This is a genomic window from Pseudoalteromonas ardens (genome assembly GCF_030125445.1).
Taxonomy (GTDB): domain Bacteria; phylum Pseudomonadota; class Gammaproteobacteria; order Enterobacterales; family Alteromonadaceae; genus Pseudoalteromonas; species Pseudoalteromonas ardens.
Window position 1 is genome coordinate 57,672 of the sequence record NZ_JASJUV010000009.1, and the last position, 57,671, is coordinate 115,342.

The 57,671-nt window shown below is 50.3% G+C and carries 34 protein-coding genes (1 of these 34 only partly in view); 19 read left to right on the plus strand and 15 right to left on the minus strand.

Features of this window, described 5'->3' with window-relative positions; genetic code table 11:
• From QNM19_RS21160 to QNM19_RS21175, 4 genes are all read right to left on the minus strand, one after another.
• Positions 1 to 2,195: the 5' portion of an ABC transporter permease gene (locus QNM19_RS21160; protein ID WP_049863899.1), read on the minus strand. Its footprint begins 199 nt before the window's first position; the window shows 2,195 of its 2,394 coding nt (coding positions 1–2,195); it begins with the start codon at positions 2,193 to 2,195; its stop codon lies beyond the left edge, outside the window.
• Positions 2,196 to 2,209: 14 nt separating this feature from the next.
• Complete coding sequence (locus QNM19_RS21165; protein ID WP_197094257.1) at positions 2,210 to 2,926, minus strand: ABC transporter ATP-binding protein; 717 nt, start codon at positions 2,924 to 2,926, stop codon at positions 2,210 to 2,212.
• 55 nt (positions 2,927 to 2,981) lie between these two features.
• Entirely contained in the window at positions 2,982 to 4,226 is a 1,245-nt protein-coding gene (locus tag QNM19_RS21170; protein ID WP_049863900.1) for an efflux RND transporter periplasmic adaptor subunit, read from the minus strand.
• Positions 4,227 to 4,527: 301 nt separating this feature from the next.
• On the minus strand, positions 4,528 to 6,657 hold the full coding sequence (locus QNM19_RS21175; protein ID WP_049863901.1) for a calcium-binding protein: 2,130 nt from the start codon (positions 6,655 to 6,657) through the stop codon (positions 4,528 to 4,530).
• Between the two features lie 579 nt (positions 6,658 to 7,236).
• Between QNM19_RS21175 and QNM19_RS21180 the strand changes: the two genes are divergently transcribed.
• The 4 genes from QNM19_RS21180 (at position 7,237) to QNM19_RS21195 (ending at position 12,875) form a co-directional block, all read left to right on the plus strand.
• The gene (locus QNM19_RS21180) at positions 7,237 to 7,569 is read left to right on the plus strand and encodes a helix-turn-helix transcriptional regulator (RefSeq protein WP_010384980.1); all 333 of its coding nucleotides are present in this window, start codon (positions 7,237 to 7,239) and stop codon (positions 7,567 to 7,569) included.
• 1,404 nt (positions 7,570 to 8,973) lie between these two features.
• Entirely contained in the window at positions 8,974 to 9,102 is a 129-nt protein-coding gene (locus QNM19_RS21185; RefSeq protein WP_284027177.1) for a hypothetical protein, read from the plus strand.
• 275 nt (positions 9,103 to 9,377) lie between these two features.
• Positions 9,378 to 10,541, plus strand: a complete 1,164-nt coding sequence (locus tag QNM19_RS21190) for a tetratricopeptide repeat protein (RefSeq protein WP_049863903.1) — start codon at positions 9,378 to 9,380, stop codon at positions 10,539 to 10,541.
• A 501-nt stretch (positions 10,542 to 11,042) separates the two neighbouring features.
• Positions 11,043 to 12,875: a PKD domain-containing protein gene (locus tag QNM19_RS21195; protein WP_284027178.1), complete on the plus strand. Its 1,833-nt coding sequence runs from the start codon at positions 11,043 to 11,045 to the stop codon at positions 12,873 to 12,875.
• Positions 12,876 to 12,937: 62 nt separating this feature from the next.
• Here the strand turns inward: QNM19_RS21195 and QNM19_RS21200 are convergent, their stop codons facing one another.
• The 6 genes from QNM19_RS21200 to QNM19_RS21225 form a co-directional block, all read right to left on the minus strand.
• Complete coding sequence (locus QNM19_RS21200) at positions 12,938 to 15,781, minus strand: TolB family protein (RefSeq protein WP_284027179.1); 2,844 nt, start codon at positions 15,779 to 15,781, stop codon at positions 12,938 to 12,940.
• A 119-nt stretch (positions 15,782 to 15,900) separates the two neighbouring features.
• Positions 15,901 to 16,140 carry a hypothetical protein gene (locus tag QNM19_RS21205; protein WP_010384974.1) on the minus strand — a complete coding sequence of 80 codons (240 nt, stop codon included), beginning with the start codon at positions 16,138 to 16,140 and terminating at the stop codon, positions 15,901 to 15,903.
• Between the two features lie 97 nt (positions 16,141 to 16,237).
• The gene (locus QNM19_RS21210) at positions 16,238 to 17,533 is read right to left on the minus strand and encodes a sensor histidine kinase (RefSeq protein WP_284027180.1); all 1,296 of its coding nucleotides are present in this window, start codon (positions 17,531 to 17,533) and stop codon (positions 16,238 to 16,240) included.
• Positions 17,523 to 18,887 (minus strand): sigma-54-dependent transcriptional regulator, encoded by a 1,365-nt coding sequence (locus QNM19_RS21215; RefSeq protein WP_049865077.1) that lies wholly within the window; start codon positions 18,885 to 18,887, stop codon positions 17,523 to 17,525. The genes QNM19_RS21210 and QNM19_RS21215 overlap by 11 nt, the downstream gene beginning before the upstream one ends.
• Positions 18,888 to 19,351: 464 nt before the next feature.
• On the minus strand, positions 19,352 to 20,206 hold the full coding sequence (locus tag QNM19_RS21220) for a D-hexose-6-phosphate mutarotase (RefSeq protein WP_049865078.1): 855 nt from the start codon (positions 20,204 to 20,206) through the stop codon (positions 19,352 to 19,354).
• A 106-nt stretch (positions 20,207 to 20,312) separates the two neighbouring features.
• Positions 20,313 to 22,271, minus strand: a complete 1,959-nt coding sequence (locus QNM19_RS21225) for a methyl-accepting chemotaxis protein (RefSeq protein WP_049865079.1) — start codon at positions 22,269 to 22,271, stop codon at positions 20,313 to 20,315.
• A 239-nt stretch (positions 22,272 to 22,510) separates the two neighbouring features.
• On the opposite strand from QNM19_RS21225, the gene QNM19_RS21230 reads away from it, so the two are divergent.
• Positions 22,511 to 23,782, plus strand: a complete 1,272-nt coding sequence (locus tag QNM19_RS21230; protein ID WP_049865080.1) for a porin family protein — start codon at positions 22,511 to 22,513, stop codon at positions 23,780 to 23,782.
• 196 nt (positions 23,783 to 23,978) lie between these two features.
• The gene (locus QNM19_RS21235) at positions 23,979 to 24,374 is read left to right on the plus strand and encodes a YbaN family protein (protein ID WP_049865081.1); all 396 of its coding nucleotides are present in this window, start codon (positions 23,979 to 23,981) and stop codon (positions 24,372 to 24,374) included.
• Between the two features lie 31 nt (positions 24,375 to 24,405).
• Here QNM19_RS21235 and lspA read toward each other — a convergent pair whose 3' ends face one another.
• Complete coding sequence (lspA, locus tag QNM19_RS21240) at positions 24,406 to 24,909, minus strand: signal peptidase II (RefSeq protein WP_049865082.1); 504 nt, start codon at positions 24,907 to 24,909, stop codon at positions 24,406 to 24,408.
• A 198-nt stretch (positions 24,910 to 25,107) separates the two neighbouring features.
• Between lspA and QNM19_RS21245 the strand changes: the two genes are divergently transcribed.
• The 7 genes from QNM19_RS21245 (at position 25,108) to QNM19_RS21275 (ending at position 39,845) form a co-directional block, all read left to right on the plus strand.
• On the plus strand, positions 25,108 to 25,866 hold the full coding sequence (locus tag QNM19_RS21245) for a substrate-binding periplasmic protein (protein WP_049865083.1): 759 nt from the start codon (positions 25,108 to 25,110) through the stop codon (positions 25,864 to 25,866).
• A 280-nt stretch (positions 25,867 to 26,146) separates the two neighbouring features.
• The gene (locus QNM19_RS21250; RefSeq protein ID WP_049865084.1) at positions 26,147 to 27,460 is read left to right on the plus strand and encodes a tetratricopeptide repeat protein; all 1,314 of its coding nucleotides are present in this window, start codon (positions 26,147 to 26,149) and stop codon (positions 27,458 to 27,460) included.
• Positions 27,450 to 28,715 (plus strand): FecR domain-containing protein, encoded by a 1,266-nt coding sequence (locus QNM19_RS21255; RefSeq protein ID WP_049865085.1) that lies wholly within the window; start codon positions 27,450 to 27,452, stop codon positions 28,713 to 28,715. The genes QNM19_RS21250 and QNM19_RS21255 overlap by 11 nt, the downstream gene beginning before the upstream one ends.
• 12 nt (positions 28,716 to 28,727) lie before the next feature.
• On the plus strand, positions 28,728 to 35,099 hold the full coding sequence (locus tag QNM19_RS21260; RefSeq protein ID WP_284027181.1) for an Ig-like domain-containing protein: 6,372 nt from the start codon (positions 28,728 to 28,730) through the stop codon (positions 35,097 to 35,099).
• A gap of 33 nt (positions 35,100 to 35,132) precedes the next feature.
• Positions 35,133 to 35,951, plus strand: coding sequence for an MBL fold metallo-hydrolase (locus tag QNM19_RS21265; protein ID WP_049866451.1), 819 nt, complete (start codon positions 35,133 to 35,135; stop codon positions 35,949 to 35,951).
• Entirely contained in the window at positions 35,948 to 38,176 is a 2,229-nt protein-coding gene (locus QNM19_RS21270) for a CHASE2 domain-containing protein (protein ID WP_049866452.1), read from the plus strand. Before QNM19_RS21265 ends, QNM19_RS21270 begins: the two co-directional genes overlap by 4 nt.
• A 10-nt stretch (positions 38,177 to 38,186) precedes the next feature.
• A complete protein-coding gene (locus tag QNM19_RS21275) occupies positions 38,187 to 39,845 on the plus strand; it encodes an HD domain-containing phosphohydrolase (RefSeq protein WP_284027182.1) in 1,659 nt (552 codons plus the stop codon).
• A gap of 976 nt (positions 39,846 to 40,821) precedes the next feature.
• Here QNM19_RS21275 and QNM19_RS21280 read toward each other — a convergent pair.
• The 4 genes from QNM19_RS21280 to QNM19_RS21295 form a co-directional block, all read right to left on the minus strand.
• Entirely contained in the window at positions 40,822 to 43,014 is a 2,193-nt protein-coding gene (locus QNM19_RS21280; RefSeq protein WP_284027183.1) for a winged helix-turn-helix domain-containing protein, read from the minus strand.
• Positions 43,015 to 43,396: 382 nt separating this feature from the next.
• Positions 43,397 to 44,593, minus strand: a complete 1,197-nt coding sequence (locus QNM19_RS21285) for a YncE family protein (RefSeq protein ID WP_049863883.1) — start codon at positions 44,591 to 44,593, stop codon at positions 43,397 to 43,399.
• Between the two features lie 84 nt (positions 44,594 to 44,677).
• The gene (rsgA, locus tag QNM19_RS21290; RefSeq protein ID WP_049863882.1) at positions 44,678 to 45,718 is read right to left on the minus strand and encodes a ribosome small subunit-dependent GTPase A; all 1,041 of its coding nucleotides are present in this window, start codon (positions 45,716 to 45,718) and stop codon (positions 44,678 to 44,680) included.
• 231 nt (positions 45,719 to 45,949) lie between these two features.
• Positions 45,950 to 46,849, minus strand: coding sequence for a response regulator (locus tag QNM19_RS21295; protein WP_010384945.1), 900 nt, complete (start codon positions 46,847 to 46,849; stop codon positions 45,950 to 45,952).
• A 219-nt stretch (positions 46,850 to 47,068) separates the two neighbouring features.
• On the opposite strand from QNM19_RS21295, the gene QNM19_RS21300 reads away from it, so the two are divergent.
• The 6 genes from QNM19_RS21300 (at position 47,069) to QNM19_RS21325 (ending at position 57,165) form a co-directional block, all read left to right on the plus strand.
• A complete protein-coding gene (locus QNM19_RS21300; protein ID WP_156202218.1) occupies positions 47,069 to 47,719 on the plus strand; it encodes a GumC domain-containing protein in 651 nt (216 codons plus the stop codon).
• A gap of 84 nt (positions 47,720 to 47,803) precedes the next feature.
• A complete protein-coding gene (locus tag QNM19_RS21305; RefSeq protein WP_197094255.1) occupies positions 47,804 to 51,715 on the plus strand; it encodes a two-component regulator propeller domain-containing protein in 3,912 nt (1,303 codons plus the stop codon).
• A gap of 221 nt (positions 51,716 to 51,936) precedes the next feature.
• Positions 51,937 to 52,638, plus strand: a complete 702-nt coding sequence (locus tag QNM19_RS21310; protein WP_049863879.1) for an AzlC family ABC transporter permease — start codon at positions 51,937 to 51,939, stop codon at positions 52,636 to 52,638.
• A gap of 10 nt (positions 52,639 to 52,648) precedes the next feature.
• Positions 52,649 to 52,960, plus strand: coding sequence for an AzlD domain-containing protein (locus QNM19_RS21315; RefSeq protein ID WP_284027184.1), 312 nt, complete (start codon positions 52,649 to 52,651; stop codon positions 52,958 to 52,960).
• 167 nt (positions 52,961 to 53,127) lie between these two features.
• Entirely contained in the window at positions 53,128 to 53,448 is a 321-nt protein-coding gene (locus QNM19_RS21320) for a hypothetical protein (protein WP_049863877.1), read from the plus strand.
• Positions 53,449 to 53,610: 162 nt separating this feature from the next.
• Positions 53,611 to 57,165, plus strand: a complete 3,555-nt coding sequence (locus tag QNM19_RS21325) for a fibronectin type III domain-containing protein (RefSeq protein ID WP_156202217.1) — start codon at positions 53,611 to 53,613, stop codon at positions 57,163 to 57,165.
• The last annotated feature ends 506 nt before the right edge of the window (positions 57,166 to 57,671 follow it).

Sequence of the window (57,671 nt, forward strand, 5' to 3'; positions counted from 1 at the left end):
TCTTTTAGCAACGTGCCCGCCTTGGCACCCACCTGCCACTTGATGAGCCACACCGGTGCAGACAACAGCGCCAGGTAGCCCAACATCCCATATAAGCCAGCGCCGACCAACAGCAGCATCAACAAACTCAGGGCGATCCCCGTATAGGCACTGAGCCGGGCCGATTTACTCAGCGCAGCGGCACGCGCCGTCATACTGGTTAACTGAAATACACTTTGCGTAGTATCTTGTACGCGCAGCAGGGCATTCAGATCAGATTTTGCGAGCGACTGTCCCGGCTTCAAGCGGATAATCAGATTACTGACAAAAAAGTTGTGTGGCAGATACACTATGTCCGGCGTCCCCAGGGTCGGCGAATAGATATCTTCTACAATGGCTTGCAATCTCACCGGGCGCTGATTACGAGAATATAAAGTAGTCCCGACATCTTGCAGCGTCAGGCCTAATTTACCAGCCAGGCTTTGGTTAATGATCACCACCTCTGCCGGGGCATCCAGCGTCAGTTGATCCGCACTGAACGCCTGACCTGCCAGCACGCGTTGGCCGATGGTTTCAAAGTAACCCACGCCACTCCATTGCCCAAAAGCGGTCAGTTGCCGGGCACTGTCAGGCACCGTACTGATAGGTTCAACCCACGACATTTCCAGTGGATCATTGGCAGCCAAACTGGCCGCGGCTATCTGAGGCTGAACCAGCAAGGTTGCAATATTGGCTTCACTGAGTTGACGTCGTGCCCGGGCCTTTTGTTCGCCGCGCTCAAAATCCAGCTGCTGCATCTGCACCTGGATTAAGCCCGTGTCATCAAAGCCCTGTGCTTTGCCAATCTGTGCACCGTAATGACTTAACAACCAGAGGCTAAAACACAGCACCACCATGCCTATCGTCAGCTGCGCATTGATCAGTAATTGACTTAACCAGCCTGGTAATTGCTTTGCCTGACCTTTACCAGAGCCACTGAGTTGCTGCCTGAGCCCACGCACGTCAACAAAGGTAAAGACACTACGAGCAAACCCCCAGGCCAGCAACAACGCCACGACCCACATTCCCAAATAAGCATGCCAGGACAACTGCAACCAGGTAATACTGCCCAGAATATCCTCTCCCCAGTATTGCACCAGCGCCATTAAGCCCGGTGCCAGTCCCGTTGCCACCAGGGCCGCCAGTGCAAACAGCGCAACCGCATGGCACAACACCTGACGAAACAGCCTGGATTGACGCGCCCCCAGTGCCAGATGTAATGCCAGTTGCGACTGGCGACTTTTAAAATCCAATAAATAAAGCGCAAACAAATTACACAAGGTCACCACTACCACGCCCAGTGCTGTGCCAATCAGCCATTGCCCCATGTCCTGTAGCGCCCCTTTGAGTTTAGTATCGAGCGGGCGCAGCGTCAGATGGAGGGTTGTTTCACCAAACCCATATTGCTCTGTCAATGCATTGATGCGGGCACTCAGCTGCATGGCTTCTGAATGTAGTACCTTATTAGCCTGTGGTAAGGTCCTGCCGACCAGCAGCACATTATTACGGATCGCCATATCAGCAAACGGGGTCATATCGGTCGCGGTATGACTAAAAAAAGGTAAAAAGACATCGCTATATTGTGCAGCCCGCAACAGCTCCGGCTCCCGGCTGTCCTCGGCGAGAATGCCCACCACCTGAAAACGCCGGTCATCGAGCTGGATCACCTGCCCGGTCGCCTCCTGGCCCGACAAATAACGGCGGGCAAAACGCGCACTGACAACCGCCTGCGCAGCACTTTGCGCTTGCTGCCCCTGTAAAGACGACGCAGCAAAATAGTCGCCACTTTGCAGTGACAGATTAAACAAGGAAAAATAACCCGGCTCGACCAGTGCCGCCGCAATTTTTGGCTGCTCAGGATGATCCACATACAGCATATCTGTATAGTAAAGTGGCGTGGCCAGCTCGAATAACCCGGGAGTCTGATGCAACTGCCAGGCAGCAGGTACAGACAACGATTCGCTGAGCGTCACTTCGCCTTGCTCATTGCGCAACTCGCCATCCACCCAGGCAAGCCGCTCTGGTGCGTCATAAGGCAATGGACCATGTGCCTGCCAGGCAATTACGCCGGCAACCAACAAGGCCGCCATGGCACTGGACAACAACACAACAAAAAACACCGTCATACGCCAACGGGTATGCAACGCCTTCAGTGCGTCCTGAATATCTAACCCCATGTCACAGCATTCCTTCAGACAATCGCACTGCGTGCAGTGCGATGAGTGTGACTGCCGCCGACGATTTCACCATCGAGAAGACGGATCTGCCTCGGTGCCATATCAGCATACCTGGGATCATGCGTCACCATACAAATGGTCGTCCCTTGCTGATGCAGCTGCGCGATCAGTTGCATCACCGCGTCACCACTTTTGGAGTCGAGGTTACCTGTGGGTTCATCCACCAGTAAAATGCTGGGGTGCGCAACCAGTGCCCGGGCAATAGCAACTCGCTGCTGCTGACCGCCAGAGAGCTGATCTGGCTTGTGCCCGGCACGATGCGATAACCCCACCTTGTCGAGACAGCTTTGCACACGACTGTGCACCTCCTCACGCGACAGTCGGGTCTCGCTGTAACGCAGCGGCAATGCCACATTATTAAACACCGACAACTCATCGATCAGATTAAAAGACTGAAAAATAAACCCGATGTGACGGTTTCTTAATTCTGCTCGCTGATCGGCGGTCAAAGTGCCAACCTCAACCCCCTGAATAAGGTATTGCCCACTGCTGGCTTCATCCAGCAAGCCCATAATAGACAGCAAAGTGGATTTGCCACACCCGGACGGGCCTGAAATGGAAACAAACTCGCCTTGCTCTATGGTCAGGCTCACCTGACGCAAAGCATGTGTTTGCAGTGCTTCGGTTTCGAACACTTTGCTGATGTGCTGCATTGCTATTATCTGTGTCATACTATCCCCGCTGACAAACCGACACCCCATTGTGCCATAGTTGTCCTTTAAACCTTTAATTCAGTGCAACCTGCACGCCCTGTTGCGCCAGGTTACTCAAATCAGAAATAATCCAGCGCTGGTTCTTTTCGGCGCCCTGCTCTATCACCACATAACGACCCGCCAGCGCACCAAATTGCACCGTTTTCAGCTCAGTCGCACCGTCTTCACGCACACGATACAACTGCGCTGCCTGCTGCTCACGTACATTGGCCGGACGACGAATATATAAAGCCTGGTCCAGCTCAGCCACAGTGATGCTGGCATCAATACTGAGCATAGGTCGGGCCGCTTTAGGGAGCGTCTGAGGGAGGGCGACTTCCACTTTCACGCTGTTTTCTGCCACCACAGGGTCAATCCGCCCCACGGTACCTGTGACCTGTTGATCACGGATCCTTACGGTCACTGTCTGCCCCGGCAGCACTTTTTGCACCTGAGACTGTGGCACGCGCAGCTCGGCCAGCAGCTGCGTCTGACTGCCGATCAATGCGGTTTCATCGCCCACTGTCAGGCGCTGACCCACCGCCAGGGGCATACGCTCCAAAATACCCGCAACGGGTGCCGTGATAGTCAATGCAGCTAACCTAGCACGGCTGCGCGCCAACTCCTGGCGCCGGATAGCAATGCGCTGTGATGCCAGCTGCTGCGCACTGGCATGAAGCTTTTTTAGCTGGTCCAGACGCTGTTGTGCGCTCTGCATTTGACGGACCAGATTGGCGACTCTGGACTGAGTCTGCGCAAATACCAGGTGCGAAATGATCCCTTTCTCAGCCAGCCCCTGCTCGGCCTGCAGCCGCAACCGTGCAGTTGCCAGATCGCCGGTTAATTTATCCAGTGCCGTTTGTTCACTGAGAAACTCTCGCTGCTGATTCAGTATAAGCTGCTGCAATGCCATATCACTGCTCTGCAAAGCCTGTTGTGCCTGCGCAACCGCCAGTGACAGATCCGGATTATCGAGCGTCGCAATCACCTCCCCCACAGCAACAGATGCCCCCGCTTTGAGGTAGATCTGTTTCACCACCGCATCGCTGTCGGCAGTGATTAAATGCTGCTCCGCACTGCGCAGCACGCCAAAGCTGTCCACACCAATAGACAGTGGCCCATATTCCACGGTTGCAATCAGGACGTCATGCCGCCCCAGCCGGGTGATCTGATCGCTGGGACCTATCAGCCAGACACTCACCCCAAAAACACAGACGACCAGCCCCCACATCCAGCGACGCCAGCGCTTGGTGGGTTCAGGCGGTTTAATTACATCCATTTTCAGCTCCGTAAAGATTGTCTCTGTCACGCTAGGAGCCAGTTTCGTGCCAAACTTTTATAGCTTTAAAATCATGACGTTAAATAAATCACATCCCGAATTTCGGCGAAAGCGGACACATTGTCCGGAATTGGAACGGGGAAAAAGAGGGCCATGACAGACAGTAAAATCGGTTGTTTATTTTCGCAGTCACAGTCGGACAAGAAAAAGGGGGAAGCCACCAGACTTCCCCCTTACTCGGGACGGATCCTATTACGGACCTCAAGTAATTAGAATGTGCTTTGTAAAAGCGCTGTCAGTGTTATTGCAAGTCGTACACGCTCTTACTGCGGTTGTTCAGCCAGGCTTCAAAGGTGTCTTCGTCAACCAGATCCGCAATACGACCTTTAAACTCACTGTAGCCTTTCTCATTGTAGAATTGCTTCAGTCTCAGTACTTCTTCGTGACGTGATGACATACCACTACCCGCTTTACGGACTGCGCGGTCAAAGTAGCCTGATCTATGCTTGGCACTGCTCACGTAGCCACTGATGTCACGATCATTCCACTCGTTATAGATTAAGTCGTTACCACTGCCACCGGTACCTGACGGGATCTCATCACCACGTACGAAGAGAATATCGCCACCACCGCCGCCATACAGACCAATATCTGAGTATGTCGAGATTGCCGCTAAGAAGTCTTTGCTGCCGCCGCCGCTGAGTTCACAATGGCCACGTTCACAGACCAGAATATCCTGACCACTGCCGCCCCAGGATTTGGCACGGTTGCCCCATGAGCCACCACCGGAATCGACAATGATGTCGGCACCTGAGTTTCCGGACAAACGGTCTTTATTCCCGTCATTACCAAAGATGATGTCTTCCCCGTCACCACCTGAGATGTTATCGCCATCCCGGTTGCCAAACAGCACATCGTTGCCTTTTTCACCTTTAATATCGTCTGCGCCGTCATTGTTATAGCCACTGATGCGCACGCGATGTACCACACCGTCGTGATCAGTCTCTATCTCAGAGCCACCGGCGACCCAATCGTTACCATCACCGGCACGGATCTTGTCTTTACCGTCACCGCCAAAGATCAGGTCATTACCCCGACCCGTCTGGATGGTGTCATTACCATTGAGGCCATACACTGTCATATCACGACCCACACCGGTTGCCGACAGGACATCGTTGCCATTTGATAACTGCACCTCAACTTCTTCTACAGCGTTGCTGAAGGCACAGTGCTGATAGCCCGCTGAGTAAGCAAACACATACTCATCGTGCTCTTCAACGAACAAGGTCAGATTGTTGTCGAGTGCACGCAGTTTCCACACCCCATTATTCAGCTCACTGTCAAAGCTGCCGGTCTGAATATGACAACGCTCGTATGCGGTCGTCAGGCTGGCCGGTACATCACCCACTGGCGTACAGGAGTATTGCTCAATGCCGCTGATATTGCTCTGGATACTGCCAGTTGACCCTTCGGTCAGACAGTCCATGCCCGTGCCACCATCTACTTTCTCGAAGTCGCCATAAGTGTAAATGATGTCATCGCCTTTACCGGCATACACGTAATCCACTTTATTACCGGTTAAGATGGTGTCATTACCATCACCGCCATACACCAGCTGGTGCCAGTTCAGCGCCGTACCGTCATATTCTTCACCGCTATCGGCCAGGTTTACCTGGAAGCCGTTGTGGTTGCTCACATCAAAGGTTTCACAGCTGCCAGCGTAATACACAGTGACCAGCGCATCGTCCCCTTCGGCCGTCAACTTTTCACCGCTCACATTCGGTGACACCGACAGGTAATTCATATACGGGTTCAAAGAGTTATCATCGGCAACGGCAATCTTTGTACGGTCCAGGCCTTCACAACTGGCCGGTGCATAGTTAGCACAACTGGTTGATTCCACATTTTCGAATCGGCTCTGGATCGTACCTTCATCCCCTTCTTCAACACAGTCCGCACCGGCACCACCGTCGACGCGTTCATAGTCTCTAAAAGTGTGGATCTGGTCATTACCGCCATTTCCATACACGTAATCGACTTTATTGCCGGTGAGAATGGTGTCGTTCCCCTCACCGCCATAAACCTGCTGATGAAAGTCCAGGTTCGCACCATTGTAATATTCACCACTGTCCGGCAGGTTCACGTGCAACCCGTTATAGCTACTGCCGTTAAGCACTTCACAGCGGCCACCGTAAGAAACCACAATCGAATTCTGAGTCCCCCTCACGGTCAGCGCGGTGTCAGCCAGCTTAGGGCTCAATGCCAGATAAACCATATATTGATTTTCAACATGCTCACCGATGTCTATCTGGGTCCGATCCAGGCCATTACAGTAGGCGCCTGGTGCAGCCAGCCGCGTGGCAAGCGCGTTATTGGGCAGCAAAGTCAGCGAAAGTGCCGCTGCCAGGAGTGCCTTTTGATAAACCACCATGTTAGTCTCCATGAGTTAAGTAAAGATTTGCGCAAAGAAATCTTGATCATGGAATTTATAAGCCACAATTGTGCAATCACTATGGACTCAGACTGGGTAAAAAGGATGAGTTTTTCAATCCGCAAAACTGGTCAGAGCACTGAAGTACCGGGCTTTTTACCTCAACAAGGCTGTATTGCTCTCCTCCAGGGTAAATATAGCGCAAACCAGCGTGCAAAAAATGCGTCATTTACTACCCATTTCATTTGCAAAATACGCTGTTGAAAAAACGTCATAAAATAAATCATAGCGTCCTGGGTAACACTTGTTTACATATTCACGATTACTGACGATGAATCCATTCATAAAGTGCATCAGACAAGGCGCGTACCAACCTCAATTAGAAATCCCTTACAACTCATGATTTTTACCTAAATCAATGTAAGTAAAACAAACTTTTAGAGCGTAACTTAATCAGTATTCGGGTACAAAATAACAGATTGATACTTTACATTTTTTAAACAGCTGTTAAATTACCCCGTATAATAATAAGAAACAAAATGTAACTTCACTGTTTTAATATTCATATACGGATGTACAATGAATTCACGTCAACGATTGAACTGGCTAAACAGCGCCCGAAGGGACATTCAGGCGTCATTGCGTAGTTTGCGAATACAACAAAAAATGTCGCAAGCCGAGCTGGCCAAGAAAATGTCCGTCCCGGTTGATCAGTCCACCATCTCCAATTGGGAAAGTGGTAAGACCATTATGGATCTTGAGCAATTGCTTGATATCCTGATGATCTTTGGTAAAGACTGGAAAAGCTTTTTTGGCTTTTTGGCCGATAACGCAGAAAAAAGAACAATTAAAAAGCCCCAACAGAAAGAACCACCTATGGAACCAAAAGCAGATGACAAGGGAGAAGACTGATGCATTTTATTGAAATGATGCTATCTTCTGTGGTTTTTATCGGCCTCATCCTCACTTGGAAAGACCATAACGCTAGGTGGTTGTTTTCTTTAATGATTACCTTACAACTGGTCGACACAGTAGCTAACCCAATCGCAATAACTTGGACCAGACACTATTACCTATGGTGTTTAATATTAAATATTTGTTTTCTAGTACTATTTCTCACCAGAGGTGTTCAAGCAGAAGCAGCATATAGGCTCACTAAGATAAAATTTTTCAAAAAAGCCAGAGAAGATTACGCACTCACAATCCCTGAATGCTGTATTTGCTTATTGCTATTTATTTCGGCGCTACTATGTTTCGCAGCCTGGGTTGAGATCCAACTTTATTTTTATGACATTCTAAGTTACCCCTTTATTTATCACCATATATGGTCACCGACTCAGTATACCCTTCACATTCTGGAGTCTCTTACACTCATTACATTTATAGTGCATGTTAGGCGCTCCAAAGGAGAATTAATTTATGAGAACAATTAAATATAGGTTGTTAGGCAAGATCTTAGGCGGCAGCACAGCTGGAAATCCAAAGCTACCAGAGTTGCCGCGATCTGCACCCATGGACCCCATACTCGATAAAAAGCAAAAAAAGTCATAGCTTATCTTTCAGTTAGACTTATTAATATATTCATAGTACTTAGAAATATCAGATAAGGAATCTAGCAATGAAGATTATTGAAGAAGCTTTACTTACTAAAATTGTAGGTGGAGGAATTAGTGGAGATCCCGATAGAGCAATCCTACCTAGGCGCGTCCAGATAACTCCCCGTAGTGAGAAAGACAAGAGTACTTAAAATTCATAATCAGCCTGATTTATGAATTTAATCGTTGTTAAGTTTTAAAAGAAACAAAGATAAAACTCTTTATAATACAGTGTGGCTTCTGACTCTCATTACGTTAATATTTGATGGTAGGAGCTCCAAAGGAGAAGTTAACATGAAAACTATTAGCTCTAGCTTGTTAAACAAGATTTCAGGTGGCGGCACAGGTGACCCAGACCGCCCTGTCCTACCTCAATTCGCCCCTATAGACCCTATTTTGGGAAAAAAACAAAAAACCTGATGAAGGTTGATTAAGTAGGTTTATTAATTTATTCACATACCTAACGAGGGCTTTACTAGCCAAAGGTAAATAGAAGAAAGCAAACGATGAATGTCATTGAACGTGTTTCTGTGGTCCAAATTATGGTGGAATTAGTGGAGATCCAAATAGATCCACCATACCCAGGTTCGCTTCGTTAGCTCCTCTTTTTATGAAAAAGCAACCCAGCGGCTCGTAAACCTGTCAAACTAAAAAGTCGATTCATATAAAAAGCTAATTTAGTCAGGATCAAAAAACAGTAAATACAGAAGGATATCTTAATATGAAAAGAATCAATCGAGACAATCTAGACCATATTTTTGGTGGTTTACCTGCAAATTCAAAACTACCAACACTGCCAAAAAGCGCACCAATAGATAAAACAAAGCTCTCTGAAAGTACGCAAAGCTAAGATTAGGAGTACATGCTTTTTAGGCATGTGCTCTTTCTTACATACTTCAATAGATAAGAAGAGAATGACTTGGCGGCCAGGCTGCTACTTGCATGTAGAAAGCGTGTTATAGAACATTGTTTAGATTTCCTTGCAATGAGCGATTCCAACTACAGTACACCTGCTACCCACAAACTCGTTGGCAGATCATTAGGATAGGTGTAGAGTCAAAGCGCAATAATTACAAAAACCGCGACCAAGCGGATACGCACAATGCGTGCCTTAGGAGTATGACTATGCCTGCCCGCCTGTGGCTATTAAGCCTGTTAACTGTACTGCTGAGCGCCTGTGCCAGCCCACAAAAAAGCCCCACAACACCGCCACCACGGCCGGACATGCCATTTAATCATGCCCTGTTTAACCCCGTTGCAGTGCTCGATGAGCAGTCAATTTTTGCCCTGCCGGAACTAGAGCAACAAGCCTTTCTGACCTACTATCAAGAACATATTTTAGCGGGCATGCGCGGCGATCGGATCATTTATGAATACCTGCATGACCAGCTGGAAGAGTTCCACTATCGGGGCGAAACCTACAGCGCCACAGAATCGTTACAATACGGTGGTGGCAACTGTATTTCACTCGCCGTACTGACTCAGGCCTATGCCTTTGTAGCAGGTATAGACACCCGATATCACAAAGTGGCCTCGGCCCCGGTATATCAGCAAGTCGCCGATACCATACTGATCTCGTCACACTTTAAAACCAAGTTGCTGGCACCTGAACAGCAGGAACAAGAAGACTGGATCACACTGATACGCCCGGGCACCGTCATTGACTACTTCCCGGCGCAGGATGCCATATTTGTGGCGTCAGCCCGGTACAAAGATCTGGTCGCCAAGTTTTACGCTAACCTGGCCGTGAAAGCCATGCTGGCAGATGAGTTTGACCTCAGTGCCGCCCGAATTCTGCGCGCCCGCAGTTATGCCCCTGACGACCCGGAGCTGATCAATATCGCTGCCGTACTGCACCGTCGGGCCGGCGATCTGAAAGGCGCTGAAACCATTTATCAGTATGCTGACCAGCATCGTCTGACCAGCCACAACCTGCTGTCCAATTACCTGGTCTTAGCGAAAGAGCAGCAGGCAACAGCGCTGGCTGCACGCCTTGAGCAACAGCTCGAAGATGATGCCAAAACCCCGTTCGACTTTCTGATGAATGCGCGCAGTGCGATTGCCAAAGGCCAGCTGAAAAAAGCCTCCCGCCTGCTGGTTAACGTGGTAAAGGAAACCCCTTACCTGCCTGAACCGTATTTTGAGCTGGCCAAGATCAGTTACCTGCAGGGCGACCATGATACAGCCCGTCAGCTGCTTGAGCAGGCAATAGAGAAAACCTCCGATCCGGAAAAAAGCCGGGTGTTCACCGCCAAACACAGCATGTTGCAGTCACTCACTGAGCAGTAACAACAGCTGCGAGCTGACTGCCCCCTTACGTACGCAGCCACTCAGCGACTTAGCCCGCCACGTCATGCCCAACCCTGAATGGCGGCTCTGCCCGCGCTCAATTATTACCCCGTCATTACAACCGCTTGGCCCTGCAACAATGAACATGTAAAGTCCCCGTTAACAGAAATATCAAGCATGCTAAACCCAAGCCAGTGACACGTAATCGCTTCTAAAATAAAGGAAGATCCTGGATATTTGCTGATTTCCTCTGAAAATCACACCTTTAGTCCATAAAACAGGAATAAAATACATAGCGCAAACGGCAAAAATAAAAATTTTTTACCCAAAACACGCATAAATACAGTACTTAAATGAGGAGTGATGATTTACTTTATTAATTTTTTGTTATCACTTTCTTTACAACAACTGATTTTGTGATTACCTTTGTACCTGTGCGAAATTTATTCAATAACTTTTTATTCTAAAAAATCATTCAACAACAAGTGAAAAGGAACAGCAATGAAACTAACCTATCTTGTCTCTGCGCTCGGCTTACTCTCTACCGCAGCACTGGCTCAAAACACTGCGCCACTGACAGAAGCACAAATGATGCAATACACCAGTAAGGCCAGCAAAGCCATCATTGGTGCCCGTGCCGATGCCAACATTTCGCTCGGTCAGGAGTTTGCGACACTCAGCAGCACAGGCAGCACAGTGATCACACGCACCATCACCCATCCTGATGCCAGCTACATCAAACTACACTTTAAAAATGTGAACCTGGCCAATGGCGGCAAGCTGGTTGTGCGCTCAGCAGATGGCAGCGAACGCTACGAGTACACTGAAGCGAATATGCATGCAGCAACCGTTAACAGCAAACTGGGAGACGACGGCGTAACGAGCTTCTCTGCTATGTCTATCTCTGCTGAAACGGCAATCGTTGAATATACACCGGGTAGCGCGTCTGACTCAGGACAAATTTCAACTCAGGCAATCACGCCAGCAGTGATTGATTTCTACGACCACGGCACAGAAAACACGCCGATGATGGAAGCCATGAACGCATCAACCGACGTGGGCATTGAATCAACGTGTGGTGTTAATGAGCGTCGTGACGTACAGTGCTGGGCAGGTTCAAACCCCACTGAATTTGAACGTTCACGCCCGGTTGCTCGCCTGCTGATGAACGGTAGCGGCCTGTGTACTGGCTGGCGTGTTGGCCCGGATAACCGCATGTTCACCAACGAGCACTGTGTGGGTTCTGCGTCTGAGCTGGCCAACACAGAAGTATGGTTCAACTACCAGCACACCAGCTGTAATGGCTCAAACCTTGAAACTGTGGTGAAAGTCACCGGTAAAGACTTCCTGTCTTCAGACTACACACTGGACTACACCCTGTTCACCATCAACGAGTTCAACAAAGCAGCGCCATTTGGCTACTTTGGTCTGGATGTTCGCGATGCGGCACAAGGCGAGCGCATCTATATTCCACAGCACGGTTCAGGTAATCCGAAAGAGCTGGCCATTGAGTCAGATCAGAACAGCAGCGGCAACTGTGAAGCTGACGTCGTAACAGCCAATGGCCGCGGCACGGGCACAGACATGGGCTACTACTGTGACACCATTGGTGGTTCTTCTGGCTCACCGGTTCTGGCTGCATCAAGCAACAAGGTTATTGCACTGCACCACTTCGGTGGCTGTACCAACCAGGGTGTGAAGATCAGCAAGATCTGGCCTGAAGTATCGAGCCACTTTAATGGTATTCCGGATGGCGACAACAACAGCGATCCAGTGCCAGTAGCCGACTTTACTGCCAACTGTACAGAACTGGCATGTAGCTTTGACGGCAGCGCGTCTAGCTCACCGAATGGCGCTATCTCTCAGTACGAGTGGAACTATGGTGACAACGCAACAGGCTTTGGTGCATCTGTAAGCCACACTTATGCCGCTGGCGGTAACTACACAGTGTCACTGACTGTGACTGACAGCACAGGTGCAACTGCGACAACTTCGAAGCAAGTGCCTGTTTATGGCCCAGGTGGTGAAGATCAGCTGCAAAAAGGCGTAGCAAGAACTGGCCTGTCAGCTGCACGTGGCGAGATGACTTACTTCTACTTCGACGTGCCAGCGGGCGCGACCAACATCACCTTTGATATCTCAGGTGGCAGCGGTGATGCTGACTTGTACGTACGTAAAGATGCACAACCCACTACCAGCACTTATGATTGTCGTCCGTACCGTTGGGGTAACACCGAAAACTGTACACGCAACGATGGTGCAGGTCGTTACTGGGTCGGTATTCGTGCCTACAACGCATACTCAGGTCTGAGCCTGGTTGCGGATTACCAGTAATACTGAATTAAACTTTTCTCCCTAAAAAGGCAGCACCCGCTGCCTTTTTATTTATCTGCCCCTCACAGCGCATACCACAGCCCCAGCCAGGCCCGCAGTGAATCCTCCGCCAGATCGCTTTCCACCCGGGCAACCCCCAAATCGAAATGCAGATCGGTCATCCCGGCAGGCGCAAACCAGTTTGCCCATCCGAGCACTTGCTGGCTCAGGTCAACTTGCCACTTCACCCCATAGCTTTTCGCGATCCGCTGGCCATCAAGACGGTGATGTTTAATAAAGAGCCTGGGCTGACCCAGTGACCAGCTGGATGCCAGTTCATAGCCGTAATAATGCCGGCCGGTGGCAAACTGAAAAGGCAGCTCGGGGCTGAGCACCAGATCGCTGCGGGTGCGGCCACTGAGGATATTGTTATCAAACCCGCCCAGACCCAGCAACTGAGCGTCGCGATACTGAGACTGCACACCCGCAAACCAGGGCCAGTCCCACACCTTGCCATACCCTTGCCAGTCATAACCATGTCCCTGGCTGTCACCACTCAATATGGCTGCTTTAAGGCGATAGCCCAGGGCAGAATCCTGTTGGTAGTATTGCCAGCCATGCTCCAGCCCGGTCCACTGCGTCGTCACGGCCTCATCGCCTTCATCATCATAGTGGGTAACCGCAGCAAAAGGCGCAACAGACAAAGTATCAAAACGCCACTCATAACTCACACTGGTGCTCAGTCCTGTGCCATGCAACCTGACCGGCTGTGCCTCACCATGCTGATGACGGCTGTCTAAGCGGTAGTTGCTCAGGTGGGCATCAAAACGCCAGTCTCCCCAGCGGTAGCGCAGCGCGGCAAAACTGCCATCCAGTACATTGTCGCTGCTCTGTGCCAGCCCCAGTTGCCAAGATAATTGCTGCAGCAGATCGCTGCCTTTGACGCCCACGCTCAGCAATTCACTGGCAGCAGTGCTGGCCTGCGCCGACAATGCCACGGACGCATTTTGCTTCAGCCACTGGTAATCACTGTGGGTAATAGCGTGCTCTTCAGCGTCATAAATCTGAGCTTCAGGCAATACTACGGCATCGGTTTTACCCAGCGGCACCGCGAAATCCTCACTGAGGGCAGTGACCGGCTGTTCCGTGATCTGGCTATCCAGCGCATGCAATCGCGTGCCCTGTGGCGTAGATTGAGCATATAACAGCGGCTGATCCGCCCGGGGCACCAGTTGTTCAAAAACCGCTTGTCCGGCGGTGATCAAATACAGGCTGTTTTGCCTGATATCGTAACGATACACACCCAGCTGGCCATTCAGACCCGCGATAAAGTACAGTCCTTGTCCGTCTGCTTGCCAGCTGGGTGCGGTCAGGTATTGATACCCCTGCGGCATAGGGACACCGCGCACTGTGCCGGATTGCAAGTCTTGTATATACAATTGCCAGTTGCCGTTAAGCGCGGTTTTCAGGTAGGCCAGCTGACGTTTGTCAGGCGCAAGCTGCGGGTAATCGTACACAGTGCCGAGGTTGCGCGCCGACAGTGGCGTGACTGTGTTGCTGCTGATCTCAACCCGCACCAATTCAGAAAATCCGCTACGTACTTGCTCTGCAAATAGCGTATCTGTGTCCAGCAAGGTGAAACGGCGGATCCCCAACGACTGAGTTAATCGTGTCACCTCACCGCTGGGAATATGCCAGCGATACAGATCGTTGACCCGGTTGCCCCGCGTCTCATCAACGCGCGCGCGAGCAACAAAATACAGCGTTTCCTGATCCAGCCACTGCGGATATTGTATGCCTGCAAAATCGCGCGCCGCCAGCTCAGCCACCTGCTCACGCTTAAACACGGCCGGAGGTTTATCCGCAATGTCTGTGGGGTCCGCAGCCAGAATGGCCTGCTGTGCTTTGTCGAAGGCTTGTTTGGCTTCAATATTGTCTTCGGTTTTATACACCCGGAGCCAGCGCTCTCCATCTCTGCTGCGCTCTGTCAACGCAATTTGCGAGCCATCCGGGGACAACACAGGATCGCTCGCCGCATAGTCAAACTCCTGCCATAATGGGCTGTTCAGCGTATCCAGGTCGCGCTCTTGAGTCATAGCAAGGTAGGTATATTCCGCGATAAAGCGACGATACAGCTGTGTTGCACTTTGTCCGAATGCCCCTTCAAAGGCGCTGGCAAAGCTGCGTTTGTGTACGCCATGAACGCGCGTCCAGACAGCATCCAGCGTCTCTTTACCATGCTTATCCTCGAGCCAGGCCAAAAACCTCACCCCCAGCAAATACGCCATCGCACTGGAGCGGTAACTGCCATCGCCATTGCTCAGCGCCCCGTACGACAACAAAGCCCCCTGGCGGGCAAACGCACGCAACAAGGCCTCGCTGTAATTGTCATAAAGGCGGCCACGGCCCGTCAGCCGAGATTCCAGCAAAGTGGCATATCCTTCTGCGACCCAGCGGGGTAATACCGCACTGGAAAGATCGTAAATATCAAACCAATCACGCAGATGCTGACGCCATACACTGCGGCTGGGTTGAGATAAATGGACCAGGTGAATGTATTCATGCAGGATCAATAATTGCTGCCAGCCCGGGCTATTGGCAATCACAGAGTCTGACTGTGGCGGCGTAGTAAACAGCGCCATTAGCGGGGTGCCGGTACTGGGTAATGCAAAGCCATTTGCGCCATTGATGGGATCAAACACCACCACATCGGCAATACTATCCAGGGCCCGACCCTGTTGCTGTAACACCAGATCTCTGACCAGCTCCAGCTCAACGGCTGCGGATCGCGCCCAGGCCTGCTGGGTCGGTGTATAATGTACTCTGAAGTGCTCGGTATGAAGGGTCTGCCAGTCATTGGCGCGAGCCTGAGTGCTCACAATAAGTAGCAGGCATGCAGCGCACACCGCTGCAAAAGAAGTTCTCATCAATTGCACAACCATGCTCATCCTCGATGATGTGATCCAAAGTTGCGCTTAGTATGGCAAAAAATGTGCTTAAGAATCAGTAGGTATTTATCTTTTGAAACACTTTAATCCAGCGCAGCTCAGGCATCGCTGTGCTGGTCAAGTGAACTGACCATATGCAAAATGCCACCGGCGACGATAAACACCGCAAAGGCAGCAGAAAAGCTTAGCCCAGCGTACACTTTTGCCAGTGCCAGAATGCCTGCACTACTCCAAGCAAGCAACCCTCTGAGCCTGGCCGTCATTAAACGCGCTAACCTGAGTTGGCTGACGCACGCAGCCGCGACAATAAATACGATTAAAGGGGTTAAAACCAACATAGACCACTCCCGGATCAGGGTTTGCTGGCATGATAATACGACGGCAGCATAGGTTAAGATCAGTATGAGGGTTATTATACGCAAATGATAATTATTATCAACTAGGGAGTGTCATCTTAATGACCGCACCCACTCGCTCACCTCGCTGCTCGTTGGCCACATCAAACTGGCCCTCATGACATTCAATTACGTGCTGGCTGAAGGTCAACCCAATGCCCTGCCCCTCTGTCTTAGTGGAATAAAACGGCGTCAGAACATTGTCGAGATTGGCAAATCCGCCCCCCTCATCTGCCACTTCTATCACTACCGCCGGGCTGAGGTAATAGCTACGTATCAGCACCTGGTGGCCAGCTGGTGTGGCAGTCTGGTTGGCTTCGATGGCATTTTTAACCAGGTTGATCAGGACCTGCTCAAGTAACTGCGGATCGCAATGACACTGATGTGCCTGGCAATCCAGAACTATACGTTGTGTCGGGTGCTGTGATGCAAATAAGTCCTGTACTGACGCAAACAACGGGTGGAGCTGAACTTGCTGAAGCTGGGGCTCAATGACTTTACTGATCTCACCATAACGGGCCACAAAGTGCTGCAAATGCTGACAACGCTGCTCAATGACCGACAGTGCCTGCTGCTCTCTGGCTGAGGTTGCACGCTCCGCCAGGCTTTGCGCCAATGAACTCACCGGGGTCAGCGAGTTACGTATTTCATGGCTGATCACCCGGATCAATTGCTGCCAGGCAGCCAGCTCTTTTTGCCTCAGCGCTTTGGTAATATCCAGCGCAACCAGTAAACTGTGACGCTTGCCTTGCTCATAAAAATAGCTGCTGTGCAGCTGCCAGCGAGCCCCCTGGGTGTGACTGACAAACTGCCAGCCCTGCTGTGCCTCTTCCAGCCCCAGAGACAAGGCGGTTGCCCCTTTATAATGCTGCCAGGGTTGTCTATACAAGGATTCAAAGGCCTGATTTGCATAGCTTAACCGTGACTCTTCGGTAAAAACCAGGATCGGGGTATTGAGCTTGTCGATCAGCTGATAAATGACAAAGATCTGTGAATTATAACGCGACTTTTGATGGTGTAACTGCTCGCCCAGCGCTATCAACTGCTGTTCAAATGCCGCCACCTGACCGGAATGAAAATGGGGCCGGATCTGCTGACTGAAATCCGCCTGTTGCATGGCCTCAAGCTGCCAGTGTGCGCGCGAAAAAATACTCTCCAGCTGTGTCAGACGCAATGTATGCAGACGCCACAACACCCCGCCCACGCCACCGGCTATGAGTACAACCTGCCACCATGGCAACGCCTGCTGCCATAATAAGTATGACAACAGAGCCACCACGACGAGTCCCAGTAAAGCCAGATGCGCATGCAGAGCGCGCTCGAAGTTAGCTTTCACTGCGCAACCCGTATTTATCCAGTCGGCGATATAAAGAGGACTTGGTAAGCCCAAGCGCCTGGGCAGCTTTACTGACCTGCCCCTGATGCATTGCCAGAGTCTGTTCTATCAGGGTTTTCTCGACCTCCGCCAGCGTCCTGCCCGGCGATTGTGCCACCTCAGTACGCAGGGGCTCAGGTTCAGGACTGGACAAGCGCAGCTGACAGTCCACAGCCCCGATCTGCGCCCCTTCACTAAGTAGTAAGGCCCGCTCCATCACATGGCTGAGCTCACGAATATTACCGGGCCAGCGGTAGGCCAGTAATGCAGCCTGTGCCTCGTTATCCAGTGCTTTAGTGTCGAGGTTGTAACGTGCCGCATGGCGCGCAAGCAGGTAATTGGCCAGTGGTATTATGTCATCCAGCCGTGCACGCAGCGGCGGAAGCTCAAAGGTAAAGGTATTGATGCGATACAACAGATCGCTGCGAAAATGCCCGGCTGTCACGTCTTTTTCAAGATCGCTATTGGTGGCACAGATTAAACGAATGTCGGCACGCTCTGTGCGACTGCTACCGACTCGCTCATATTCACCACTTTCCAGCACGCGAAGCAACTTGGCTTGTTGAGTCAGCGGAATGGTCGCAACCTCATCAAGGAACAGGGTCCCGCCATCAGCCAGTTCAAAACGCCCGCTACGCTGTGATTTAGCATCAGTGAATGCCCCTTTGGTGTGCCCGAACATTTCACTTTCAAACAAACTCTCGGGAATGGCGCCCATATTCACACTGATCAAAGGACCACCACGGCGTGCCGACTGACTGTGCAGCGCGTCAACCAGGTAACTTTTACCACACCCACTTTCACCACACAGTAATACGCTGGCATCAGTGGCTGCGATCCGCTCCAGTTTCCTGGATAAGGTTTTCATGGCCTCTGAGCGCCACGTATAAGCCGGTAATGTCACCTCAGTATCTGCGACCACATTTTGCTGTGTTTGTAGCGCGCTGAGCTTACTTTGCTTACGGATGGCATCCAGCAATTGCAGGTTTTGCCAGGGCTTTTCGATAAAGTCTGCGGCGCCCAGACGCATCGCCTCCACGGCCAGTGTCACACTGCCCCAGCCGGTCAAACAGATCACCGCCGGTGCACCATCTAACGACTTTAACCAGCGCAAAAATGCCAGTCCTTCCTGCCCGGATGTGGTGTCACGGGTAAAATTCATATCGAGCAGGATCAGCTCTATTTGCTTACAACTCAAAAACTGCTTGGCCACTTCTGGATGTTCTGCTTCAAACACCTCAAAACCATGATCTTCAAGCAAAAATGCCGCGCTTAAGCGCACCTCCGGATTATCATCCACAATGAGTACTGCCATCGTATTCCCTGTCCGATTATTACTACGTTCAGAATACGGGAAATTGACTGAGACGAAAAGCGTCCGACAGGCGGTTGTTTCCGTGCCGCTGGCACAGCGCTATGAGAAATGACCTGCTCATTGGCTAAGTAGTTCCCCGTGTCGAGCACGGGATAGCGGGGTGTCGAACACAGGGTGGCGGGGTGTCAAACGCTGAACAGCGCAGTCCTCTATCGCGTGCCCAAGCAGGCATAACTTGGCGTATAGCTACGAGTGGGCACACGTCAATGTCGAGGGCTTCGATTCGGCCATCTCGATAATTGCTCCTGCATTATGCTACTTCCCCACATCCATGTGGGTCCACGGCCTCACGCTCGCAACTAAGCTTGCTGCGCGCTTGCAAGGTTTGCGACGCTGCTCACCCTTGCGCAAAGGGCGCGCTAAAGCACGACTTTGCACGATAGCTGCGAAGCGTTGCTTCGGTCTTACTCAATCCAACTGATTTTGGTGGTGAGGGTGTGGGATTCGCCCGGGGCCAGTGTCACTGCGTCGTCCATTACGTTAGCTGCTTCCAGACACAGCATAGTGTGATATTCATCGTCGCGGAAGTTGCTCAGACGTTTGGACTTTTCTATCCAGGGGTTCCATAACACACAAGAGCTTGAGTGTTCTCGGCCTACTGCAATTTTACCCTCTGGCGTGTCGATGATCTGTACTTCAGGTGCCTGGGTGTAAACCATGTCAGTTTCACGGGCAAACGTGACCACTTCGTTCTGAACAAAAGGCCCTTCGCCAAACTCAATAAAGTTTGCCCCTTGTAACCCATCCACACGGGTTTGTGCTATTGCAGGCGTTGGGAAATAGGTATGCAGCGCCTGAGTCAGGGTAAACGTTTCACTGCCAGTGTTGGTGTTGCAGAGTCTGACTTCGAGTTGCTCACTGAGTACAAACTCAACGGTCAAACTGGACTCATAAGGCCAGAAAGTACGGTCAACAGAAGCCATTGGTAAAGACAACACAATACGAATTGCAGTATCGTCTTCTTCTACACGCTCTGCACGCCAGACCTGCTTACGCGCAAACCCATGTGCCGGCCAGTCTGGTTCGGCATGTACACCAAACCAAGGCCAGCAAATAGGAATACCACCACGGATAGACTGGCCTTCCAGGTAAGTTTCATCCTGGGATACCCACAACAAGTTTTTCTGACCTGCTGGAATGAACTCGGTGATCTGTGCACCTTGCAGATAAATTTTAGCCTGACACTGTGGCCCGTTAACGTCAAAATACTCCAGGCCGGACTCGGTACGTGCCAATTTTACTGAGGCAGAAAGTTCCATATAACACCTATTTTTAAACTAAACTGGCACTACCTTACCTAAAATGCCCGAGCGGTGTAAGAGGTACCTATCGAATATGAGTGATCTTCATCACATCCCGTGTTCATCATACCTTAAACTGGCCAACCAGCCGGGTCAGCTGTTCAGATAGTCGCTGCATTTTATCGCCATTTTCGCTGGTGTTATTGGCTACATCGCTGACACTATCCGCCGCATTTTTTATTTCAATTACATTGCGGTTAATGTCTTCTGCAACGTGTTGCTGCTCCTCAGCTGCGGTGGCAATTTGCGTATTCAGGTCACTGATAGTTTGAATAGACTGAGTGATTTCGCTGAACTGGCTTTGCGCAGAGTCGGTCAGCTCAACCGTTTTATCTGTGCGGGTCAAACTGCTGCGCATATCCAGCGACACCCCTTCTGTCATTTTTCTCAACTTGTCGAGCTGTGAGGCGATTTCTTCGGTTGACTCTGACGTACGCTGAGACAAGGCTCGGACTTCGTCTGCAACCACTGCAAACCCCCGCCCATGTTCCCCAGCCCGGGCAGCCTCAATGGCAGCATTCAGTGCCAGCAAATTCGTTTGCTCAGCGATCCCACGGATCACACTGAGAATGGACATGATATTTTCACTTTCACTGTCCAGCTGATTGATGTCTGACGTTGCCCGCTTGATCACGTCTGACAAGGCGACCACACTGTCTACCGCTTCTGACATCACCGACTGACCCAGCTCTGAGGCCTGCTGAGTTTGGGTGGCCAGCTCTGCGGCATTTGCACAGCTGGATGCCACCTCGTTGGCCGTCGCCGCCATCTGATTAATGGCCGTTGCTGCCATTTCCAGAGCTTGCTGTTGCTGCGCAGTTGAACTGGTTAATTCCTCCGACTCCGTGGCCGTAGCGCCGGCCGTTTGATTGAGCTGCTGAGCACAGGTATTTATGTCTGTCACCAGCTGCGCTATCAGATTAAGAAAGCTGTTGAAGCTATCCGCCAATTTGCCGGTTTCATCTTTGCTGTCGACCTCTAAACGCTGAGTCAGATCGCCACCTCCCTGGGAGATGATAGTCAGACCATCACTGACCTCCACAATCGGGCCAGACAACACATTCGCGATATAGTTAGCCAGTACCACAAACAAAGCCACCAGCACCACACTCAGGATCACCAGTGTCCAGGTCATGGCATTGGCCGCCGCCATCACTTCACTTTGTTCCACAAAGGCAATGAACTTCCAGCCCAGCTTCTTCGACGTGTAGATACTGGCGAAGTAGTCAGTCCCATCAATCTGAATTTCATACAGCCCGGACTGATTGCTGGCAAGGGTTTTGTACAGACCGTTTTCGACCTGTTTAACATCTTTAAACCGATAATCGCTGTGTTTGGCATCGACCAGAATTTTATCCGTGTCTTCCACCAGCATCAGATAGCCCGTTTCACCCAGTTTGACTTCCCGAATGATCTTAGTCAGGCCCTGTAACGAGACATCCATGCCCGTGACACCTATCTCCCGACCATTGGATCTGACGGAACGCACAGTTGAAACAATCGCCATGTCATCCGGTGCCCAATAGTAGGCATCGGTCATTGCGGTTTGACCATTGGCCGCTTGTCCGCTGCGATACCAGGGCCTGGGGCGAGGGTCATAGTTTGCACTCACTTCACCCTGAGGCCATTGAATATAACCACCTTCAGTATTACCAAAGTAGATGTAGGCAATCCCCGGGTGGGTATCTCCAAAGCGTTCAAACAGATCATAGACGGCTTGCTCAATCTCGCTGCCAGCACGCGAGTTAAGCGCAGTCGCGGTACTATTACCGGTATAAACCTGCACGTCGCTTTGTGCCCGGGTGAGCTTAGGATTGGTCGCCAGGAACTCAACATTCTTCGCTATTTCATCGAAGAACATACCAATTCCGTTATCGACCTGAAGGGCTTCCCGACCACTCATCTCCACAAATTTATCGAGCGCCAGTTGCCGTGTCTGGGACACAATCAGCACAGCGATAATTAAAATAGGCGAGACGATGGCAACGATAAAAGCCAGTCTGAGCTTTTGCGAAATAGTCATAGAGTGGATTCCTCACGGGATGAGCTGGCAGTACCAACACACTAAAACGCACATACCATAGCGTTGCTGATCACATTCACGTTACTGCTCAAAAATATAGTTTATAGTTGCGCAACTATCCAAAGGATCAGGGAAAATTCCTGCCGTTCAGAGCGGATTTCTTGGAACATAAGAGTGAATGGTCTAGGCTATTGAGAGATATTTTATTCTCACTAACTCAACCATACGGGTATTCTCCCATGCTAAAACGCTCTCGACTCATGACCGCTCTGTGCGGCGCTATGATGTTGTCTTCTGGTCCCGCCATTGCCAGCGAAGATGAACTGGCACAGCTAAAGAAGCAACTTGAACTGCTTCAGCAAAAAGTACATAAAATGGAACGCGAACAAGCACGCGAAAAAGCCCAGGCCAAAGCCGATAAAAAAGCGCGCCAGGCCGACCCCGCCAAGCCCAGTATCAAAGTGGGCGGTGCTGTACGGACTAACCTCAGTCACACGTCGTATGATGACGACAACAAAAATCGCGGCGGCGATTTTGACTTCGATATTTTTCGGCTTAACTTTTCCGGCAATGTGGGCGGTTTTGGCCTCAATGCCGAGATCCGCTTTTTCGACTACATGACCGCCGTTAAGTATGCCTATTTGCATTATGACTTTGCCAAAGACTGGCAGGCACAACTGGGCATGACCAAAGTGCCCTTTGGTAACTGGCCTTACAACTCACATAATTACTTTTTTAACACCACTTACTACGTGGGGTTAGAAGACGATCACGATATGGGCGTGTTGTTTAAACGCAAAATTGCCGACAACTGGCAGCTGGATCTGGGCTTTTTCAAAAATGATGAGCTGGGCGGTGTCGATGGTTATGTAGAAGACCGCAGCGATCGCTACTCGTACGACATTGTTGGCTTTCGCAAAACCGGCGATGGCATCTATGATGACCCAACCCAGCCGCTGGGCGAATACAACACCTTTGCCGGCCGCTATGCCTATCACTTCAAGCATAAAGGCGGTACCACCGAGCTGGGCGTATCTGGTTTGAGTGGCGGCCTGCACGACGGGACCGAAAGCGCCGGTGACTACATGGCCTGGGCTATCCACTTCAACGGCAACTATGGCCCCTGGAACCTGCAATTACAGCACGGTGAATACGAATACGATGTCGATACACCTGCCACACGTATGGCCGTCGGCGCGTATGCATTTTTTGATTCCATTGCTGCCGAGGCGACGATGAGCAATGCCAATATCGCATACAGCTTACCGGTACAATTTGGCCCAATCACAGGGCTGCAATTCTACAATGACTACGGCATTATCTACGATAAATCGGACGACAGCGAAGACACCTGGATGAACGTCACCGGTGTTTCTCTCTCTGCGGGTGCGTTCTTTAGCTACATAGATTATGTGCTCGCCAAAAACCAGCCATTCGTGGGCGGATCCGTTGCGGGTAACAGCGACGAGACTGAGCGCCGCTTTAATATTAACATTGGCTACTACTTCTAAGCGCCACCAGCAGCGGCGTTTTGCCGCTGCTTAACGCTTCATAGTGCATAGGTATCACGCACCAACTCATCACCAACTTGGGTAAATATTACACACAGCGCGAAAATATTACAGCGACTATTCGTCTGTTTGTTTTTAGCTATAATGTAAGTCACACCGATGAACAACACACGGGATAATACCGGGAAGGACTGCGATGAAAAAACACGCACAAAAACTTTTTAACCGTTGCTTCTGGTTACACCTTGCCGGGATCTTATGTGTGGCACTGGGTTTTATTGGTATGGCGCTGCCCGTAATGCCAACCACGATTTTTTTTATTCTGGCACTGGCTTGCTTTACCCGCTCTAACCCCAAATTAGCCAACTGGCTGCTGACTCATCCCAAATTTGGTCCCACGCTGGCTGCCTGGCAATCCCATCAAGTTGTGCCAGTCAAAGGCAAATGGGGCGCGGGTTTAGGGATGTTATTTGGCTTTGTTATCTTGTGTATGACCACCGCGCCCTGGTTTGTACTGGTCGGCGTCGCGTTAACCGAGCTGATGGTCATGGCCTATTTACTCAGCAAACCCTCCGAGCTGCCTGCCAGCTAAATTAAACGACTGCTGGCAGCATCACTTTTACTCAGGTTTTCTGCACGGCAACGTTTTGATTGTGTGTCGTACAGAGTATCAACATCACCGCACCGCACATAATCGCCACGTCAGCAATATTAAACACCCCCGTTCGCAGCTCACCGATCCCCAAATTGAGGAAATCGATTACGGCACCATTGTTTAGCACCCGATCAATCAGGTTACTCACGCCACCAGATAACACCAAAGACAAGCCAATGATCTGGTTGCGATTTAAGTCCTCACTTTTCAATGTGTATAGCAATATCGCCACCAACAGCAAACCAATCACCCCAATGAACAACACACTGCGTAGTGGCGCTGGTAGTTCGCTGCCTAAACTCAAAAACACACCGCTGTTTTCCCGGTAACCAAGGCGCACCAGGTCATGCCAATAGCTGGCCATCTGCCAGCCATTTAAGTAGTAACTTGCAAACCACTTACTGAGCTGATCCAGACACAAACCTACACCCGCTATCACAGATATCCAGTATACACGTTGTTTAGTTGTCATACGTTGTTGTCTTTATTTGTTGGCAGTATGCCACTATAAAACGCGTATTGTGACACCGGCATGACAGGTTGGATGAAATATACATTGTTTAGCATATACCAAACAGAAGATTACAATTACCCCACAGCATTCGCTCCATGCTGCCAATCGAGGCGATTTAAACTACACTCAAAACAGTGAGAAAATAAGGGGGCTGGTGTGCGCAATTTCGTGCTGATGGCGTTTGTCTGGTGCCTGACATGTGCTTTTCCTTTGCTAGCGAAACCCATACTGCTAGGCAGTCATAGCGTGTGGCCACCTTACGTACAGGACGATGATCGCGGCCTCAGCTATGATATTGTTGCCGCAGCCTTTGCCCGCAGCGGCGAAACTTTTGCGCTTGAAGTCGCGCCATTTAGTCGGGCAATGCGCCTGGCACAAAACGGAGAGGTCGATGTGATCCCGGCACTGTGGCATACACAAGCACGTGCACAGCAGTTCTTCTTTAGCACCGCCTATTTGCACAATGAGCTCATTTTTATTTCCCTCTCTGCAAACGCCTTGTCTTTTTCTGGATTAAGCTCTCTGAACGGCAAACGCGTATGCATGATCCGGGGTTTTGCTTATCAAAACCTGGTGAGTGGATATCCCAATATCAGCGTCATCAACCAACTACATTTGAGCGAATGCCTGCGACAGCTGGCACGGGGCCGGGTCGATGGCGTAGTGGCAGATCGGTTTGCCGCGGCCTTTGCAATCACCCATCATTTTCAGCGTGACATATTCACCTTACACGCTCAGGTCATCGCATCATGGCCACTCCATATTGGTATCAGCAAAACACACCCCAGGTCTCGCAAGCTTATCGCCCTGTTCAATCAGGGCCTCAGCGACATCATCCAGGATGGCACCTATCAGCATTTGCTCTCGCAATATCCTCAGATCGACCCGGACCAGGGCATCAATCCCATTCCCTAATGACCCGCTTCATGAATCAAACATGCCTTGTACCCGTAACTTAGAGTGAATTATTGAAAGCACTGTCTATAATTTAATCACGCTCTCTTGGTCCGTTGACTTAAAACTGATAGAGATTAACCTGTTAGGTCACTATCAGTGACACCCTGACGTGTTGGCGATGTGTGCATCAGTTCGCCGTTTAATGCGCACCGGCACACCATGCCTGGGTATGAAATAATGCTTACAAACAAAGTTGACTGGCAGTACCAGAGAATAATCGAACCTTGGGTGATCTGTTATGCAGCTATTACTTCATCGCGCGTTTATTCCGGTTGTTTTGCTGGTTGGACTGCACACGAGTGCAGCGCTGGCCGCAACCACACCGCTCAAAAAACTCCAATCAACACTCGAGCAGGGACAATATGAACAGGCTTATGCATTAGCGCAAGCACAGTTCGACACTGCCGCAGGCGAGCCCGCCTTTGATTTTCTCTACGCCAGGGCCGCACTCGAAACAGGTCATTACAACGAGGCTGTGTTTGCCCTTGAACGTGTGCTTGCGGCCAAACCCAACCACCAGCCCAGCCTGTACCTGCTTGGCCTGACTTACAACAAGCAAAAGAACTACTCGCAAGCCGCCACGACTCTCAATTCGCTCCTGAACACGCCCCTCAGTGATGAGTTCAGACAACGGGTAACGCGCGCGCTGGAGGCCATTGAAGGCAATCTCGCCAGCCTGAAACAGGAGCTGAAACACCGGGTTTCATTGGCGCTGGGCCACGACAGCAACGTGAACAGTGGCACCACAGATGACCGCATAGTAATTGGCGGTCTGCCCATTTTGCTCGATGAAACTAGCCGCGAAGCGTCGGATTCTTTCGCCCGCGCCAGTTATCGCTTTGATGGCCGCTGGCAACAAACCCAACACCAGGCATGGCGAGCCAATCTGCAGATATCTGATCAACGCCATCAGGACAGTGATGAATTTGACCGAACTCAGCTCAGCGCTAACCTCAGCTACATTCAGGACATTGCGGCCTTTCAGCTTCACCTGGGCACCCAGCTGGGCGTAATGTCACTGGACTCTGCAACCTATCAACAAGATGCCGGCGTCTTTAGTGCGCTGAGATACGCTATCAATGAGCACTGGGCAGCGACCGTTAACATGAGCGCGTTTAATCTGAATAATGTCCGGGACAGCGCACTCGACAGCCGCTTGTATACCTCCGGGCTGGCCCTCAGCCGGGCAAACCGCAACTGGCTGTTGCGCCTGAGCGCAGGGTATACCTGGCAACCAGCAAGAAGCCCTGAAGGCGAGCATTTTGCGCGCGACTATAGCCATTTTAGCGCCTCTGTGGTGTATCGACTCAATGACGCCCACCGCCTTAATGCCAAAGTGCAATACCGGGATATTGAACACCGTGCAGCACACCCTTTCTTTTTGCAAGTACGGGACGAAACACTCCACATCGCACACCTGGGCTGGCACTACCAGATAACCCCGGCCTGGAGCCTGGAAACCAAGCTGGCTTACTACGACAAAGACAGCTCACTGCAACTGTACAGTTATGATCGTACTGAATGGTCCTTAGGAGTACATTATGATTTCTAATTCTCGCATCCGCTGGCAGCCACTCAGACACAGCACTCATCTGACCCTCTTATTATCCGGGTTACTCTTTGTTCCCATTAGCCAGGCTGCGCCAGCTGGCAAAACCCTGATGTCTCGTGGCCAGGTCGTGGCGACAGCCAGTGACAGCGCCGAGCAACGCACACTGAAACGTCGCAGTCCGGTCTTTGATGTAGACGTGGTGAATACCGGACAACAAAGCAATGCTCAGCTGCGTATGCAGGATGGGGCTTTAATCGCCTTAAAGGAAAACACCCAACTGATCATCAATGAATATAGCGGGTCTTCTGAAGAAGACGGCTCCGTTGTGATGGAATTAGTAACTGGCGGGCTGCGCACCATTACGGGCAAAATCAAAGGCAACAAAGACAATTATCAGCTCCGCACCCCGGTAGGCAGTATCGGGATCCGGGGTACGCACTACGAAGTTGAATGGCAAGGAGATACACTGCTGCTGGCCGTGTGGGACGGCACCATTGAGGTCAGTGTCAACGAGGAGCCGCTGCTGCTTGGGCAGGAAGGTAACTTTTCCTTTGCCAGTGTCAGTCAAAGTGGTGAAGTAACCCCCCTACTCGCCCCACCGCAACAACTTACCCGGCTCACACCAACCAGCCAGGGCGCTGCCAGCGGTACCAACCCAGATGAGCAAAGCGATGACGGCAACACTGAGGATACCAGTGCGCAACTAGATAACTCTCCAGCTGAGGCGACAACACTGACCATAGCACAAGCCCCGGTCGCCACCCCGCCTGCGGCTCAGGAAGCTTTTGAAGCCGCCTTGCCAGATGTTGGTCGGGACATCTCAGAAAACAGCTTTATTACCGAAGAGAACCTCGACACAGTGGGGATCGATCCCCTTGAAGATTTACTTGCTGAGCGCACCGGGACAGCGCTTTACACTGCGCTAGAGCGCGCCGAGTTTAGCTCGACTGGCGGCGCAATCAGCAACATCCAAATGCAGATCAGCGTCGATTTCGACAGCGGCACAGTGCCGCAAGGCGTCTTGTCGTTTAACGATCAGCAGGGTGAATGGTTTGCCGCCTTTAATGGCCTGATCGACGCCAGTGGCATGACGCTGGGCGTCAATTTCGCCTCGCACGGGCAAAACCTGGCTGAAGGCACTATCGAGACCCAATTCAGCGATGAGCTGAACAAGCTACGTGGCAATTTTAATTTGAACGAAATTGATGAGCCGAGTGTCACCGCTTCTGGCTTGTTTATTTTGAGTCAACCTTAAGGGGGATGGGGGATGAAGCGCTCGCAATTACACCAACTGGGCATTCTGACACTGTTTTGCACCGGGCTTTTAACGGGTTGCTCAGGCGATAGTGACGACACCACAAGCACAACACCTAAGCAAAATACGACCACTGAACCACCAGCCCAGGATAACAGCGCCGATCAGCCAGATGCACCATCAGGCCAGGCCAGTTTGATCCCTTTTGACTATCAGCCCAGATTCGCGAACCGTAACCTCGCCGCGCGTCAGGTGGTCAATACACAATTCGTAAACGGAACGGGTAACGTCCTGTTCCCCGTTACACAACGTACCTACCGGGGTAATCTCACCGTTTCTCTGGATGCCATCACCGATCCGGAAGGCGTAAGCCGTGTGCTGCTGGGCTTTGACAATGCAGAGCAAGCACAGGTTTTATGCGATGGTAATTGCAGCGACCCATTCGCGTTTACCGAAACAGGCATTAACCCGGCTAATTTTGCGCAGCAGCCCGGTAGCCTGCAATTACAAGTCTGGGTAGAAGACAATGGTGGCAACCTGACCACAGTAGCCACCCAACAAATTAGCTGGTTGCCACGCAGTATCGCGTTTAACAGCACGCCACGCAGTGAAGGAAGCGCGGCACTGGACTGGCAACCGCTGCCCAGTTTCTTGCGTTATAACGCGTATCTGGCCGAATCACCCATTGATGATGTGCGCAACATTACTACCTTACCAGGTGGCCAGCGGGTCATTGCCTTAACTGACTCAACACACACCTTCAGCGGCTTAGATCCACAAAAACACTATTACACCCGCATCACCGGCATTGATGGCAGCGGAGAAAGTGCCTTCAGCGAATCGCGTATGCTGGCGGCCTCCAACCTGATCACACCCGTCGCCGTTGCGGACAGCTTTAGTGGCGTTCAGTTTGAGTCACTCTCGGGTAACTTGCTAAACAACGACAATGCCAATGGCCTCGAACCACTGACCTTGGTCACTACAGCAGTACGCGATCCACAAAACGGGACACTGACTCTATTTGCCGATGGCCGTTTTACTTATGAACCCCGGGAAAGCTTTTTTGGCACCGATGGTTTCCGCTATCGTATCGTCAATAGTCAGGGCGTCACCGCCGAGGCCGAAGTCACTTTGGTCATTGAGCGCGTTAATCAGGACCCGATCGCCTTTGACAATCACTACGCGCTGGCACAAAACAGCGAACTCACCGTCAGTGGCGCCGGGTTGCTCGTAAATGACATAGATTTCGATGGCGATGCGCTCACGGTGAACACCACGCCTGTCACCGATGTACAAAATGGTACCCTGACACTCAATGCCGATGGCAGTTTTAACTACCAACCCAATTCCGACTTTATCGGCACAGACAGCTTTGAATACCGGGTAGAAGATGGCAATGGGGGCTCAAACACGGCCACTATCACACTGCTTATAGAGACTGAAGTCAGCAATTTCCCGCCCGTCGCAGTCAATGACAGTTATCAGACAAACGAGGATGAACAGCTGTTTGTCGACCTTCCTGGAGTACTTGAAAATGACAGCGATGCAGATGAAGATACACTGACATTATCGATCATTGAGCAACCCCTGATGGGCACACTGGAGCTCAGTGACACAGGGAGTTTCCGCTATACCCCGCAACAAAACAGTTATGGGCAAGACTATTTCGTCTATCAGATTGATGATGGTGCAGCCAGTGTGCAGGCTTTTGTGCTGATTGAAGTCAGCGAAGTCAATGACGCGCCTTTGGCCAACGACGACAGTGCTGAAGTCGCACAAGGGCAACCAGTCAGCATTTTTGTGGCAGCCAATGACCAGGATATTGATGGCAGTCTGAATCCAACCAGCCTGATGCTGCTCGAAGGGCCCAGTCATGGCGAGGTGAGCCTGAGCAATGACCGCACCCATTTCGTTTATCAGAGCGAACCGGACTACCGGGGTAGCGACAGCTTTACCTACCAAATTCAAGACGACAGGGGGGCAACGTCCAATGTAGCCAGTGTCTTTATTGAGATCACAGGAGACAACCTGCCACCGGTTGCAGTGAATGACAGCGCCACAACGACCCAGGAGGTGCCGGTTGCCATAGACGTACTGGCCAATGACAGCGACAGTGACGGCAGCCTGAACTACAACAGCCTCACCGTGGTCACCGCCCCAACCAACGGCAGCGTGACACTGGATACCGTAGAGCTGAGCGGATTTATCTATACGCCGCAAAGTGGCTTCTCAGGCAGTGATTCTTTTACTTATCAGGTACAAGATAATGAAAGCGGTCTTTCTAACACCGCGACGGTTACCATTACGGTAGAACCACTTAATCAACCACCGGTTGCCGTGAATGACAGCGCCACAACGACCCAGGAGGTGCCGGTTGCCATAGACGTACTGGCCAATGACAGCGACAGTGACGGCAGCCTGAACTACAACAGCCTCACCGTGGTCAGCGCCCCCACTAACGGCAACGTGGCATTGGATACTGCGGAACTAAGCGGATTTATCTATACCCCGCAAAGCGGTTTTTCGGGCAGTGATTCCTTTACTTATCAGGTACAAGATAATGAAGGTAGTCTTTCCAACACCGCGACCGTCACCATTACGGTTGAACCACTTAATCAGCCGCCGGTTGCCGTGAATGACAGCGCCACAACGACCCAGGAGGTAGCGGTTACCATAGACGTACTGGCCAATGACAGCGACAGTGACGGCAGCCTGAATTACAACAGCCTCACCGTGGTCAGCGCTCCGGCTAACGGCAGCGTGACGTTGGATACCGTGGAACTAAGCGGCTTTATCTATACGCCGCAAAGCGGCTTCTCAGGCAGTGATTCATTTACGTATCAGGTACAAGACAATGAAGGCAGTCTTTCCAATACTGCAACCGTCACCATTACAGTTGAACCACTGAATCAGCCACCAGTTGCGGTGAATGACAGCGCCTCTATCGAAGTCGCCCAGTCTGTCACTATCACAGTGTTGGAGAATGACAGTGATGCCGACGGCACCCTGCAAGCCGGCACCGTCGAGATAGTACAAAGTGCGCAAATGGGCACCACACAAGTCAGCAGCAGCGGGGAGATCAGCTATTTTCATACCGGCACCTCGGAGGGAGAAGACAGCTTCACCTATCGAGTGCAAGACAACCTGGGAGCAGCCTCCAATACTGCCACCGTGACCGTTACTATCACAGCGCCGGATACCACCCCGGTGGCCGTCAATGACAGTGCACAAACCGATAAAAATGAGAGTGTGGGCATCGCCATCCTGAACAATGATCAGGCCAAAGGACGCGATCTGCTGATCAATAGCATTATGGTTGTTACTGAACCGTCCCATGGCAGTGTCTCAATAGATTCAGCCAATGGCACAGCCCTGTACGTCCCCCAGTTTAACTTCGTCGGCAGTGATAGTTTTGGTTACGTGGTGAGCAACGACCTGGCCGAAACGTCCAACGTTGCGACGGTCACCATCACCGTAAACGACAAAAACTACACGCCAACTGTAGAGCCCGGTTCAACAGAGATAGAGACGGATATCAGCAATGGAACGCTTGTGTTGCAGATCAGTGCCTCCGACCCAGATGGCGACTCTCTCAGCTATCAGCTGACGGGCAACAATGCAGCGCTTTTCTCGGTCGATACGGATGGTAAAGTCACCGTTGCCGACGCCGAACAGCTGGCCAGCAATGGAGAACAAACCTATACTCTGACCGTTACGGTCTGTGACTCTGGAGAACCTCAGCTTTGTGCACAAAGCGAGATAACTATCTCCGTCACGCAAGCAGTGCCGAGCTATATTGCCACTAAGCGAAGTACATTTGGTAATGACGGTAGCTTAACGGCGGCGCTGAATGCCAGTCTGGAATTCCACAGCCCCGGCCAAACCATTCTGCTTAGCGATGGCAAACTGATCAGCGTCGGCGCTGTTGGTCATTTCAATGACGCCGCCAGCCGCAATATCCACCGTGCTTATGTCAGCAAGCAACTCAGTGATGGCCGCTCCGATAACAGTTTTGCTGAGGCAGGCAACTTCCAAAGTAGCTTCGGCATCGAAATTGAAAGCATTCCACAAGATGTCTGGGCAAAAATAGCAGCAGTTGATGAACAGGGGCGTATTTATGTGGCAGGTTACGTCAATTTCTTAAGCTCACAACAGCTACTCGTCTTCCGTCTGCTCAGCGATGGGTCATTGGATACCAGCTATGCCAATGACAATGGCTATATGATCTTACCTTTGGGCAGCAATGTTTTTGTTACCCCCGTTGCTATTGCGCTAGAAGACAATGAAACCCTCACTGTTGTGAGTAATATCAGAGCCACCAGCACCGCAACAACAGGCACGGTGACGCTGTCCAGGATCACAGCTCAGGGCGAGGTCACCACCACCCAATCGCTGGCAGAAACGCCCACCAAGAATGCACGAGGCATGGTCACTTTGCCTTCAGGGGACTATCTGCTGTACGGCGAAATCACGTCGACTGAAACGGGTGAGGATGTGATGTTAATGCGCCTCACACAAAGCACGCTGGCTCCGGATAGCAGCTTCCAGAACAACGGTCTGCTACAAATCAATATCACTACAGTGCCCGAAGGCGCAGACGGCACCGAGTTCAATGACACTGCCCGTCATGTGCAGATTAAAGACAGTAACACCCTGTTGGTTACCGGGCTGACAACACTGGACGAATTTGGCGAAGAACGTTCTGCGTACTTACTGCAATTGAGTATGGATGGCGTGCTGGACACGGCCTTTGCTGGCACAGGTAAACGCGTCTATCAGCTCAGTGAGCTCCCCACAGACGCAGACAATGATATCTCTGGTTATGATGCAACCGGCATAGGGATCGCAGCGGATAGTGATACTTACTATCTGGCCATTCAGCGCAGTTTCTTTAGTAATGATCAGGCAGTTCAGGTAATCAAGGTTGGCCTCAATGGTGATGTAGATACCAACTGGCTCCCTGGCAGTAATGGCTACAGCCTGTATCATGGTGCCGGGCTCAAGATATTTGATTTCCTGGAAACCCAGGGTGGGTTGTTGTTCAGTGGTCAGAAATTCAATAATCTGGGTAACAACTCCCTATCAGAGCTCTGGCTTGGTGAAATAACCACAGCAGCCGAACTGAACCCGAACTTTGGCTCTTTTGGTCAACGCACTGTCAGTGTCGGCCGTCGAGACGAGACCTTTGTCGCCGGACAAGTATCGACCTTTAGCGCCTCCTTAGGACATCTATTACTCGGAGGCCAGGCAGCAACTTGGCAAACTACACCACAAACCGTGCCGTACGTACTGAAACTCGATAGTGTGGGCCAACGGACGAATACCTTTGCCAATCTGGGATTGGTATCCACTGTGCCCGATACAACTTTAGGACCGATGTCCAGCGCTACCGTGGGTGCCATTAAGGAAAACAGCGCAGGCGAAGTTTTACTTAGTGCCTCTGGCAACGTATCGGTATCAGCGGGGGATGAGCAAGCCATGGCAACACTGAATAAGTTCAGTAACTTAGGAGCTCTGGATAGCGGCTTTGCCAACAACGGTGTGCTGAGCTTGCTCGCCAGCGAGTATCAAGCAGAGTCTACCGCATTAGAGCTAACTCAGTTAACAACGCTGCCGAGTGGGAATATTCTGGCCCTGGGTCAGGCAACAGCCAGTTGTTATGTGCACAGTATAGCCTTTGTCATCCCCAGCTCTGGAAGCTTACCTGCTCACTTTGATTACCCCATTCCGAGTGGTTACAGTTGCAGCCCCAATGCACATAAAGTGTCTATGATCCATACTGTAGGAAGTAGCCTGGTCGGCGTTGGCCAAAGTCAACCGGGGCCGACGGCACCTCAACTGCTGCTGGCCAAAGCCAATGAAGCAGGCGTCCCCGATACCAGCTTCGGCACAGACGGCCTGGCGTTACTCGATATCGGCCTGAGTGTGGGTGACGACATCACCATGAAGGGCTCAGTGGTGGATGCCAGCCAGGGCTTTATTGTCTTTGGCCATGCAGGCACTAAGAACTTTATCGTTCGGGTGACCAGTGCAGGCGCACTGGATACCAGCTTTGCGGATGGTGGCGTACTGATGTTTGAACAAATATCCGGTGAAGCCGTGCTGATCAACCAGGCCTGGATCGAAAGCAACGGTAAATTATTGTTGTTCGCCCAGGCAAGCAGCTCTAAATCCCTGTATGTCGGTCAGCTATTGCTGAGTGAATCACCGGGAAGCTGGGATACCAGTTTCGATGAAGATGGCACACAGCTATTCAGTAGCGCAATCAGCGGTGAGCTGAAAACCGTCATACAGCACAACAGCAGTACAGAGTTTACCTTTGTGTTGCAACAGTCCTCGCCCGCCAGGGTGAGTTTACAAGCCGGCCAGGTCGTTCAACAGTGACGAAGTAAGTAAGCAGTCACCAAAGGGTTAGGTATGAAAATAAAGTTTTATGGTGTGCGGGGGTCCACCCCCACACCGGGGCCAACAACCGTCCATTATGGCGGTAACACTGTGTGTGTAACCCTTGAAAGCGATGCTGGTAAACGTATGATCCTGGATGCGGGGACCGGGCTCAGGATACTGGGCCAGGAGTTGATGCATACCCGTCAGCCTTTTTACATCTTACTGAGCCACAACCATTGGGATCATATTCAGGGCTTTCCGTTTTTCATTCCCGCATACATTGCCAAACGCCAGATTACCATTGTTCCTGGTGTCACAGAAGAGCATGCCCCTGACGCCATTTTAAAGCAAATGCAGGGGAGTTATTTTCCTGTACCACACAACACCTTAGCGGCTGATATTCAGGTAACCCCACAAGTACAGGACCAGTGGCAATATGAGGACTTCGACATTCGCCGCTGCGCGATGAACCATCCAGGTGGTGGCAGTGCCTACCGCATTGCGGCTGACGGTATCGACGTGGTATACGCGACCGACAATGAGCTGAACCCGCCAGGCCTGCCCGTCACGTCATTTCAGCAGTGGGTTGATTTTGTTAAAGACGCAGACTATTTGATCCACGATGGCCAGTTTGTACCGGATGATTACCCGCTCAAACACGGCTGGGGGCATTCACTGATCAAAGATGCGCTGCTTCTTGCCGAACAAGGGGCCGTAAAGCATCTTGTGCTGATCAGCCATGATCCGGACCGCAGCGATGCAGCACTGGATCAGATAGCCGCTGACATTCAGCGCCAGAACCGGCCTTTCAAAACCATTCTGGCTCGCGAGGGATTAACACTGCCATGAGCCTTCCGCGATTATGGCGTAAATATTATCAGCAATGGCTATGCGGCCTCTTTCTTATCGCTCTGTTTATCGCCTTGCAATTGCTCACATTATCCCCGGCCTCGCCCTATGGCGACGCTTTGAAACGCCTGGAGGGCCTGGGCTACGACTTGCGTTTGAAGTCGACTCTGTCTCTGCAATCGCGCTCTTTTTTACCCATTGTGATTGTCGATATCGATGAGCCCAGCCTCAAACAAGTCGGCCGCTTCCCCTGGAGCCGCCATGTGATGGCACGTTTACAATCCCAGCTGGCAGATGCGGGCGTAGCCGTCATTGCCTACGACATCTTATTTTCAGAACCGGAACTGAACCCAGCCCGGCAAGTGCTCAGCCATCTTGATACGCAAACCTCAGCCAATGTCTCCCACACGTTACACGCTCTGGCCCCAACCATAGATGCTGACAAAGCATTTGCCAGCCGCTTACAAGAAACAGACACTGTACTTGGTCTGCTGTTCGAACATCAGCCTGACATTCTCGTCGGCACGTTACCTGAGACCATTTTTTTCAGTGCCATTCCCGCCACCGCGTTGCCCGTCCCTGCCTTTGCCGGACATGTTGCCAATGTCTCAGCATTACAACAAAACAGCCCCGGCAGTGGCTTTATTAACAGCGCCCCGGACAGCGATGGTTTCATTCGTAACTCGATGCTATTGGCCAAGCATCAGGGGCAGCTTTATCCTGCACTGGCACTGGAAGCAGCGCGACTCTATACCATGGCTGACCAAGTCGAGGTGGTCACTAAACCCTTTGGCACCGGGCACAGCGTTGAGGGAATACGCCTGGGTACAGCGCTTATTCCAACGGATGACTACGGCCGCGTCAACGTCCCTTACCGGGGCCCAGCCTTCAGCTTTCCCTATGTCTCTGCAGCTGATGTTCTGAACGGCCAGATAGACCCGGAGCTGTTTGATCAGGCCATTATCTTTGTCGGTACGTCCGCAGTTGGTCATGCCGATCTACGAACGACGCCTGTGGGTGTCCAATATCCCGGTGTTGAGGTGCACGCTAACGTGCTAGAGGGTCTGGTTTTTCCAGAGTTGTTGCCGAGCAGACCCAACTGGATGGATGGGGCTGTGATTATGTTATTGCTGTTACTGGGCCTCTTGTGCGTATTTATTTTACCGCGCCTCGAAGTATTGGGCATTGCAGTCTTTACCCTCTGTGTGAGCGGATTGTTTATCACACTGAGTGCGTATTTATGGGTCAAGCTCAGGCTGGATTTACCTCAAGTTGCGGTACTGGCCATGTTAATTAGCCAGGCCATGATCCTGGGTAGTCTGGGGTTTGTCAGAGAGCACAAAGAGCGACTCCAGATAAAATCGATTTTCGATCAATATGTCCCGCCTGCCCATATTCAGGCGATGTTAGACAACCCGGACAGTGTGTCTATGGAAGGGGAGAAACGTGACATCACCGTGCTGTTTGCTGATATTCGCTCCTTTACCACTATCTCAGAGTCCCTGGATGCAGGTCGGCTCAAGTCTTATCTCAATCAGTATTTCTCACCCATTACACGGATCATCTTCGAGCATCAGGGCACCATAGACAAATATGTGGGCGACATGGTGATGGCTTTTTGGAATGCCCCCCTGCCAGTTCAGAAGCACCCCGAACTGGCAGTACGCTGTGCCATGGCAATGCAAGAGCAGGTAGATGCACTGCAAGAACCCATGCGCCAGCAATCATTACCACCGTTTAAAATTGGTATTGGGCTCAATACCGGTGATATGAATGTGGGAGACATGGGGTCTGAATATCGACGCGCCTACACCGTACTCGGCGACGCCGTGAATTTGGGCTCCCGGCTTGAAGGTCTGACTAAATACTACGGGGTGGGCATTCTCATCAATGAAACGACGCATGCGCAATGCCCGGGCCTGGTATGTCGCCCCATTGACAAGGTCAAGGTCAAAGGCAAAAACCAGGCCGTCACGGTATATGAACCGATTTGCAGTCACGAGGCATTAACCCCAGATATACGTGAAGAACTGGACGCCCATGAACAAGCCTGGTCACTTTATTTATCACAACAATGGCAGCAGGCTCAGGCAGCTTTTACTAAACTTAAAGAACGCTCACCAGAGCGAAAAATCTATGCGCTACTTAGTGAGCGGATCTTGGTCTTACAGGCTAACCCGCCCGGTGAGCAGTGGGATGGCAGCTACACCCATACATCGAAATAGCAGGTGAGATATGGAACAGCATATTCGAAACATCGCAAATAAGTTTGAGCAGGCAGGCTCACAGGTCGCGCTGCAACACCTGCTCAAATTGGCCATTGAGCTGGCATCAGAGCACGATACAAGTCGACTTCTGGAAAACATCCTGCTTTCAGCGATGGAGCTTAGCGCAACCGACGGGGGGACCATCTATTCCGTCACTGAGGACATGCAGCTGCAGTTTGCCACACTGATAAATGGGCCGTTGGATCTGCATATGGGTGGCACCTCCAATCAGCCAATCCCTTTTCCTCCGATCCCTATCTACCTGGACAATGGACAATGCAACGAAAGCGCTTTAGTCGCGCTGGCTGCGGCAAAGCGGGAAATGATCAAGATAGACGACGTATACGAATGTGAAGAATACGACCTGTCCGCTGCACGAGCGATGGATGCTAAAACGGGTTATCACACGCAGTCCGTGCTTACCATTCCTTTACTCAATCATGAACAAGAGCTCAATGGGGTGCTACAACTGATCAACCCACACAGTAAGGGCGAAATAGTCCCTTTTTCCAGACAGCAAACCGATATGATTTGCTCCATTGGCGCCCTGGCCGCTGTGGCACTGACGAACCGACAGCTTATCGATGGTATGGAGACCCTCTTTCAGGCCTTTACCCGTCTGATTGCAAAGGCCATTGACGAAAAATCGCCTTATACCGGGGGTCACTGTAGACGCGTGCCTGAACTCACCATGATGATTGCCGAAGCGGTACATGACGCCACGTCAGGCCCTATGGCTGACTTCTCCATGACGGAAGCCGATCGGGCCGAGCTGTCATTAGCGGGCTGGCTGCATGATTGCGGGAAAATCGCCATTCCTGAATATGTTATGGATAAGGCCACCAAACTTGAATCGGTAAACGACAGAATCGCGTTAGTCGATGCCAAAATTGAACTGGCAAAGCGCGACCTTGAGCTCGACTATACGAAACGTATTTTTCGTTTTGAACGGGATGGTGACCAAGCCCAGGTCAATCATCTTAGAGTTGAATTGGAGGAAAAACTCACTCAACTAGAGCAAGATCGACAATTTTTACGACATGCTAATATCGGCGGCGAATTCATGCGCGACGAAGACCAGCAACGCGTTAAACACATCGCCGAACAAACATCCGTGCGGATCGGCACTGAGGTACAACCCTTATTAACTGAAAACGAAGTCTATAATCTGAATATTGCGCGCGGCACGTTAACTGCCGAGGAGCGCAGGATCATCAATCGCCATATGGATATCACACTGGAAATGCTCGAAGCACTGCCCTTCCCCAAACATTTGCGTCGCGTACCCGAATTTGCAGGCGGTCATCATGAAAAGATGGACGGCACGGGATACCCAAGAGGGTTAACACGTGAGCAAATGTCTATCCCCGCCAGGATTATGGCCATTGCCGATATTTTCGAAGCGCTCACAGCAGCAGATCGTCCCTATAAAGATGCGAAAAAGCTGAGCGAATGCTTGTTCATTATGGGGAAAATGAAACTAGGCGACCACATTGACCCTGACTTGTTTGACGTCTTTGTCGATTCGAAAGTGTATTTGAAATATGCACACCAATTCCTCAAGCCTGAGCAAATTGATGAAGTGGCGCACGAGCAGATCCCGGGCTTTGAGAAAAAACAGGGCTGAAAAACAAAGGCCAATATTGGTGGGTATTGACCACTAGCTGTGACGACTTGTTGTTTAACAGCCCCATATTTAATGGTGACATTATTATTGTTGTTATTATTTAATTTGGAATACGATCTTCCTTTTACAGCAAGCAACACCTGTTAATGCTATTGATGAATCTAACCAGCGATACAGCGGCAGTAGGTCCGCTGCATCGCCGGCAATCATTCCTTGATTCTCATCGACCTATCCTTGTAACAATCCAGAACACTGACAATGCGAGTGGCAGGCTGTCACTCTGTGCTTCCAACACTATTCCTGTTGCTCTCCCTGTGTTGGTCCGGATCTCTGTTATTATTATTATTATTTCACCTGCTTGTTGCATAAGGCGCAACATATACACTCAGAAAGACTACATAACAATCTGAGGTACATCCTGAGCTAACACCAAACCCTATACGTTCATTCCTTCAGAGTCCGGCACTGACTTCTTCCTTTCCTTGCAAGAAGTGCGTTGTCTGCATGTCACTTGCCTTCCTTGATAGTGCTGGCAAACCACACCAGGTTGCAGACTAAGTTACAACCTTTCATCAGTCCCTGTCCGGTTGTTGCTAACTCGGAGCAAACTATAGAAATTTATCTCAATTTTCTAAACAACTGTTACATCTCTTTTTTATAACCAAAAAAAAATAAGCCATTTTTTCAATGGCTTATTTTAAATTTATTGCTGGATTAATTGAATTTTGAGTTAACGCAAAATTTTGTCATGCGGTTTTTCGCAGTCTAAAATTCCACAAACCCAGATAGGGTTTCGTGGGCCAGTTTCGCTTGCGTACGTAGAAAATGACCCTGCAACAGAGAAAAGAGAGATAATGGTGATACTGATTATTTTTTTCACACTAATGATCCTTTTGTTTTTTATTAAGTAGAGCGAGCAAGGAGAATAGAGCTAGGGTGGGCGACCCAAACACTCGGCCCCCTTTCAGGTATAATCTTAGTGATCTATTTTAATTGTTGCAATAGAGGTGTCATTTAATTGCACCGACAGTGAAAGGACTTTATCTCCACCTATATTTGTCGCTATGGTAGGGTAAAGAGCAAAAAAGCGCTCTTCATAAACGAGATGCAAGTCCGTCTGCCAGTTTAGTTTGTGCAGATAAGTGTTACGTTCATCAAACGCCGTCCAGATAATATGCTCACCGCGGACGTACCAACGGCTAATATATCTAAAGTCAATTGGATGATTCAATGCTCTTGCCGGGCCGGTAAGAGTAGGTAGATAGAAAAGCTGTGCATCAATTGGCTCAGCGGCGATAAAACCAGTGCCTGCCGGGCGGATAGAGCGATACCCGGATAACAGCAGACTACTGATTTTAGAAGCTATATTATAGCTTTGTATTTCCCACTCACCCGCAACATTTACCCCGTAGTAGATAGCGCTGCCGTCTGTACTAAACGCAGCATCGCTGCTGGTCTCCATAGATGAGGTAATATAACTAACCTGACTGTGTTCAAACGAGTAAAATGCCAGCTTGGGACCTTCCTTAAACAAAATCCCACCGGCCTGATACGATACATCCAGTAATTCAACATTCTCATCAGAGCTGTAATAAGAATCAATCTCTCTGTTGCTCATCGCCATCCTGCCAATGGTTGTGATCCCATTTCTTAAGTGCATCACCCATCGATGCTCAGCTGACAGTTCATCATATAGCATAGCGACAACCTGAGGTGCGGTATTGATAATCTGCTGAACTTCTAATTGCGGGACGAGTTGATGTTCTATATACAGACGCTTCGCCCGGCTGAACTCTTTTTGCAGCAACACAATATCTGCGCCATCATGGGTATCAAAGCTGCGCAGCAACATATCGCCATCTTCGATCAATCTGATTTGATCCCCTGTCAGACTGTCAACCTGGAAAAGCGCGCCTGTGGCCATAACCAGCAAAGACGTATTGTTTTTCCATTCAACGCCGTACAACTTGTGTTTAGTGCTGTGAATCAAAGTTTCTTCTTTTGTTTTTAAATCAAACAACAAGATGTGGAACTGACCTTTGATCTTTTTTATCAATGCCAGTTTCTGTTTATCCGGTGACAAGCTAACATCAAACAATATTTCACTCGCGTCGCTGGGGGCCAGCATGCGCAAATATTCTCGTGTATGCAGATCAAGCGCGTACAGTGTCATTTCACTTTCCAGATCCACTAACATAGGTAATAGCAGCTCTGATGCATGGCGACCACGGGAAGGATCCCCTACCGCAACCACACCTTCTATCAGGGTAATCCTCCCTGACTCAGGTTCAGACAAGGTCAATGGCAACAACTGAACAGACGTTTTTCCACCACTTAAATCGCTGTATATTATAACTTTATCATTCTGGGCAAACTGCACAAGCGCAGCATTATTGGCATGATAGGTAAGTTGTCTGATCTTGTTATTTTGCCTGTCAAGCAAATATACCTGTCGGTCTTCCTCAATAGACGTACGGCCAGAAAAGGCGATATATCGACCATCCAAAGACACCGATAAGTCATATTTTTCACCATTAAACCCCGTCAGTTGGTCAAGATCGCTAACATTAGCCAACTGACTATCTAAAACATACTTCACAATGGTGTCATACTTAGTCCAGCCAATCGTCGCAGAAAGAAATATAACCATTACTATCAAAAGCTTATAAGTGAGGCTCGATGATTTATCTGGGGTAGCGGGCTGGCCTTCAGCAGGGTTTACAGGCGCTTCAGATACACTGTTTGATGCCTCCACGGGCCCACTGTCAACCTCCTCAGCAGGCGATTTAGCAACCTTCATTTCTTTTACAGAAGTGGGCGGGGTCTCTAACGCGTCAACAGGCTCAATATCGCAAACTAACTTGTAACCGCGCTTTGATACTGATTTCACATAACGCGCATTCGCAATATCAGTGTCATCAAGGATCAATCTGAGCTTTTTAACGGCGCTGCGTACTGCTGTATCCGAAACCACGCGATCAGACCATACTTGCTGGTGCAACTCTTCAATGTTCACATACCTGTCTTTGTTTTCATACAGATATAGCAACAACGCCATTACCTTAGGTTCAATAGCAACCTCGTTGGCATCGCGATATAAAACCTGATCGCTCAGATCCAGAACAAACGCTCCGAGTTTTGTCAGTTTAATATCCAGTATCGAAGACATGGCATCCAATCAAAGTGGTCAAAATTTCCAGTTCTTGATGGACGATTAGACAGCCGAATCCGGCGCACAAGTACTACGCTCAGGCGCTCTCGGATACCTCAGGCAAGGTATTATCCCAATAAATGAGAGTATTCTAAATTTTCAAATCGTCACAACGCATTAGACTAACAGGGAAAAGAAATGAAGTTCAACTAAAACCTGACGATCTCATGGCAACCAAGGTTAAAACTTATTACAAATATGACCAATCATTTCCATTTTCGCAATTCAATACACGAAAGACCATTTACTCGCATAAATGATTCACACTTGTGCCTCTTCCATGATCACACCACTTTGCTTTCAATAGACCTGTTCTCACTGACTAAAATGCGGATGCGGCTCACTGGCCGCATACATTCGCATAGATATGGATCACGTCACTCCTGGCAAAACTGATTGCTACCTTGTCTTGAGAGATAAACGCCGCAGAGGTAGGTGCCTGGGCGCCACCTACATCAAGTTGTGACAAGTACTGCCAATGAGTATCACTTTTACGTTTAAAAATATAAACCTGATCTGTAGACTCAGACAACGCCAGCATGCAATGTCCTGCAGGGCCAAAAGCCAAACGTGACACAGCGGTCAGCTTTTGGTTATCTGACACCTTCAGCTCTGTAGAGGATATATAATTGCCCTGTGGATCAGGAGAATAGATAAATACACTGCGCTTATCCACCACGAACAAGCGCTCGGTTCCGGGCGCAAAAGTCACAAATACAGGCTCAATCAACGCTTCTTGGTGCCCAACAGGCAAGGTTTGTTGCAACTTAAGTGGCTGTGTATCTGAGACCTCAAACAGCGCAATTTGATTTGCCTGCATGCCCGCCACGGCGACTTTCAGGCCGCTATCAGATTGCGCGACCGACACAGCGCCACCCAGCGCATTGACCTGCTCAACCCGAATTGTCTGGCGTGTGCTCAGCTGTCCCTGTGTGGACGTCAATTGCACCAATGCCTGCGACACATTTGCCGCCACATAACTGGTGCCAGCAGCATCACCAACAATGGCATACGGCCCCAACAAGGCCAGCTTATCCTCTTGTGTTGACATGGGCTTACCCTGTTTGAACACGCGCTGGATATCAATTCGGTCAGATAAATCAGACTGCAAAATCAATGTATCATTGCGATCCAACCGAAACTGAGCAACCGCACCACTGTAAAAGCTAACGACCTGAATATCCCTGTCAGCCCCCGAAAACGTCATATCCGATGCACCAACAAGCGTACCGCGAGCGCGCTCACCTGACATCATATCCAGCATAGTCAAAGTGTTATCATCGGCAACACGATATGCAGTCAATGCATCATCATCCGCACTGACCGCATACAATATCCTGTCTGTGTCATCAAATAACAGTCGCCGAACATTATCCAGCCCATCGATGCCATTTTGATTATCGACATAACGATGCAGCAAAGCAGCGTCGTCAACTGGGTCATCTGACATTGCGCATCCAGCTATCAAGCCGCTCAAACCAAATGCGACAAAGAGCCCCACCAGACAGGGCTCTCGTTTTCTATTTGCCAATAACATAGTACTCCTTTGGGATAGGTATTTAAGTGGCTGTATTAAAATAAAAATGTCAGGCTATGCGCTGAGCATAGCCTGACGCAGGTATTAAGACGCTTTAAATCGCTCCCTGTCTTTCACTATCTGCTTAACCAGTTTACCAAACGACTTCTCTTTGGCGCGTCTTTGCGCCAGGGTGGAAGTATTAAAAGCATTCTCTCGGTTCAACTTAAGGTAGTTATTCAACCGCCTTTGACTCAGCTCGCCGGATTCAATCGCGCGATGTACGGCACATCCGGGCTCTTGATCGTGCTGACAATCATTAAACCGGCATTGCTCACTAAGCAGTTCTATATCAGCAAATGCCGAGCTGATCCCCGTATCGCACCCACCCAGTTGTAACTCCCGCATCCCTGGTGTATCGAGCAACAAAGCACCTGATGGCAAGGTAACCAACTCCCGGTGCGTGGTTGTGTGCCGTCCTTTTCCGTCGTCCTCACGGATACTGCCAGTTTGCTGATGGTGTGCGCTCATCAGCGTATTGGTCAACGTTGACTTGCCAACGCCTGATGACCCCAGCAATACGATCGTCTGGCCTCTGGCAAGCCAGGGAGACAAACGTTCTGCACAGTCGGACGCTTGCGTGTTCAGTGCCAGCACATCCAGGCTGGCGTCCAGCTCGCGCACCATAGTGAGTGCCTGCTCCGTATGGTCAACCTGATCGGCCTTAGTCAGCAGAATGACGGTTTGTACGCGCGAACTGTGCACCAGTGTCAGGTAGCGCTCCAGTCGGTTCAGATTAAAATCTTCATTCAGTGAACACAAAATAAAGGCAGTATCGACATTTGCCGAGATTAACTGCCACTCCCTCTGTGTCCCTGGCGCCTTCCGTCTGAAACAACTGTGCCGCTCCAGCAAGCGGATATATCGTTGCTGACTGTCCAGCAGTACCCAGTCGCCTACGGCGAGTGTATCCATGGCTGGTGTTACTGGCAGGGAAAAGCTCCCAGTGTCGCTTTGTACTGAAATACAGCTTCGATGTACCGAGGCTACGCGCACAGGACAGGCGTTGCTCCACTCTTCAAGTGAAAGCTGTTGTTGAAAAAAGGGTGTCCAGCCTAAGCTGGCGAGTATCTGAAAATTGGTCATGACGACCCCTTAACAATGATGTTAATACTTGAGAAAGGGGCTGAGTGCCCCGGTAGATACCGGGCGAAAAGAAGTGCTGGCTAGACTAAATTTAGTTAATTGAGCCAGTCTGCCCGGTCGGTTTGGTTACTATCATCATTGTCCTCCTGGGTGTTTTTCCGTCAATTCCGATTACATCATATCGGATCGACGCACAGAGTCAATGTATCCTTGAGAGGTATAGAAAGAGCATCATACTCCAACAATCAACATCTTACCTTGTGCCATCCCCTCTCGCTCACAGCTTAAATCAATTCGACTGTCGAGTGGGTACTGGTATAAGCGCTCCAGTTTGGGATGGGTTTTAGTGAGGAAAGAGCAGCTTCTGACAAACAAACTCATTTTGCTTTGTTTATCGACGAATGCATACGCCGTTTTGGCCAGTGCCTCTTTGCAGGCAGCCATAATTTGTGGATTCACCTGATTTAAATGAATGGCTTTGTGTGCCTCTTCTTGTGGGATCACTTGCAGGCTGCTGGCCAACACACACGCCGCATAGATATCTAACACCCCAATCACCCGAGGTTTCTGACTGCCCCGCTCAGCATAGACCACCATCATACACGGCACTTTGCTTTCATCCAGTTGCTGCGCTTTGATGGGTTTTAACACAAGTGAGTTACTGATGTTTTTTTGCATCAACCGCTCAAGTAAATCGGTTTTCGGCAAAGCCAGCTCCTCTCTGAGGGGAACAGCTTCATCCTCCACAATCACTTCATTGGCTTCCTGCTCCAACACCAGAGGCATAATGGCGCTACGCAGGGCATCATCACTGAAAGGTTTTGACAGGAAAAAAGCACAGCCTAACGAGGTCGCATAGTCAATTTGCGCTGTATCATCAACCGTGGAGATCATCGCCACGGGGAGATCAGGGTGGCTGACACGCACTAGCTCAAGCAACTCTATGCCGGTTTTATCCGGCATGTGCCAGTCAGTCAATATGATTTGGGGCTGCCAGCTGGTTATCTGTGCCAATGCATCATCAACGCGACTGGCACACTGCAAAAGCAGCTTGCGGTACTCAAACTGTTGCAAGGCCCGGCGGATGATCTCACAGGTCGCATGGCTGTCGTCAACGATCAGAACTTTCACTCTTTACCCTAACGCAATTATTCTTCTTCAGTATAGGCAGAATTTTGAACGAAAACTAAACTTATCTTATTGATAAACAAAAGCGGCGTATCTCAGCTCATGGTTCCTCTCGAAGTTTACCAATACGTAGCACTGAATGTGGGGCTTTTGATCCTGGCGGCTTGGTTCTATATTTTGTTATTGATTTTAAGAGAGTTTCGTCATTTTGCCGGAACTTTTTTGAACCACAAGCAGGATACACCAGCCAATGATGAACTACTTGCACAGTGCCGTGAAGCCGTGGCCCGTGCCAGCCAGTTTTCTCAGCAACATAGCCAGACCATCTCTGAACTTTTGCAGGTGCAAATGACACTGGAAAATCAGTTGTCACAGATCCGCGCATCCACCGCTGATCACATCACCAAAGAAGAGCAAGGCTCCATCAATGAGTTAAATAAAAAGCTGATCCGCTCTCACAAGCTCATTAAACGCCTCAAAGGCGAGCTCGACAACAGTGACAAAAAGCTCCAGCACGTCAGCTCCAAACTGGAGCATCAGTTCCAGTCTACCGATACCTTGCGCCAGGCAAATACGCAATTACAAGAGGAGCTGGAACAACTGAAGCAAACCAAAGCCAGTACCTCCGCCAATACCATGAGCGATCAGCAAACTCAGACATTGCTCAACCAGTACAAACGTCAGATCGAGGAGCAGAATCAGTTGATAGATCAACTCTCCGTAGAACACGAAGGCGACGGCAGTAGTGCAGAAGTGGCCGCCCTGAAAACCGAGCTTGAGCAAACCCGGCAAAAACTGAAGCACCTGAGTAAAGAGAAAAATTTTGTGGAAAGTCGTTACCTTGAAGCCATTAAACAGACTAAACCAGAGTAACTGCGCGCCAGCCATGCCTGGTCATCTATACTGGTTATGGACGTATTGGTATCACCTCAACGCACTGATACCGGAGGGTTGGCAGTGACTACATTAAGGCGTGTATGGCATGCAATTCTGATTACTTTATTGTCATGTACTTACCTGATCTCCAATCAGGGTTTGGCCGCCGTTCCAGTCTCTCAGACGAACATAGCGCAGACGCAAGCAACCGGGGTAAACACACCGTTTTTCGACACCGGTGAACTGATTTTTCAGACCATAGGTGACAATGAGCAAATCCCCAAAGGGGTGGTCACCGCGCTGGCTCAGGACCGGGATGGATTTATCTGGATCGGCACCCAGTTTGGCCTTATCCGTCACGATGGCTACCGGTTTGTGCCTTTTCAACATGACCCGCGAGACCAGACGAGTCTGTCTGGCAATTTTGTACGTACGTTATGGACCGGCCAAGACGGACGGATCTGGGTCGGCACCTTCTCTGATGGCGTGTCTGTTTATGATCCCAAAAGTGGCCAATTCAGTCGCTTTGCACATCATCGCTCAGCAACAGATAGCCTGCCTCACAACACAGTGCGTTCACTGACTGGCGACAATCAGGGTAATTTGTATGTTGCCACAGACAACGGACTTGCGCATATCCAGACACAAACAGGCCAGGTAACGCGGCTGCGTGTTGAGGGCTGTGATATACCACTGCAACAACCCAGGCTCCGCTCAATCTTGCTGACAGACACCGATACCTTGTGGCTGGGCAGCAAAAGTGGTTTGTGTCACATCACCTTACCTGCTTTACGGGCAACTCAGAATGTGAACTGGCAGCAACCACTGGCTGGCAAAACGCTGCCAGCCTTTAATCATCAGAACGTATTTAGACTGTTCCAGGCGATTGATCGCTCCATCTGGATTGGCACCACAGATCATGGCGCGGCCTTTTTCATGCCCGGCTCTGATCAGGTCAGGCGGATCACGCATCGCCCGGATGATCCCTCCAGCCTGAGTTATCACTGGGTCAACGGCATTGCGCAACCCAATCACCAGGAGATCTGGCTGAGCACGTCCGGCGGCGGTATCACCGTGGTGGATGCCACAACCGGCGCGGTAAAGCGCCATATTCGTCATGATCCCCTCAACCCCTACAGTATTAACCTTGACTCTATGGGTGCCCTGCTCGTTGACGCGTCCGGGCTTATCTGGGCAGGCACCTGGGGCAATGGACTTAATCGCCACAATCCACACAATGGCGCGTTCAGAACCTTTGTCCGACGACTCACCTACCCACATTCGCTAAGCCATGTCGATGTCCGCAGTTTTGCCGAGCTCAGTAATGGCATGATATGGGTTGGCAATGCGCAAACGGGGATCGACATCATAGATCCACAGATCGGCGTGGTGGCCGGCCACCGCCCCGATCCATCAGATCCAACCAAACTCGCCGATGGCTATGCCCGGACGATCCGCCAAACCTTTGATGGCAATATCTGGGTCGGCTCGGCAAACACCGGGTTATACCATTTTGATCCCGATACCCAGCATTTTACGCGCTTCAGCAAAGCAGATGGCCTGCCCGGTTATCAGGTTGTCACCTTGCAAGAAACACCTGGCGGCCAATTATGGGTCGGCACTGGCGAAGGACTGGCCCTCATGGACATTAATACGCGCCAGATCCAAACCTTAGATCACTTTACTGATCACACCATTTTACTTGGAAAATCAGTGCTGAGTATGACCTACTCGGCACCCAGTTACCTATGGGTAGGGACTCGCAATGGCCTGTTTGTGCTCGACTTAGCAGCGCACAGTGTCAAGGAGATCAGTGCCCAGGCTGGTACCACTGAGACCTTGTCAGACAATTATATTAATAGCCTGCTGATTGATAGTCAGGGACACCTGTTGGTCGCCACGCCCCATGGACTCGACAAGCTGGTCCACTTTGACGGCCACCACGCCCGGTTCGAATCGCTGGATCAATTAGTTGGCAGACCAACTGGCACTGCAGGTAACCTGCTGGAAGATGATCAGGGGCGTCTCTGGAACGGCTATGGCTGGCTAGATCCCGTGAATCGCCGTTTTGCAGACTTGAGCGTCGCCGATGACTGGGATACCGGAACCATGTGGACCGGCTCTTATACTAAGCTGCGTAACGGCACTTTGCTGTTTGGCGGTACGAAAGGGATCCTCTTGTTACGCCCTGAACTGTGGACCTCCTGGGACTATCATCCTCCTTTGGTGATCAGTGAACTGGCGGTCAATAACCACCCCGTAACCAACACAAATCAGCTTACCCTGCAACCCAATACCCGCAGCTTTTCCGTCGAGTTTGCGGCACTAGACTATACGGCCCCACACAGCAATCGCTATGCCTATCAGCTCATAGGTTATGATGACGACTGGATCCAGGTGGATGCCAGCAAGCGCCATATCACCTATTCGCAATTACCACCTGGCGACTACCAACTCAGGGTTAAGGGGAGCAATCGCAAAGGTCAATGGAGCCAGCATCAGCTCACGCTGGCGATTACTCAGTTACCGGCCTGGTATGAGACTTGGTGGTTTCGCCTGGGGCTGGGGCTGCTGATCACCACTTTATTATACCGGGCGTATCTGTGGCGGATAAAAGAGCTTAAGCAGCAACAAGTTGTGCTGGATAATCTGGTTCAGTCCCGCACTGAAAATATCACCATGCTGGGCACCATAGGCAAAGACATCACCTCCACTTTAGATCTCTCATCGGTGCTGGAACGTGTCTATAAACACGTCAACGAGTTGATGGGCGCAGACGTCTTTGTGGTCGGGATCCTGGATACCGAAAATCAGCGCATATCCTGTCGACTGGCGATTGAAAAAGGCCAAAAACTACCCGAATTTGAATATGCTTTGTCCGACACCCAGCGCCCCGCTGTCTGGTGCGTCACTCACCAAAAAGAGCTCAGGGTCAATCAGATCAGCGAACTGACGCAGTTTGTTAACCACATTGCAGCGCCGGTCAGCGGCGCCGAGAGTGAGTCGCTGGTTTACCTGCCACTGATTATTGATACCCGGACCATTGGCTGCCTGACCGTGCAGAGCTTTCAGCCACATGCTTTCAGCGACAACGATGTGCAAATGTTACGTACAATTGCCAACTACACCGCCATTGCCCTGGCAAACGCCGACGCTGTGGCCCAGCTTGAGAGCACCTTCAACCAGTTACAAACGGCCCACGAAGAACTCAAAGTTACTCAGCAACAACTGGTACAACAGGAAAAAATGGCGGGACTGGGTCGCTTGGTATCCGGCGTTGCCCATGAAATTAATACGCCGCTTGGGATTGGCATTACGGCCGGCTCTTATGCCAGTAAAGCACTGGCAGAATGCGAGCAAAAACTGGCTGACGCACGACTCAGCAAAGATAATCTTGAGCAGTTTCTTGCCACACTGAAAGAAAGCCTGCAATTGCTGGAATCGAATCTGAATCGTGCAGCACAGCTGGTGAAAAACTTTAAGCAGGTGGCTGTCGACCAGTCCATAGAAGAGCTCAGTACCATCAATCTGCCGGACTATCTCAACGATGTGCTGACCAGTTTGCACCCCAAATGGAAGCACACCCAGGTCACGGTAAAAACCGATTTTCCGCCAGAGGCCCGCTTATCCACTTACCCGGGTGCCATTGCCCAGATCCTTACAAATTTGGTCGATAATGCCATTAAACATGGATTCGAAGATGGAAAACAACCCGGTACCATATGCATTGCGATTAACTCCCAATCGCAGCAGCTTACCTGGACAGTATCTGATGATGGCGCTGGCATGAGCGAAGAAACGCGGGATAAAGTCTTTGAACCATTTTACACCACCCGACGCAGCAGCGGCGGGACCGGGCTGGGGATGCACATTGTCTTTAATATCGTGACTCAAAAACTCAAAGGCACAATCGAGTGCCAAAGCGAAGCCGGGCAGGGGTGCCGCTACACCATAGTGCTCCCAAGTCAGTCGGCTGACACCAGTACAGACTAACATCAGATATTCGCAAGTTTTTCCGGGGGCACGCTGTCTGCATTGTCAGTACGTCCGCACATGTGCTCAAACGGTGCCGTCAAATGCTGTTCAACACCTGATTAAAGATTGACTTTTGCTTATTGCCCGAGGGTTCTGTTCAAGGTACATTCGTACACTAAAAGAACAATAATCATCAGCCTTCGCAGGTTGCCATACCATTCACAGGTCAGGTAAATATAATGAGTTCGGAGCAAACACAGCCAGTCAGATCCATTAAACTGGCCGCATTTTTTGACATTCTTCCCCTGTCTATTGCCGTGATCCCCTGGGGGATTTTGTGTGGCTCATTGGCCATTCAGGTCGGGCTGAGCCCGTTGCAATCACAACTGATGTCGCTGCTGGTCTTTGCCGGTGCTGCGCAACTTTCTGCCCTGACTCTGGTGGGCGCCGGTGGCGGGATCGCCACCATTTTGGGCAGTACTGCTGTGATCAGCTCACGCCACTTGCTCTACTCTGCAACTTTTCGCAGTCATGCAATGGGTTTACCCTTGCATCACAAAATGCTGATGGCCTTTTTGCTCACCGATGAAATGTTTGCGGTCACGGAAAATAAGCGCAAAGAGCTCGGTTATTTCCCGTTAGATTATGCCTTGATCTCAGGTGCCACATTTTATGTCATCTGGAACCTGTCCACACTGGCTGGCATTGTGGCCGGCACCAGTATTCCGGATCTTGAAAGCCTTGGACTCGAATTTGCCATAGCCGCCACCTTTATTGCCATGGTGGTGCCCAATATTAACTCATCGCCGGTGCTCGTGGCGGTGCTGGTATCCGCCTGTTGTGCTGTGCTGTTTCACAAATTCGAGGTGCCAAACGGCCTGTTGCTGTCTGCGCTGCTCGGCATGGTGGTGGGCTATCGTTTAGACAAAGAAACCAGCTAGGAGGCAAGCCATGAGTTACGATCTGATTTTATTAATGGCGCTGATCACCTTCTTTATGCGCTACGCTTTTTTTATGGAAAAGCTGCCCGTCAAACTCGACCTGAGAGTGCAACGGTTTTTAAGTTACACTGCGCCCTGTATTTTGACCGCGATGGCGGCACCAATCGTATTTGGCGAAGTGACATTCAATACGCATGCTCTTACCAACCCCTTTTTGTTGGGGGGAATACTGACCATCATATTAAGCCTGCTGGTGAAAAACACCCTGTTCGTTGTAGTGGCGAGTATGGGCATCTTCTTCGCACTAAAAGCCCTGTTATGAATACATATAATAGCTGACCTAACTACAGTGGATAGCGAATTTGGCGATTAATGCAAGCTTCGATAGAGCATCATCCAAAAACAAATTAGCAACATATTTGCATCAAGTGTTGAATTTAATTAATGCATACAGAATAATATTGTTTTTATAAAAGGACCAAACAAATCATGAAGCTCATTTCCATTCTCACATTATCTTTATTGCTACCGCTCGCACCAGCAGCTTTCGCAGCAAAAGGCGTCGGTCAAGTTGAACGTATCTATCCAAGTGGCGGTAAAGTATTCTTCCGTCTCAAAGGCGATGAGTGTAAGCAAAGTGCCAATGCCGGCAATACCTACTGGTATTTTGAACTCGCAGACGCCACTGCAGGGGTGAACGTATCTATGTTACTGGCTGCCGCAAACACATCTAAAACGATAAAGATCGGCTACCCTTCCTGTGACCCGACAAAAAACCAAAAGATAAACTACCTCTATCAAGACTTTTAATTCACCAAGGTATAGCACCATCTAAAAAATGAAAAACAGATGGTTTATCCCATTGCCTTTTTATTGTGCTATGCCTTTCATGCCAATTGGCCCCCATAAAGAGCTATGCTACAAGTAATTGGCTCATCTCGGTCGATCGAACTATAAAAATAAAACACGCATATGAAAGTTATAACACACTTACTCTTGTGGCTTACACTCGCTGCCAGTTTTCAATCGCTTGCTATCAGCAGCCCAAGCTTTAGCCTCAGTACATATAGTATGTACCGGGGGAACACAGTAACGCTATCCTGGAGTCGTCCCAGCGGCACACAGTATTTCAATCTATGGGTACTCAAGCCTGGCGATACCTGGTTGAAATTCAGAGGGGGTTACACCAGCACCTCCTTTAACCGTTATATCAATAAAAACGGCACCCATACTTTTTACGTCGAGGCATGTGATACCAGCGGATGCAGCGCATCAGGATCGGCATCCGTCACCGTCAGTGAACCTCCTCCTCCTGGGCCGAGTGCTGTGCGGGGGTTCTCTTTATCCACCTCACAAATATACACTGGCGGCAGCGTGATGCTGCAGTGGCAACCGCCGAGCAGCTATTCAGGTTCACTTTATTATCGCTTACGCACTAAAAAGCCAGGCGGAAACTGGTTTGTATTTCGAGATGTTTCGGCCCCAAATTTCCTCCGCTCAGGGATCAATCTGGCAGGTACTCATTATTTCCAGGTCCAAGCCTGTGATTCATGGAACCAGTGCAGCTACTCCTCCGTACATAGCCTCTCGGTGCTATCACCGCCCCCGGTACCAGATGCGGTTGCGGGACTGTCTGTCAGCAAGACGCAACTAAATTATGGCGACTCCGTTAAGATCAGTTGGCGTAAACCCGGCAACATCAGTGATACGACTTACTACGATGTCTATATCACTAAGCCAGGCGCACAACCCGGGCTGCCAGATGAGCATTTTCTATGGCATGATAATTTCAGAGCAACTGAACTGACACGTAATGAGATATACCGTCGGGGTGCAACCAAAGTGGGTATCGTGCCGTGCAACGTGCTCAATCAATGTGGTCCATTGCGTGAAGTCAGTTTTACGGTAGGTGGCACACTACCCCAACCCACATTTACCCGAAATAAGTCTGTCATTCGTCAGGGAGAACAAGTCACTTTCAACTGGTCGCTCCACCCCTATTACAAAGACACGGTCGGTTATACGCTCTACCAGCATTCGCAAGGAACGACGCGTAAAATAGCAGGCCCACTGGCGGCTACCGTACAAAGCTTTACTCATACACTCAATGAAGTTGGCAGCAGTACTTTTTACCTTGAAATGTGCAACACCTATGGTGAATGTAACAATAAATCACTCACTGCGTTGACTGTGCGGGCGACACCTGTGATCACCCATGCCGCGGTAACGCAGTTGGCGGTCAATAAATCTGATATCACTTACGGTGAGCATGTCGCACTATCATGGCAACGCCCGGCAGGCTACGATGAAAACAGTGGGCTGGTATTTGATGTCTATGTGACTAAGCCCAGTCCGAACCCGGATGAAGCAGATATCCGCTTCCTGTGGCGTGATAACCACCCGTCTCTTACATTGACACGGGGCCCCAATTATCGTCGTGGCACCATTAAAGTAGAAGTCGTGCCATGCCAGGCAGAACAATGCGGTTTGAGCCGTTCCGTGTCTTATACCCTCAGCGGTAACACGCTGCCTGCAGCGACACAGTTTACCGTTAAACAAAATACCGTGTTTGCCGGAAATGGGTTTGACTTTAACTGGCAGTTCCCTGAGTTTTTTCAAGAAGCCGTGACCACTCAATTATGGGTCAAAGCACCAGAACAAACTGCGCTGCAAGAATACCAAGTCAACGCGCCTTTGCATGCTCCGGGTCAGTATACTTTTTATCTTCAGTACTGTGATCAGAAGGCGCCCACAATATGTAATGACTATCTCAGTCACCCAGTCACAGCAACGGTCAAACCGATCAAAGTCACGAACCTGAGGGTTGATAAAGCCAACATCAATTACGGTGATTCTGTCACGATCTCTTGGAACAAGCCCAATGGCTATACAGGTGCCCTTACCTATGATGTATATATTACCAAGCCCAGCTCGGAGCCTGGCCAACCAGATCAGCGTTTTTTGTGGCAGCGTGCCCTCACTGATACTCAAGTAGTACGAGGCCCGAATTACCGCCGTGGTCAGATTGGTGTGGAAATACATCCTTGCCTGCCAGATGGCAGCTGTGGTGAAGTCACGACAACACAGTACACACTTGATGGAACCATCCTGCCTGACGCAATACAATTTACCAGTGAAAAGCCCGAGTATTATCTGAACGAGTCGGTGTCTTTCAACTGGCAAATGCCAGAGTTTTTTAAAGAGCCCATCACTACCCAACTGTGGATGACTTCTCCCGGCAGCCAAACCATCAGTCTGTACACCCCAGGCACCGGTCTGACGCAAAAAGGCACCTATACCTTTTATCTGCAAACCTGCCTGACCAACTACAGCACCGTGTGCAGTAAACAGCGCAGCACTGCCACCTCAGTCGTGGTCAGTGACAATGCCGCCTTGCTCAAAGTAGAGGATCTAACGGTGTCCGCCAACGACATCGTTTATGGAGAATCTGTCACCCTATCCTGGAAAAAGCCATCCGTTTATCAGCAAGATATGGTCTATGATGTTTACATCACCAAACCCAGTCAGTATGCCGGGGAGCCCGAACAGCGTTTCCTGTGGCAGGATAACTATACCGACACGTCACTTGAACGGGGACCTAACTTTCGACGCGGTACCATCAAAGTCGAAGTGCAACCTTGTACCTTGTCAGGGCAATGTGGCCAATTGACTGAAGTCGCTTTTCAGCTCACAGATAGCCACCTGCCCACAGTCACCTTTGAACCACTGCCGGAACGCGTCTTTACGCACCAAACGGTCACACTGCAATGGCAGATCCATGAGTTTTTCCAGGAACATGTCAGTTACACGCTGTATGTCAAATCACCAGGTCAGCAACAGCTAACCATGCTGGGGGAATTCGACTCACGCACCGAACAATCGCGTTTCCAGTATCAGTTCACCGACGCTGGCGAGTACACTTTCTCTGTTCAGGCATGCGATAAAAAAACCAATGGGACTATCTGTAGCATACTTGAAAGTTCAGAACTGGTGGCAAACGCAGAGCCTCTGAGGCTCACATTGAGTGTGGAAAATGGCAATCTGCAATGGACAGATGTTGCACAGATCAGCCACTACTTGCTGGAAGTCGCTGACTGCACACAAGGCTGCACCAGTGGCGAAGTACTGAACTGGCAAAACATCCCACTGTCAGGAGCACAGTCTCACTATGACGCAAGCAAGGTGACCGGGCTGAGCGCATACAGGGTTAAAGCATGTTTTAGCGATACCATTTGTAGTGGCTGGAGCAATCAAGTACTGCACGACCCGAATGCAAGACTCCTGACGGGCAAAATCGCAGAGTTCAATATCATCTCTTCTCTGGTTCGGATACGCATTAAAGGCGATACCTGTAAACGTACAGAAAACGGTCAGTTCTGGACACTGGACCTCCTGACTCCGGCAGGGAGCGTTACGTACAACCTACTCAAAACTGCCCATTCCCAAGACCGCGCTTTGGTTTTCTCTCTGCCGACCTGCCAGACAGATAGAGATCAGCCAATTATTGAGCTATATCAGGATTACTGATAGACCGATGCAAAACGACCCATAGTCAAAAAACGGGCCCATCAAAAGGGCCCGTTTTTTTCAAGGCTAACCAGCCCTATCTACACCGCCAACCAAACCGGAGAATCGAATCGTCAGCTCTGCGTTGCCTTCAAGCTTAAAAGGCAATGTATAACGCACGATATCAAAGCGATCCGGGCCACCACGGGTAACGCAATTCGTTTGTCGCGATAACGCAGCTCAATCTGACTCAGTATCAAGTCAAGAGAATCATAAGCAATATAATCAATAAGTTGAGATAAGCTATAAGCAAGTGTGGTTTCACCGCTAAAGGTGCATTCACCCGGCGATATCATCAGCTTGATGTGCTGCTGCCCAACCGATATCCCTTTTGCATTTCGGTAATCCGTTGCCAGTACGGGCTGTGAAAAAAGGTCATTAAAAATAAAAGAGCGACCGCACCTAATCTATAAGCCATTGTTATTATTACTTCCTGTAGATCCGTTCCCTTCTTACTACGCAAAACC

Coding starts and splice junctions, on each gene's coding strand:
- QNM19_RS21165 (WP_197094257.1), bottom strand. CDS start 2,926: ATGACACAGATAATAGCAATGCAGCACATCAGCAAAGTGTTCGAAACC.
- QNM19_RS21170 (WP_049863900.1), bottom strand. CDS start 4,226: ATGGATGTAATTAAACCGCCTGAACCCACCAAGCGCTGGCGTCGCTGG.
- QNM19_RS21175 (WP_049863901.1), bottom strand. CDS start 6,657: ATGGTGGTTTATCAAAAGGCACTCCTGGCAGCGGCACTTTCGCTGACT.
- QNM19_RS21180 (WP_010384980.1), top strand. CDS start 7,237: ATGAATTCACGTCAACGATTGAACTGGCTAAACAGCGCCCGAAGGGAC.
- QNM19_RS21185 (WP_284027177.1), top strand. CDS start 8,974: ATGAAAAGAATCAATCGAGACAATCTAGACCATATTTTTGGTGGTTTA.
- QNM19_RS21190 (WP_049863903.1), top strand. CDS start 9,378: ATGCCTGCCCGCCTGTGGCTATTAAGCCTGTTAACTGTACTGCTGAGC.
- QNM19_RS21195 (WP_284027178.1), top strand. CDS start 11,043: ATGAAACTAACCTATCTTGTCTCTGCGCTCGGCTTACTCTCTACCGCA.
- QNM19_RS21200 (WP_284027179.1), bottom strand. CDS start 15,781: ATGAGAACTTCTTTTGCAGCGGTGTGCGCTGCATGCCTGCTACTTATT.
- QNM19_RS21205 (WP_010384974.1), bottom strand. CDS start 16,140: ATGTTGGTTTTAACCCCTTTAATCGTATTTATTGTCGCGGCTGCGTGC.
- QNM19_RS21215 (WP_049865077.1), bottom strand. CDS start 18,887: ATGGCAGTACTCATTGTGGATGATAATCCGGAGGTGCGCTTAAGCGCG.
- QNM19_RS21220 (WP_049865078.1), bottom strand. CDS start 20,206: ATGGAACTTTCTGCCTCAGTAAAATTGGCACGTACCGAGTCCGGCCTG.
- QNM19_RS21225 (WP_049865079.1), bottom strand. CDS start 22,271: ATGACTATTTCGCAAAAGCTCAGACTGGCTTTTATCGTTGCCATCGTC.
- QNM19_RS21230 (WP_049865080.1), top strand. CDS start 22,511: ATGCTAAAACGCTCTCGACTCATGACCGCTCTGTGCGGCGCTATGATG.
- QNM19_RS21235 (WP_049865081.1), top strand. CDS start 23,979: ATGAAAAAACACGCACAAAAACTTTTTAACCGTTGCTTCTGGTTACAC.
- lspA (WP_049865082.1), bottom strand. CDS start 24,909: ATGACAACTAAACAACGTGTATACTGGATATCTGTGATAGCGGGTGTA.
- QNM19_RS21250 (WP_049865084.1), top strand. CDS start 26,147: ATGCAGCTATTACTTCATCGCGCGTTTATTCCGGTTGTTTTGCTGGTT.
- QNM19_RS21255 (WP_049865085.1), top strand. CDS start 27,450: ATGATTTCTAATTCTCGCATCCGCTGGCAGCCACTCAGACACAGCACT.
- QNM19_RS21260 (WP_284027181.1), top strand. CDS start 28,728: ATGAAGCGCTCGCAATTACACCAACTGGGCATTCTGACACTGTTTTGC.
- QNM19_RS21265 (WP_049866451.1), top strand. CDS start 35,133: ATGAAAATAAAGTTTTATGGTGTGCGGGGGTCCACCCCCACACCGGGG.
- QNM19_RS21270 (WP_049866452.1), top strand. CDS start 35,948: ATGAGCCTTCCGCGATTATGGCGTAAATATTATCAGCAATGGCTATGC.
- QNM19_RS21275 (WP_284027182.1), top strand. CDS start 38,187: ATGGAACAGCATATTCGAAACATCGCAAATAAGTTTGAGCAGGCAGGC.
- QNM19_RS21280 (WP_284027183.1), bottom strand. CDS start 43,014: ATGTCTTCGATACTGGATATTAAACTGACAAAACTCGGAGCGTTTGTT.
- QNM19_RS21285 (WP_049863883.1), bottom strand. CDS start 44,593: ATGTTATTGGCAAATAGAAAACGAGAGCCCTGTCTGGTGGGGCTCTTT.
- rsgA (WP_049863882.1), bottom strand. CDS start 45,718: ATGACCAATTTTCAGATACTCGCCAGCTTAGGCTGGACACCCTTTTTT.
- QNM19_RS21310 (WP_049863879.1), top strand. CDS start 51,937: ATGAGTTCGGAGCAAACACAGCCAGTCAGATCCATTAAACTGGCCGCA.
- QNM19_RS21315 (WP_284027184.1), top strand. CDS start 52,649: ATGAGTTACGATCTGATTTTATTAATGGCGCTGATCACCTTCTTTATG.
- QNM19_RS21320 (WP_049863877.1), top strand. CDS start 53,128: ATGAAGCTCATTTCCATTCTCACATTATCTTTATTGCTACCGCTCGCA.
- QNM19_RS21325 (WP_156202217.1), top strand. CDS start 53,611: ATGAAAGTTATAACACACTTACTCTTGTGGCTTACACTCGCTGCCAGT.